The organism is Nocardiopsis sp. TRM 82005 (genome assembly GCF_056312425.1).
Genome location: NZ_JBWDTQ010000028.1, coordinates 1 through 56,203, shown reverse-complemented (window position 1 = coordinate 56,203; position 56,203 = coordinate 1). Strand labels below are relative to the sequence as shown.

The window sequence follows — 56,203 nt, the reverse complement described above, 5'->3', positions numbered from 1 at the left end:
GGTGGCCTCCTCGGGCTGGGGCAGTGTCAGGACGTACCAGGACGCGGCGCCGCCGACGAGGACCAGGGCCACCACGGCGGAGACGACACCGATGACCAGGCCGCGCCGCAGTCTGCGCGGCGGCGGGGGGTCGTAGCCCTCGTCTTCGGGGTAGTCGGGACCGTCCGGACCGCCGGGGGCCGAGCCGCCGCTGTAGAGGTAGTCGAAGCCCTGGCTCTGTCCGGACCGTGGCCCGGACGCCGCGAATTCCTCGGGAACCTCGCCCGAGCGGGGTGCGCTCCCCGGATAGGGGGTGTCGCCGTGGTAGACGGGCCCGCCCCGGTAGGGGTCGTCGTCCCAGGGTCCGTCACGGTCGGCCGGCGCTTCGTGTCCAGCGGGGGAGGGGCCCCACTCCTGCCGGCCGGGGCCCTCCCGGCGGGGGGCCTGCCAGGAATCGTGCACGGACCAGGAATCGGCGGGCGCGTCATGCGCAGGGTCGTCCCAGCCGCCGGAGGGGCCCTGCACGGAGGGGTAGGGGGCGTTCCAGGACTCACCCGGGTCCTCCTCGTGGCGGGGAGCACTCCATGCCTGGGCGAAGGGCTCCTCGCCCAGGGGCCCGTCCCAGGAGCGGCCGGAGGCGTCGGCGCCTTCCGGGCCGTTCCAGGCGCTGCCGGGAAGCTCGTCACCGGGGGCGTCCCAGCCACGGGCGCCGGTGGCGCGGTACGGGTCGTCCCACGGCTCGGCGGGCCGCCCGTGGGAGCCGCTGGCCGCAGGAGAGGACGGGGCCGCCGGATCCGTCGGACCCGTCCGCTCATAGCCGCCGAGGCGTGCGGTGTCCGTGGGAGGTTTCTCCTGTGACCGCTGGGGGATGCGGTAGGGATTGTCGGGGCGCACAGCGCGCGCCGGGATCTCCTCCGACTCTTCGGGCGGCCCGGAGGAATCCGGCTGCCGGGGGGACCGTTCGTCCACGCCTGACCGTCCTTCACTGCGTTTGCTGGAGATACCACGATGCCCTGCTCCCACCTCGGCGGGAACAGGGCATCGAGGATGAGGGCCGGCGTGGCGGTCGCCTCTCGGCGCGGGGCACAACGGGGCTCCTGACCGTACGGTCACCCACCCGGGGGCGGGGCCGGACGCGGTATTCCGCGAAGGCAATAGTTGAGGCCCGGGGGACACTTGCTACCACACCGACCAACAGTGACTCTAACCCATCGGCCTGAGTCGTTGTTCCGCCACCCGGAGATAGGGCGCATGCGCAATATCACGGTGGGAATCGAGCGGAACGGGGAATGGGTGGCCGGTCCCGCGGAGGGGTGCGGGACCGGCCGGGAAGCACGCACACCGGAGGCTACTCCTGGCGTGCGACGCTGGTCTGCTCCTCACGGGAGAGTAGCTTCAGGCGCTTGCGCCCGCGCTCGGCGCCCAGCTCCTCCTCCCGGGCCTCGATCCGCTGCCAGCCCTCCCAGGTGGTGTAGCGCACTCCGCGCTCCTCCAACAGGGCACGGAAGGCGATCGGGTCGGGTTCGGCGGCAGGGGTGAGGGACTCGCGGTCGGCCACCAGGTTGGTGACGGTCTCCAGGGCGTCGCCCTTGGTGTGGCCGATGAGGCCCACGGGACCGCGTTTGATCCACCCGGTGGCGTACACGCCGTCGATCGGGTTCTCGTCCAGGTCCAGGACCCGGCCCTCGGCGTTGGGGACGACGCCGCGCTCCTCGTTGAAGGGCAGGTCGGCCAAGGGCGAGCCCAGGTAGCCGATGGCCCGGTAGACGGCCTGTACCTCGTGGTCGACGTATTCGCCGGTTCCCCTGACGTTGCCGTCGCCGGCCAGCTCCATGCGCTCGGTCCGAAAGCCGGTGACCCGGTCCTCGCCGAGTACGGCCACGGGGCTGTGCAGGAAGTGCAGGTGCAGGCGGCGCTCGGCACCGCGCTCGTCGCGGATCGCCCAGTTCTGTAGGACCTTGACGTTGGTCTTGACCTGGTTGGACTCCTCGCAGGCCTGCAAGCTGCCCTCGTCCATGTCGAAGTCCTCGGGGTAGACGACGACCTCGACACCGGGCTGCTTGTCCAGCTCGCGCAGTTCCATCGGGGTGGCCTTGCACTGGGCGATGCCACGGCGCGCGAAGACGTGCACGTCGGTGATCTGCTTGGCGCGCAGGCCCTCGTACACGTTGTCGGTGATGTCGGTCCCCAGCAGGTCCTCCGCGCTCTTGGAGAGGATGCGGGCCACGTCGACGGCGACGTTGCCCGCGCCGATCACGGCGACGCTGGTGCCCTCGACGTGCCGGGACGGCGAGACGTCGGGGTGGGAGTCGTACCAGAAGACGAAGTCGGCGGCGCCGTGGTTGCCGGGCAGGTCGATACCCGGGATGTCCAGCGGCCGGTCACGGTCGCTTCCGGTGGCGAAGACGACCGCGTCGTAGTGGTGGCGCAGGTCCTCCAGCTTGAGGTCCACGCCGTACTCGACGTTGCCGTAGAAGGTGATCTCCGGCTTGTCCAGGATCTTGTGCAGGGCACCCTGGATCTGCTTGATCCGGGGGTGGTCCGGGGCAACGCCGTAGCGGACCAGCCCGTAGGGGGAGGGCAGCTTGTCGAGGATGTCGATGCTGACGGACGTGCCGCACGCGGACAGGGTCTCGTCCTTGGTGAGCAGGTCCGCGGCGTAAATCCCCGCGGGACCCGCACCCACGATTCCCACTCGCAGTGGTCGCGTCATCGCACAGCTCCAAGTCTTCGCGCCAGAGTCGGACGCCATCAAAAGGTAAGGCTTGCCTAATGTATCCGGTATTGGCACCGGCAAAACCTACTATAGAGGTAGAGAATTGCGTCCCCGGTGCCGGGACCGTCACGGTGCCCCGGAACCCCTCGACAACGACCATCCCAGGCAGGGGCAGGTCCAAAGCCCTCCGCGGGCGGCCCGCAGAGGCTCTCAGTCAGGGGTCAACGCCGCGTTGCGGGCGCATGAGTTCCGCAGGGGCTGTGGGGAAAGTCACGGCCCGGTGGTGGGAATGTCCGGGCCTCCGCGCCCGACGGGTGCAACCGGCGGACGCACGCGGTCCTCGACGCTCCGGGGCCGGGAGGTCACCCCTGGTCGAGCTCGGCCTTGACCGAGGCGGCGAACCGGGGCACCTGCTCCTGGCCGGACAGCTTGGCGATGGCGTCCATGATGGCGTCGGTGGCCGCGCGGCGCGGGCGCGCCCTGTGTGCCTGGCCCCGCCACGGCGACAGGTCCACAGGCTCTCCGAAGCGCACGCCCACGCGGTTGAGGGAAGGCACCTTCCCGCCGGGGGGCAGGATGCGCTCGGTCCCGGCCAGCGCCACCGGCACCACCGGGGCACCTGTGGTCAGCGCCAGCCAGGCCAGTCCGGTCTGGCCCTTGTGGAGGCGGCCGTCGGGCGAGCGCGTGCCCTCGGGGAAGATCCCGAAGACCTCACCGCTCTCCAGTACCCGCAGGCTGTTGTCCATGGCCTCCTGGGCGCTCTGGCCCGGTTTCCGGTCCACCGACAGCTGGCCGATGGCCCGTAGGGCGCGAGCGAAGGCGCGCCGGGGCAGGGTCCCCTCGTCGAAGAGCTCCTGCTTGGCGATGAAGCGCACCGGCCGGGGGCAGGCCACGCCGACGAAGAGCGGATCGATCAGCGCCAGGTGGTTGGCGGCCAGGATCACCGGGCCGCGCCGCGGGACGTAGTGCACGCCCTCCACGCGCTGGGGCCACATCACGCGGGCGGCGGGCGCGATGACGGTCTTGGCTGCTCCGTACATTGACACTGGTCGGCTCTTCTCGGTGGATGGCGGGTCCGTGCGGGGGTATGGACGCTGGAGAGGGGGTCCATGATCCGTGCACCCCGAGTTTATCGGGACCAGGCGGTGAGGGGAGTGGCCGCGGGGCGGCGGGCGATCGGTCCGAGTCGGCCCCGGAGAACACTGCCGTGGTGTGGGTCACACGCGCTAGGCTTATGGTCTAGACCTCTGGCGCAGGTCAGGGGTCGTTCCCGGACGCGCTCGTGAAGCGAGGAAGAACAACCATGCCGAAACTGGTCGACGTCAGCCATCAGATCACCGACGGGATGACCACCTCTCCGGGTCTGCCGGAACCGGCCGTCGAGGAAAGCGCATCGGGGCCGGGCACCGTTCCCGGCCACGGAGGCAGCACCGGACGCGTGACGATGGTCGGCGCCACCGGAACCTACGTGGAGATGCCGGCCCACCGCTACCGGGACGGCGCCGACCTCGCCGACCTGGACCTGGCCCGGGTGGCCGACCTGCCAGGGGCGGTCGTCACCGCGACCTCCTCCACCTCGATCGGGCCGGAGGCCTTCTCGGGCCTCGACGTGCACGGACGTGCCGTGCTGGTGCACACCGGCTGGGACCGGTACTGGCGAACCGAGGCCTATGGCCGTCCCGAGCACCCGTATCTGACCGAGACGGCCGCCAAGGCGCTCGTCGACGGCGGCGCCACCCTGGTGGGTATCGACTCGGTCGGTGTGGACGACACCTCGCCCGCCGCGGAGGGTGCCCGTCCCGCGCTGGCCGTCCTGCTCGCCGCCGGGATTCCCGTCGTCTCGCACCTGTGCCTGCTCGACCAGCTGCCCGAGGACGGCTTCACCTTCTTCGCGGTACCGGCCAAGGTCCGCGGGATGGCCGCTTTTCCCGTGCGCGCCTTCGCCCTCACCGAGTGAGCGCGACCGGGGCCCGGGGAACCGGTCGTTCGGGCCACGCGCCCGCCTGACACGGCCTGAGGGCACGACGGTCAGAGGTCGGCGTCCACGTCCTTCTGGGCCCGGCGCTGCTCGCGCTGGGCCCGGCGCTCGGCCTCCTGGCGGGCCGCGCGCTCGTCCTGGGCGACCGCGCTGGTCATCGCGCTGGACAGCGCCCGCAGCTCCATGTTGATCCGCGGGTAGGCGGCCAGGCGGGGCATGGCGCCCATGCGCGGGGTACGCCTCTCCCTCATCGAGGAGATCAGTTCACGGAAAGCCAGATCCACCCGTTGCAGAGTGATGATGCCCACCGGTTCGGTCCTGCCCCGTGTCAGCGCCGCCAGCGCCAGGTAGCCGGTGCGCTGGGTGGCCACCACCACCGGCCACAGCGGCAGTGTGGAGGACGCGCGCGGCGCGTCCCCGATCGCGCTGTCGTAGACCCCGCGCAGGTTCACCAGAGCCGCACGCATGTCCCGGCGCATCCGGTAGCGGCGCTCCGGGCCGATCTCCACGTCCTGGTCCAGGACTGACACGATGCACTCGCGCGCGGTCTCCAGCACGCTCACGATGGCCTGGGGCAGGCGGGTCGCCGAGGTCCTGCGCCACAGCAGCAGCGCACCCAGCAGGCCGAACGCCGAGCCCACCACGGTGTCGATGATCCGGGAGCTGGCCAGGTCGGTGACGGGGTCGGACGCGGCGGTGCTGGCCAGCAGCAGCGCCATCGGCGTCATCGACACCGAGCCGTAGAGGTAGTTGCGGCCCACCACCAGCTGGGTGAGGCCCTGGAAGGCCGCCGCGAACACGATGACCAGGGGCAGCGGCGGATGCGTCGCGATCAGCGCGGCCCCGACGAACACTCCGATAAGGGTGCCCAGGGAGCGCTGGAGGGAGCGGTTCATGGTCAGCACCACGTTGCCCCCCTGTAGGACGGCGCTCGTGGTCAGGCCCACCCAGTAGTAGTGGTCCAGGCCTATCCACAGGCCGAACGCGCCAGCCGCGGTCACGGTGATCCACATGCGCAGTGCGGTGGGGCGCACGAGCGAATCCGGGCCCAGGCTGGAGCGCAACGCGTCCCACAGCGCCGGATAGCGTTCGTCGTGCAGGGTGCCCGACTGCTCGTCCTCCTCGTGCGAGGTGCGGCGGACGGCCTGCGCAGCCCGGGCCAGCTGACCGTAGAGCCGTGCCTCAAGGGATCGCGGGCGCATGCCCCGGCGTAGCTCGTCCAACTCCTCGGACCGGGGGGACTGGTCCGGATGGGCCACGCCCAGCGCCATGCGCTCGGCGAAGTCGGCCGCCTTCTCCGGCAGTGGCGTGGGGCGGGCCATGCACACCTGGGTGGTGGACAGGTGCACGTCGGAGACCCGGCGCAGCAGGGAGCGCAACCGTGCGGCCTCGGGGGTGGTGCGGTATCCGCGGGTCTGGGCCAGGAGCACGATCCGCCAGGCATCGGCCACCGCCACCGAGGCCTCGTGCTGGGCATGGTCCAGGTCGGGGGTGCCCACGGCCCGCAGCAGGGACGCCAGCTGGCGGTAGGCCCCGGCCACGGCGCGGTACTCGGGGTGCCGGGCGCGCACGGGGGCACCCGACATCGACACCGACCAGCCGATGGCCGCGCCGACGGCGGCCACCCCGGCGTGGAGGGGGACGTCGGCCAGGCCGCCGGGGGCGATGGTGGAGATCGCGCCGACCAGCACGAAGAACAGTGGTCCGGGTCTGTCCACCCGCCAGGCGGCGCACACCCAGGTGGCGATCCCTGCGGTCAGCCCGATGGAGAACACGGGGACCCAGGAAGCCAGGGCCGAGGCCAGGGAGCCCAGGGCGACGCTGGCCACGAAGCCCAGGCCGACCAGGGCCAGGGCGGCCGAACGGTAGGCGTAGGGCGTCTTCTTCTCGTACAGGACCGTCATGGAGCCCAGAGCGGCCAGCGTTCCGACCTCGGGGCCGAACAGCCACGCCACCAGGGCGAAGGAGAGCGACATGGACACGGCGGCCTGCGCCGCGGTGGTCCACGCCCAGGCTCCGGACTGTAGGCCGAACAGCGCCTTGAGGCTGACTTTGGGACGGGGGCGTTTTCCCACCTCGACGCGTTCGGGTCTTTCGCCCGGGGAACCACCCAGGTTCATCGGCCCGGTGTCTCCAGTGGTTCCCAGATCTCGCACGGTTTCCATCCTAGACCGGGACGAACCGGTGCTTAGGTGACTTGCTGGACTCGGGTCAGAGGGGCGTGTCATGCCTCCGCGGCGGTGCTGCCGCGTATCCCGTCGTTGGCGTTCTCCTCACGTTCGGCTCGGGCCTTCGCTTCCTCCGCGCTCTGTTCGGCTCGCTCGGCCCGTTCCAAGGCCCGGTCCCGAGCCTCCTCGGCCAGGGCCAGGCGGGCGGCGGCGGCCTCACGGGACTCGGCCAGGGTGGTCTCGGCGTTCCGGCGCTGGGTGTCGAGTTCCCCGGTCAGGCGCTCGCGGTCGGTGCTCAGCCGTTCGATTTCGGCGGTGAGGCGTTCGCGCTCCGCGGCGGCAGCGGCCCGGTCCGACTCCAGGCGCTCGCGGACCCGCTCCAGCTCGTTGTCCAGGCGCTCGCGCTCGGTGGTCAGAACCCGGGTGGACTGGCGGGCCTGCTCCTCGGCGCGCTCGGCTCGGGCACGGGCACTCTCGGCGGCCAGGACGGCTTCGTCGCGCTGGCGGGCGTGCTCGGCCGTCTCGGCGCGCAGGCCCTCGGCCTCGGCCCGGGCATGTCGCAGACGCCGGGCGGCGTCTGCGCGCTCGTGCTCCAGCTCCTCGCGAGCCCGGGCGGCCTGCTCGGTGATCCTGCGCTCGGCGGTGGCCAGACCGGCGTTGGCCTCGCTGACGGCGGCGTCGCGCTCGGCCCGCGCCTCCTGGGCCAGGGTCCGCTGGCGGTCGCGCTCGGCTTGGGCCGCGTCCCTGACGGCCAGGGCCTCCTCTGCCATGCGCTCGGCCTCCTGGGTGGCGGCCGTGGCCGAGGCGGCGGCGTCCGCGGCCACGCGCTGGGCGCGCTCGGCCTCGCGGCGGCGGTTCTCCGCCTCCAGCCGGGCGCTGTCGGCCTCGGCGGCGTGCCGGGCACCGGTCAGGCGGGCCGCCTCCACCTGTGCCTCGGCCGAGGCCGGGTCGGTCATGGTGGCGAACGCCTCGGTGGCGGCCCGCAGGGTGGCGGTGAGCTGCTCGCTCTGGACAGCGAAACGGGTGAGCAGGTCATCGGCGCGCAGCCGTGCCTCGGTGACCGGTTCCGCACCGGGAGCGGGGGAGAGCGCGGTCGCGGGTTCCTGCGCGGCCCGGGTCTGCTCCTCCTGGCGTTCGGCCTCCTGGGCTTGTCGCTGGCGTTCCTTCCAGGCCCGCCACCGGGTGTGTTCGGGCAGGTCGCAGTACTGGGGCGGGCGACCGGGAGAGGACGCGCGGGGCACCGGACGGTCGCAGCCGGGGAAGTTGCAGGTGTTGGAGTCGGAGGAGGCCACGGAAGCGAGCGTAGCGGTTTGCCCGCCTTCGGTGTGGCGGGTGTGTCGTCCTCCGACCGGGGGAGCAGGGGAGGGAAAAGCCGCGAGGCGCCGTGAGACGCGGTCATCAGTGGCGGGCCACGTACGCGCAGCGCCCCCGTACCGGACAGGAAGGTACGGGGGCGGGCCCGAGCAAGTGCTCACCACACACGGGGCGAAGCGGAGCGGAACTCCAAGAACTCCCTAGTCGTGGGCGCCGAAGCCGTCCACACGACAGACCATGGTGGTCACGAAGGGCTGGAAGCCCTCCTGCTCCAGGAAGCGGATGTCCTCGGAGGCCGTGGCCAGCGCGGAGAACTCGATCTCGCGCACGCCCATGGCGGCGAGCTGGCGGCGCACCTCGTCCAGCAGCTTGGAGCCCACGCCCGTACCGGTGTACTCGGGGTCGACGGCGAAGGTCTGCACGACCGCGACACGCTCGCCCCGGTCCCAGCTGCCCTGGGTGTTCTCCCGGACGGTGACCATCGCGTACCCGGCCAGGTCGCCGCGGCTCTCGGCGAGGATCGCCATGGTGTCGGGGTCGGAGAGCCAGGAGATGTACTGGGCGCGGCGGCGCCTCCAGGACTCCTCCAGGCTCACGGCGCTGATGATGTCCGCGAGATGCGGAGCGGTCACCGTGTGCTGCTGGTGGAGGGCGCCCCACAGATCCGCGAGTTCCTCCACCTCGTGTGCGCCCAGGTAGCGGAAGCGGAGGACGCCAACGTCGGACGGTTGAGGTTTGGTCATCAGCGAATTTTGCATGTTTTTCTCCCCCGTTTCACCAGCATTGGGTGCTGGCCCCCTCCGGAGTCCTGCCGGAGGGGCCCGTGGTCGAGCTGTGGAACCGACTGTACGTGTCGGTACCAACCTGGACGCGTGCGACACAGGGAAAGAGGTGCGCGAGATGCCCGATGGGAAAGAAAGCATATTTTTCTTCCCAATGTGCCGGGCGGTCGAGGGGATGTGCGGATGACGAACAGTGTGTACGGAATCACGCCTCAAAACAGTGCAACACGAGCGAAACAGCCCGGAAATCCCTTCGTATCTGCCATATGTTGAAGGGCATGATCGATGTTCGGCGGTTGCAGCTCCTCCAGGCACTCGACCACCACCACACTGTGGCCGCGACCGCGGAGGCGCTCAACGTCACCCCGTCGGCGGTCTCCCAACAGCTCTCCGCTCTGGCCAGGGAGGCCGGGGTCCCGCTCGTCGAACGCAACGGCCGCCGCTTCCTGCTCACCGGCGCCGCGCGGGTCCTGCTCAAACGCGCGCACATCATCTTCGCCGAGATGGAGCGGGCCACGGCCGACCTCGCCGAGTACGCCGAGGGCGACCGCGGCGTCATCCGCGTCGGCTCCTTCTCCACCGGTATCAGCGACCTCATCGCCCCGGCCCTGGCACGTCTGCGCGCCAGCCACCCCGGCTGGTCCTTCGAGGTGGTCCAGGCCGAACCGGAACAGAGCGCCGAGCTCGTGCGCTCGGGCCGCCTGGACGTGGCCCTGACCATGTCCACCGGGCACCTGCCCGCCACCGGCGACCCCGACTTTCGCACCGACCCGGTGATGGTCGAGATGTTCGACGCGATCCTGCCCTACCAGCACCCGCTGGCCACCCGCACCAGCCTCCACCTGGCCGAGGACCTCGCCGACCAGGACTGGATCCTGTCCGCGCCAGGCACCGCCTGGCACGAGTGCGTGTCCGGCGCCGCCCACCAGGCGGGCTTCCAGCCGCGCGTGGCGCACACCGTCGACGACTTCAGCGCCGTGTTCGCCCTGGTGCAGGCGGGCTTGGGAGTCGCCCTGATGCCGCGCCTGGCCTGGACCGGCCTGAACACGACGCAGATCGTGGTGCGCGGGGTGCGCGAGAGCGCCCGGCGGCACATCGTCGCCCTCTCACGCGCCGGTGCCACGCCCGAGCCCCTGCTCACCGCCGTACGCGAGGCCGCGAGCAAGGTCCCGGTCCCGTCCGTGGGCCCCTTCGCCATCGCTGGTTAGTACCGGACCGCCGGTCGGTGCCGGCGGTACCGCCCTCGGACCCGCCCCTCCCGACGGTCGCGCGCCCGTCCCGGCTGGAGCCACCGGAACCTACGGGGGCCCGGGCAGCGGCGGCACGTCGTCCAGCACGCTTTCGGCGGACCGCTGTAGGTACCGGGCCACCACTCGGATCGGCTTCCACGCCCAGCCGCCGGTGCGGCCCGCCAGGTACACCCGCCGAACCCCGCCGAGCTCGCCCAGAGGCGAGTGCGCGACCCCGCGCCGGGTCACCGCCGACAGCCGGGGCACCACCCCCACGCCCACACCGTTGCCGGCCAGTTCCTCGAACAGTTCCAGGTTGTCGATGCGGTGCACGATCCGCGGAGTGAACCCGGCGTCGGCGCACATGCGCTGTACGAGCGCCTCCTCGTCGACTCGGTAGGGGCTGGCTATCCAGGCGGCGTCGGACAGCTCACGCAGTCGGCGCCGGGTCAGGGTACGGCTGTCGGCTCCCTTGGAGGGCTGGGCGAGCAGCAGGTCCTCGCTGCCGATCGGGCGCACCGTCAGTGCCCCCGGGAAAACCCGGGGAAGGAGGCTGTACTGGTACACCACCCCGAGATCCGCCTCTCCGTCCTGGAGGAGGTCCAGCGCCTGCTCGGACTCGTACTCGGTCAGGTGGATCTCGATCCCCGGATGGTCGCGCCGCAGGAGGCGCAGCGCGGGCAGCACCAGGGGCGCCGCCGTGGTGTACATCACCAGGTCGACGCGGCCGACCGGCTCGCCCTCGCCGTCGAACTCCGCCTGCGCGGCCTCCACCCGGGCCAGGATGTCCACCGCGTGCTCGGCCAGGCGCCGCCCTGCCGGGGTGAGGCGCACCCGTCGGCCGTCGGGCGCCAGCAGCGGGACACCGGCCTCCCGCTCCAGTACGACGAAGTGTTTGGAGACGGCCGAGGTGCTCATGCCCGTGACCTCGGACACAGCCGCCATCGTGCCCAGGCGCTCCAGTTCGACGAGCAGGCGCAGCCGGGTGAAATCCATCCACCAAAACTACATGGTCCATCAACCAGTGGTCCGTGGACAGAAACGAACCCGATGGGTCCAATGGTCGGGTGATCCGCTTTCTCACTTCCTCGTCCCGCCGTGTCCGCATCCGAGTGCCGGCGCCCCTCATGCTGCTCATCGGCATGTTCACCCTGCACACCGGCAGTGCCCTGGCCGTCACCACCTTCGCCCAGGCCTCCCCCGCCACGGTCACCTGGCTCCGGTTGAGCTGGGCCGCGGCCCTGCTGCTGGCTCTCGGCGGCCGCTCCCTGTGGTGGGCCGTACGCGCGGCGACGTGGCGTGAACTGGGCTCCGTGGTGATCCTGGGCACAGCGAGCGCGGGGATGATGCTGTTCTATTCCGAGGCGACGGCGCGGATCGAACTCGGTACCGCCACCTCCATCGAGTTCCTCGGCACCCTCGTCGTGGCCGTGGCCGCCATGCGCCGCCGCCGTGAACTCGTGTGGATCCTCGCCGCCGTGGCGGGCGTGCTCTGCCTGACCCGTCCCTGGCAGGGCGAACTCGACCTGGTCGGGATCGCCTTCGCCCTCGCCGGAGCGGTCTGCGTGGTGGGCTACATCGTGCTGACACAGAAGGTGGGCGCCGGTTTCAGCGCCGTGCACGGCCTGGCCCTGACCATGACCGTCGGCGCCCTGGTCAGCGCGCCTCTGGGCGCCCCCGCCATTGTCGCGGCCCCCGACCTGGACCTGATCCTGTTCACCCTGCTCATCGCACTGCTCTTTCCGATGGTGCCCTTCCTGCTGGAGATGGTGGCCCTACAGCGGATGGGCCGCACCGCCTACAGCACCTTCTCCAGCCTGGAACCGGCGGTCGCACTGGTGATGGGACTGGTGGTGATCGGTCAGGCGCCCGCCGTCGTGCAGGTCGCGGGCATGGCTCTGGTGGTGGTCGCGGGTGTGGGCGCGGCCCGGAGCGACCGCGTGTACCGGCCCGCCGTACCCGGTCGCACGCGCGTTCGCGACCGGGCCGCCGAACCCTCCGGTGCCGAGCCGCGGGCCGGGACCGAGGCAGCCGGGGCCGTGGTGGGACGGGCGGCCTGACCTGCGACGTGGTCAGGCGGCGGGTCCGGAGTGAGCTCGACGCCGCCGCCTGGCCTGGCTCGGAGGACGTGTCACTCGGTTCCGGGGGCCCGGGCCGCCTCGCCCGAGGCGATCTCGCGCAGGGCCCGGACGTGCTGCTCGAAGGCCGCACGCCCCTCCTTGGTCAGTGACAGGGAGGTACGGGTGCGCCGTCCCACCGCCACCTTGTGCACCTTCACGTAGCCGGCGTTCCCCAGGACCGTGACCTGCTTGGACAGGGCGGAGTCGGTGATCTCCACGGTGTCGCGCACGAAACGAAACTCCGCGCGGTCCACGGACGCCAGCGCCGCGACGACCGAGAAGCGGACGGGGGAGTGGATCACCTCGTCCAACCTGCTGCGGGGATGGCTCATGTGGTGCTCCTGCGAACCGTCAGCCATCCCGCCAGCAGCGGGGGAACGGCGGTCAGGGCCGCCCCGGAGACCCACCACACCGGAACCCCGGGGAAGAACCGGGTGCCGACGAGGACCGTCACGCCGTAGACCGTCCCCCAGCCGATCATCGCCATCGTGTGCAGCACCCCGAACCGGCGCGGCGACACCGGCTGGCGGAACGCGAAGACCAGCAGGGCCGCCACGACCACGAAGAACCCGACGGTGGCCACGAGCATCGTGGCCTGGGACGGGAACAGGCCGATCGCCACGGTCAGGGCGAAGCCCGCCGCCGCGAACAGGGCCGCGAACAGCATGTACCAGCGGCCCCGGTCATGTGTTCGCCCGCCCACGGTGTCGGCCTGCTCCAGCGCGTCCAGCGCCTCGTCTCTTCGCATCACGCTCTCCGTTCGCTCAACCTGTTGTCAGAATGTCACTCACTTTCCAACTTGGCAAGTACTTTCCGCTTGAGGGAAACGTGTGGGAGGCGTCCCCGATCCCCCGTTCCACAAGCGGTATCCGTCACCGGGTACGCCTCTCATCACTGGTACGGAGAACGTCCCGCATGCACTAGCTTGGTGCAGATCATGGCCGTGAAATCTGATCTCGAACTCCTGCGTGCCTACGAGCCCGTGCTCATGTGCACCAAGGGAGAACTCTTCTTCCCCACCGACGTGGACGCCTACGTACGCAATTGCAGCTTGTGGATGGACGAGCCGGGCGTACGCGAGAGCCTCCTCGTCCCAGCGGGGGAACTCACCCTGGACCGCCTCTCCCAGGCCGAGGAGGAGTGGCCCGGACGCCACAAGCACCTGCGCTTCGTCCAGGAGGAGACCCTGCGGGAGGAGGCCCGCCGCTACAAGGGCGTGGCCCGCACCGTCATCCCCAAGAGCGGCCGCCTGGCGGCCGTCGGCGTCCTGGGCCGGGTCCTGGACATCCTGATGAAGATCTCCCTGCTCATCCGTGGCGCGGTGCCCGGCGGTGTCACCTTCGCGGCGGTGACCCGCTACCGGGAGCGCGTCGACGACGGAAGGGCCACCTACTACGGCCGGGTCACCCGCGAGGGCGGCTACATCATCCTCCAGTACTGGTTCTTCTACGCGATGAACGACTGGCGGACCATCTACGGCGGTGTCAACGACCACGAGGCCGACTGGGAGCGCGTCACCGTCTACGTCGTGGAGAACCCCGACGGCACCACCCGACCCGTCTGGGTGGGCGCCTCCTCGCACGAGTACCACGGCGACGACCTGCGTCGCAGCTGGAACGACCCCGACCTGCACCGGGAGGGCGACCACCCCCTCGTCTACGTCGGAGCGGGCTCCCACTCCCACCAGGTGCTGCCCGGCGACTACCTCATCCAGGTCGACCCCTCCTTCCTGCACGGGCCCATCCGCGCCTGGAGGTGGATCACCCACAGGATCTTCCGCGCGGACAGCGCGCTCAACCGGCACGGCATCGGCGTCCCCTTCGTCGACTACGCGCGCGGCGACGGCATGCGCCTGGGCCCCGGCGGCGACCGCGAGTGGTGCGCCGTCCTCATCGACGACGAGACCCCCTGGCTCAGGGGGTTCCGCGGTCTGTGGGGACGCGACACGGGCGACTTCTTCGAAGGCGAGCGCGCGCCCAGCGGCCCCCGCTACGAACGCGACGGCACCATCCGCCGCTCCTGGGCCGATCCGCTGGCCTGGGTGGGCCTACAGAAGGTCGCCCCCACAGAGACCGCCGCACGCGCCGAGCTGCGCTCCCACGTACGGGCCCTGGAAGGGCGCCTGCGCGCCCTGGACGCGGAGGTCCTCAACCGCCGGGACCAGCTGCGCCAGCTCGACTCGGCCCGCATGGTCCTGAGCCGTGAGGCCCACACCCGTCCGGGCGCCCGCGAGTACGCCGAGCGCATCGCCGCCCTGGAGATGGAGCTGGCCGAGATATACGAGACCCGGGTGCTGATCGCCGACGAGCGCGACACCCATCTGCGGTCCCTGAACAGCGACACGCCCCTGGTGCCCTCACCCACCGGACACCTCAAGGCGCCGCACCTGCCCTACTCCTCCGGGACACAGCGCGCCACCCGCTTCCTGCACCTGTGGGTGGCCCTGAGCACCCCTCTCCTGCTGGTCTCGCTCGCCCTGCCGCTGTTCCTGCTGGACGCGCAGTACACCCTCTACGCGATGCTCGGCGTCGTCGTGGCCTTCGCGGCCGTCGACTCCGTCGCCCGCCGCAAGTTCGTCCAGTACCTCATCGGACTGGCGGTCATCGCCGTGGTGGTCGGGCTCGTCGTGGGGCTCGTGCTCGCCTTCGTCATCAACTGGCGTATCGCCATCACCGTCCCCATCGCCGTGATCGTGGTGGTGCTGCTCGTGGTGAACATCCGGGAACTGCTGCGCCGCTGACCTTCCCCGTGCTGTCGTCCCGCGCGGGCACCGGCCGCCCGCGCGGGACCTGACGGCGACACCGCGACCGGCCCGCCGCCCGCGGTGGCACGATGGAGGCATGGACGATGCGCTCTTCGGAAGCCCGCCCGTGAACGTGGCGCCCGGTGCCGTGCACCTGCCCGGGTGGCTGACCCCCGCCACCCAGACCGACCTGGTCCGGCGCTGCCGCGACTGGGTGCGCGGGCCCGCGGGGATGCGCCGGCACACCATGCCGCGCGGCGGGGTGATGAGCGTGAGTATGGCTAGTCTCGGCTGGCACTGGCAGCCCTATTCCTACGCGCGGACCCTGCCCGACGGCACACCCGTCCAGCCCTTCCCGGACCTCCTCGGCGACCTGGCCGCGCGTGCCGTGACGGCCGCCTACGGTGCTCCACCCCCGCCCGGCGCCGATCCCTACGACGTCGCCCTGGTCAATTTCTACGACGCCGACGCCCGCATGGGCATGCACCAGGACCGCGACGAACTCTCCCGCGAACCCGTGGTCTCCCTCAGCCTCGGCGACACCTGTGTGTTCCGCTTCGGAAACACCGAGACCCGCACCCGTCCCCACACCGACGTCGAACTGCGCAGCGGCGACCTGTTCGTCTTCGGCGGCCCCTCCCGTATGGCCTACCACGGCGTTCCCCGCACCCGGCCCGGTACCGCACCGCCCGACCTGGGCCTGGACGGGAGGCTCAACATCACCATCCGTGCCTCCGGACTGCGCGGCTGACCCGACCCTCCACCGGCGCTGGCGTGTCGGCGCGCGTTCGTCCGTCCGCCGCGCCAGGATCGGCGTATCCCTCCGAGGGTGTGCTCCCGGCCCCGCGTGGGACGGCACCACCCGGGCCGGCCGCCCCTACCGTACGGGGGAGCGCTCCCCGGGGGCGGTTCCGGAGACGGCGGACCGCGGCCCGGGAAGCCGTACCCGGTCCGGACCGCCAGGCCACGCACAGGAGGGCAGCGCAGATGACCGATCCCCCGCCCGAACGCATCATGGCCCTGGGCCGCCGACGGGCCGCGTTGCCGGAGCGCGGTCCCGGCCCGGTCCGCGCGGTCCTCTACCGCGAGGGGCGCCGCGAGCGCGAGACCGACACCGTCGCCGAGGCCCGCCGCGCCATGGGCCGCGATCCCGGCCTCATCGCCTGGATCAGCATGAGCGTGCCCGACCGGGGCCAGCTCACCGAGGTCGCCGGGCTCTTCGGCCTGCCCGGGCTGGCGCTGGAGGACGCCATCGTCGCCCACCAGCGCCCCAAAGCCGAGGTCTACCGGGGCGTGCTCTTCCTCGTACTGCGCCCGGCCCGCTACGACACCGCGCGCGAGTCCGTCGAGGTCGACGAGATCCACCTCTTCGCCGGACACGACTTCGTGGTCACCATCGGCCACACCGACCAGGTGGACTTCGAGACCGTCCGCGATTTCCTGGAGTCCGAGCCCCGTGTCCTCGCCTACGGCACCCTGGCCGTGGTCCACGCCGTCCTGGACCTGGTCGTGGACGGCTACGCCCCCGTGGTCTCCGAACTCCAGGACGACATCGACGAGGTGGAGACCCAGGTCTTCAGCGGCGACGCCAAGGCATCGCGGCGCACCTACCGCCTCGCCCGCGAGGTCATCCTCCTGTCGCGGGCCGTCGAACCGCTGGGCGCCGTCATGGACGGCCTCATGGATCCGCTCTCCCGGCATCCGGACCGCCCCCGGGCCCGACCGGACCAGTACACGGTGACCTCCGTGCCGCAGGGTGATCCCCACGCCCCGCCGGGGCGGCGGGACATCGCGGCCGCCGTCCCCTTCCACGTACCCGTCGAGAAGCGCGGCGAGATACACCACCGCATGCGCGACGTCGCCGACCACGTCACCGCCGTACGCGAGCGCGTCGACGGCTTCCGCCAGCTGTTGCAGAACATCATGTCGGTCAACAGCGCCCTCATCGACCAGGCGCAGAACGAGGCCATGAAGAAGGTCTCCTCCTGGGGCGGCATCCTGGTCGTGCCCACCCTGTTCTCCTCGGTGTACGGGATGAACATCGATCCCGAGCCCGGCTTCCGCTGGGCGTTCAGCTGGTCGCTGACCCTGGTTCTCATGGCGCTGTCGAGCTTGAGCCTCTACATTGTCTTTCGTCGCAACGGTTGGCTCTGACGGTGGTGGAGATGACGGGGAACGGATCCGCGGAGCGCGAGGTGCTGCGTCTCATGACCGGGCCCTGGGTCGCCCGGGCGGTGGCCACCGCGATCGAACTGGGGGTGCTCGACCGCCTCGCCGAGGGCGCCGCGGACACCGAGACCCTGGCCGGAGGGCTCAGCCTGCATCCTGACCGGCTGGGCCGCCTGCTGCGCCTGCTCGCGGCGGTCGGGGTCCTGCACGGAGACGAGGGGCGCTACCGGCCCACCGGGGTCGGTGCCGTCCTGCGCCGCGACCACCCCTCGGGCCTGGCGGACCTGGCCCTGCTGTACGAGAGCGACATGTTCACCGCCGCGTGGGCACGCCTGGCCGACAGCGTGCGCACTGGCGAGACCGCCTTCGAGGCCGCCTACGGCACCGACGTGTTCACCCACCTGGAGAACCACCCTGGGGACGCCGCGCGCTACACGGCGGGGATGGCCGCGGGCGGGCGGTTCTCCACCGCGATCCCCGATGTCCACGACTTCACCGGGGCACGCACGGTCGTCGACCTCGGCGGAGGCGACGGCGAGCTCCTCGCCACCGTCCTGGACCGTGCGCCCCGAGCCCGCGGCGTACTGCTGGAGCGCCCGCCCGCCCTGGCCGCCGCACGCGCCCGCCTCGGTGCGCTCGTCGACGCGGGCCGGTGCGAGCTGGTGGAGGGCGACTTCCTCCGGGGCGTACCCGGGGGAGCCGACGTCTACCTGCTCAGCCGCGTCCTGCACAACTGGTCGGACGAGGAGGCGCGCACGGTGCTGCGCCACTGCCGCGAGGCGATGGCCCCCGACGGGCTGGTGCTCATCGCTGAGCGCGTCCTGCCCGACGAGGGCCTGCCCTGGCTCCCGCTGGTCCTCGACGCGCACATGATGGTGATGACCACCGGCGCCGAGCGCACCGAGAGCGAGTACGAGGGGCTGCTGCGCTCCGCCGGGCTCACCACCCGCCGCATCCTCGACCTGCCCCTGGAGATGCGGCTGCTCGTGGCGGGGCCCGGGCGAGCCGCCCCCTGACCCGGCCCCACCGTTCGGAGCGCACGGCTGAAGAGGGGGCCCGGGTCCAGGACGCACTCCCGGCCAGCCCTCAGGAACGATCGAGCAGGCGACGGATCTCCTCCGCCTCGCCCCTGGCGGCGACCGCGTGCCACTCGGACTCCAGCAGCTTCTCGCGCCACCGCTCAGCGGCCTCGGCCGCGCTTCCGCCCAGACGCCGGACCTGGTCCTCCACCGCGATCCGCGTCCGCTCGCGATCCCCCCGGTCGACCGCGAACGCGATCCCGGCGCCCGCGAGGAAGGCCAGGCACAGGAACCAGGCGAAGCCGTTGCCGGAGACCAGGCCCAGCACCACCAGGAGTCCGGACATGACCAGGAGACCCCACATGTACACCAGGGCCGTGCCCTCGTGGACCCAGCGTGTGCGCAGTTGGGTCTCGGCACGTCGCAGGTCCGCTGGGTCGGCTCCGTTAGAGGTGATCTTCACCCGCACGCCCTGCGAGGTGAGCGTGCTGGAGTCCTCCGCCGGGGCGGCGGCCTCGGCGGCCAGCTTCTCGGCGCCGTCCATCACTACCGGGCTCTGTAGGACCAGGGCGAAGGTGCGGCGGTGGGGAGGGGCGTCCTGGCGGGCCAGGTCGTCGCCGAGCAGTTCGCCGACACTTCCCACGGTGTCGGTCCACCGCGGCAGGGCGACGTCCTGAGCGCCGTTCTCGACGACCGCGCGCAGCGTGTTCGCGCGGGCGATCAGCGGGGCCTCCTCGGCGCTTCCCTCCTCGACGAGCAGGCGCAGGGTCTGGTCCAGGAACTCGGCGCTGACCTCGTCGGGGGCGAGTGCCTCCAGGGGCGTCTCCTCGCTGCCGAGCGCGGCGATCCCGGCGACGCCCTCGCGCAGGTCGGCGATCCGCTGTGCCGCCTCGGCGCGCCGGGCGATCCCCTGCGGCCTCCTGTTGGGAGGGGACCCACGCCGGGAGGCCCGTACGGAGGGCTCCTTGGCGGCGGGGATCAGGGACGCGGTCAGATCGGCGGACTCCGGCATGTCCACCTCCTGCTGGGACCAGTGCTGAACCGTGGACAGCAGCAGGTGCTCGCGGGCGTCGTCGCCGAAGGAGCCGTCCGCGGTGAGCAGCCACAGAGCGCGCTGTCCCCGGGACGCCTCCGCTGAGGGCTCGGGCAGGTGGGGGAGCAGTTCGGCGGTCGCCTCCTCGCCCATGGCGCGGGCGTGCTCGGCCCGGGTCAGGGCGGTGGCCAGTGCCGCGAAGTGGCGGGCGCGGGAGGCGTCGCGCCGGGCGGCCTCGTCGAAACGGACACGGGCGGTGCCCACGTCGTCGGCCAGCAGCGCGTGCAGGCCGTGCGCGGCCGGGACGAGCCAGTACCCGGGTACGTCCGTCAGTTCCAGGCGGGGGAGGGAGACGCCGTCGAGCATCTGGAGGGTGCGGTGCCGGGCGAGGGCCGCGCCGTCGAACAACGCCAGGGTGGTACGGATGTCGCTGAGCCCGACGAAGGCGTCGAGGGAGGCCGCGACGCGGTCCAGCCGCTGTTCGAGTGTGCCCCGGATGCGGGACAACTCCGAGTCCATCCTCGTACGGTCGCTTCTCAGCTGGTGGTAAGCCGAGTCCAGGCTGTCCTCGAGCTCCTGGATCCTGCGGTTCTGCGAATAGTCGGTCCAACTCATAGGTCCCTTTCTCACACACACCGGTGGTGATACGGCGCGCCGCGGAGTGTGACGACCCGGGTGGGCATCCGGTTCCGAGGCCCCGGGGCCTCCGGGAACGGGACGCACCGCGGGGCGGGGCCTCCCGTGTGTCGTGTGCTGCTGCGTGTTTCCCCTCGTGTCTGTCCGATCACCCCTGGGGCCTTGGTGTCGGAGATCACGTCCCCTATGATTGGGAGCGCTCCCAGAAAGGAAGACCCATGAACGAGCCGACACTGCCAGCCAGTCTCCTCTTCGGTACCGCCACCGCCGCCTACCAGGTGGAAGGGGGCGTGCACGAGGGCGGTCGGGGTCCCTCCATCTGGGACACCTACTGCCGAACCCCCGGGCGCGTGGCCCGGGGCGAGACGGGGGACGTGGCTTGCGACCACTACCACCGCTACGGCGAGGACGTCGCCTTGCTCGCCGACCTGGGCGTGGACCTGTACCGCTTCTCCGTGGCCTGGCCGCGGGTGCAGCCCACCGGTGGGGGACGCCCCAACCAGGAAGGGCTCGCCTTCTACGACCGCCTCGTGGACACCATCCTCGGCGCCGGGATCGAACCCGTCATCACCCTCTACCACTGGGACCTGCCCCAGGCCCTGGAGGACGAGGGCGGCTGGCGGGTCCGCGACACCGCCTACCGCTTCGCCGAGTACGCCCGCATCGTCGCAGACCGACTCAGCGACCGGGTCAATCGGTGGATCACCCTCAACGAGCCCTTCTGCTCGGCCTTCGTCGGCCACGCCGTGGGTCGCCACGCACCCGGAACCCGGGAGGGCACGCCCGCGCTGGCCGCCGCGCACCACCTGCTGCTGGCCCACGGCATGGCCACCGGCGAGCTGCGTGCGGCCGCGGCCGGGGAAGTCGGAATCACCCTCAACCCGGACCATCTGCTGCCCGCCACCGACTCCGACGCCGACCGCGCCGCCGTGGAACGGTCCCGCACACTGCACAACCGCGTGTGGCTCGACCCCATCTTCACCGGCGCCTACCCCGACAACGAGGACGAGGTCTGGGGCGAGCTGGCCGACGGCTCCTACCGCGCCGAGGGCGACCTGGACATCATCGGGCAGCCCCTGGACTTCGTGGGCGTCAACTACTACCGGCCCCTCATGCTGCGCGACGCTCCGCACGCCGAGGCCGACCCGGCCGCGCGCACCGCGGTGGACATCCGCGCCGAGCGGGTGGCCATCGAGGGGGTCCGGCACACCACCATGGACTGGCCGGTCGTTCCCGGTACCTTCGCCGACCTGCTCATCGACCTGAACCGGCGCTACCCGAACCTGCCGCCCATCCTCATCACCGAGAACGGTTCCGCCGAAGACGACCAGCCCGACGAGGACGGCCGGGTCAGCGACACCGGCCGCGTTGAATACCTGCGCGACCACCTGGACGCACTGGCGCGGGCCATCGACGCCGGGGTGGACGTGCGGGGCTACTTCGTGTGGTCGCTGCTGGACAACTTCGAATGGGCGTTCGGCTACGACCGCCGCTTCGGCCTGGTCCGCGTCGACTACGAGCTCCTGGAGCGCCACCCCAAGGACAGTTACCACTGGTACCGCGACTTCCTGACCTCACACCGTGCGCGCAGGGTCGACGAGCTGGTGGCCCGACAGGAGGATTAGCCCCGGGGCGCGGAAGCCTCCACAGTGGTCCCCGTCCTCCCAACGCCGTGTTGGAGAAAGCCTCCCGCGTGCGGCAAGCTGGGGGAAACCGGTCAACGAGGACTGTGGGATCAATGACGGAACGGGGATCGGGTATGTCGGTGCCGCAAGAGTCGGTTTCGGGCACGAGCGGCAGCCTGCGGGCCGCGCAGCGGATGCTTCAGTTGCAGAACAGCCTGGTCGGACTGTTGCGCACCAAGCCCTTCAGCCAGATCTCCTACAAGGAGATCACCGAGGGCGTGGACATCGACCGATCCACCGTTTACCGCTACTACAACCACAAGAACCAGGTGCTCCAGGCCGCCGTGGACGTGCGGCTGACCGCGTTCGCCTCCCAGCTCGACCTCACCTTCGGCCGTATGGAGTCGATCGACGGCTACATGGGCCGCCTGGTGGACGCATGGGCGGGCCTGTGGCTGGAGTCGGGCGGGCTGCTGGCCGCCGTCTCCGGGCTGGGCGCCGAACCCGGCCCGCAGCGACAGTGGTGGCGTGAGCGCACCGAACCCTGGGTGGAGGCCGTGCGTGAGGCCGTGGAGGTTGCCCGATTCGTGGAGGAGCTGCCCAAGGACAGCCGTCCCGCGCGCCCGATCGCCGAGATGGTGGTGGGCATGTGCCTGTCCACGTTCAACAACGAGCTGACCGTGGAGCACACCGTCGAGCACCGCACGATGGTCCGGGACCTGTTGCTGGACGCGGTGCTGCGCACCATGGGCCGGGTGTGAGGGTGCGGTCAGGCGTGCTGGCGAGCCACGTTGCCGAACGCGCCCACGACCGCGCCGAACGCGAACATCGACGCTTCGTCCTCGTCCATGTGCACGATGCCTGCGGGGATGTGGATCCGGTAGGGCTTGGCCTCGCCCGGAAGGATGTTCAGGCCGTCGATGATCCCCTGTCCCTCCAGCATCAGAAGAGCCTCCTCGACCCTTCCGGTCCGGTCGCCGCGAGACCATATCGACATATGTCAAACCCTAACTACGGCCGGGGCCGGAACAAAGCCACTCGGGAACGGCACCACAGGGGCAGAGCGGTCCACTGTTTCCCGGGCCGGAAGTCCAGCCCTGTCGCGCTCCGGAAAGTCCGTTCCGGTATGCGCGGGGAGTAACCCAGTGATACCACCGGTCGGCGCTGGGCGTTTACGCGAACACCTTTTCCCGTGCTGGCCGGAACCGGCCACCGCCCGGCGGAGCGGGCGCGTGCCCGTGCTCGGCGTCGACCGGGCGGGAGCGGAGGGGCGGTACGGGATCCGGGCGGGGTCGGCTGCGGTCGGCATGGCACTCCTTCGAAAAGCAGGGCACGGCCGCACGGAAGCACGGCAGAGGTGTTTCCTTCGGCCGCCGATATTTTCGAGAGCCTAGGGAAAAGTGCCGCCGCTCACCCGCCGAACACTGATTTGCGTCCTCTACGTCGGAAATGTCTGCTCTATTGGCCTGTCGGTCCAAGGCCGGGGCGTGTCACCGTTCCGGCTGGTGCGCAGAACGCGTGCGCGACCCCTTGGCGCTGGTGTGGCCGGACCCGGCCGACCGCGCGGAGGACGTCCGTGCCAGCCCGCTGAACAGTACTGACGTTCTCCCGTGCAGCTGTTTTCGCAAGGGACACACGGGCACAGGTGTGTCCGGGGGTGCCAGTGGGGTTGTCCCGGCGGGCGTGCCGTTGGATCCTGACGGCGTCTACCGGACCGGCGTGGCTGGGCGGAAGCATACGAACGATCGGAGGCCGGCGCCCCCGTTCCCGGGAAACCGTGGTGGCCCCGGAAGTCCCGGAGCCCTCCCCGGACGTCCCCGCGTTCAGACCAGCCGTGCCAACGAGCCCCGACCTTCTCCTGCGAACCCGACTGGACCGAGGCCGACCGGGCCGCGGGCACACCTGCCGTGCCAGGCGGCCCGGGGCGGCCCTGGGCCGTGTTCTCCTCGGGGCTTCGGGCGCGTCGTTGTTCGGGCGGCCCCGGGGCGGGGAACCTTCGGTGTACACGGAGACGGAGTCTCCTCAGCCGTTCCCCCGGTTCCCCCGAGTCCGTAGGGTGGAGGCGCACGGATGCGTGCGCGGAGCCGGTCCGGGGCAGCGTGGACGGATGCCCCGGACCAGCCGCTACGAACCGGTGGAGGTGGACGCCCCCGTGTGAGGGGCGCCCGACGGATGCGACCGGCACGGACGCACCCCTGGCTCCCTAGCGGTGGGGAGTCCTGATGACCGCGGCGAGGATCCCGGTGGCGAGCATCATCGTCAGACCCACGATCATGAGTACGAAGGCGGCGGTTCCGACCATGGTGTTTCCTTAGTGTTCGTTGTTCCCGTGCGCCGTGTGCGGCGCACGCCGCGCTGGTGCCGCCCGGGGACCGGGAGCGGCGCGTACTTCTTCGGGGGATCACCCTATCCCGGCTGCGTGCCGCCACCGCGCCGGGTGCCGGCTCTGACCAGCGTGGTCGTCGACACGCTCCCGGGAGCCGCTGACGGGGTCCGCGGGGGCGGGTTCAGCTGCGGGCCCAGGCCCTCTGATAGGCCCGCACCAGCCATCGGTCGGCCCAGTCACAGTCGGGTTCCTCAGGAAGAGCGGACGTCTCGCACAGCCCGCTCAGCCGTCTCTCCAGTTCGCCGGCCCGTGTCAGCGCCTCGGTACGGCTGTGTTCGCCGCGCCGCAGTTCACGCAGCCAGGTGCGGTCGGGTTCGGGCATGGGCAGGGTCATGCGGCCGGTCTCCAGCAGTTCCACACCCTGGATGCCCAGCCGGACCATGTGGTAGGCGAACTTGGTGTCGAAGCCGTACCTGTCGATGAGTTCGGGCCGGTTGGTGTGCTTGCCGCCGCGCAGGCCCTCCATGCGGTCGCGCTGGGCGCGCAGGTAGCCCAGGAAGCGCCTGCCCGCCTTGCGGGAGAGCAGCCGGTCGGTGTTGGCGATCAGATCGCGGCCGGTCTCGGTGACGGTGACGATCTCGCTCTCGGGCACGAACAGGGGCAGCAGGACGGTGGGATTGCCGTCCAGGGCCAGCCGCATCCACTTGCGCAGCGAGTAGACGGTCAGGTCCAGATCGCCCGGCCCCGACCGGGCGTGCTCGGGCTGGGTGCGATAGACGTACTGCTCGAAGGAGCGCAGGCCGATGACGTACTCGGGCGGTTCCACACAGATGCCCATCTCGTCGCGGTCGTCCTGGTCGGAGACGGTGATGCCGTGGACCCCGGAGCCGACCTGGCACCGCAGGACGGTCTTCCTCTCCGCGATCCGGGCGAACTCGGGGATGGAGTGCTTCACCGGCGGCTCCTGTTCTCCTGTGGTGCTGGCACGGGCACCGGGGCGCCGTCCGGCAACCTATCCGGTTCGGCTCGGAAACCACGAGTGTTTTTCCGCGGAGCGCTCCTCGGTGCCCGTGCGCGCCGGGTGCCGTGGCGGCGCGGCCGGGGGCCGTTCAGTGGTCCGGGGCGACCGGTGCCCTTCCGCGCATGCGGTTCGGTAGTTGCTGGTAAGCCCTTGAAACCGTTTACTTGTCCGGGTACGCACCTTTTGTTGATGCAGCGAGCGCAGAAAGCAGGCCCGTGCCCCCCGTGACACCCGAGGGTCCCACCCCCCAGATCGACACCTCCGTTCCGCACAACGCCCGTATATGGAACTACTGGCTGGGCGGCAAGGACAACTACCCGGTGGACCGGGAGATGGGCGAGCAGATCCGCTCGTTCTTTCCCGAGATCGTGGACAACGCGGTCGCCGACCGGAGCTTCCTCGCCCGTGCGGTCACCCACCTGGCCCAGGAGGAGGGCATCCGGCAGTTCCTGGACATCGGTACCGGGCTGCCCACCCACAACAACACCCACGAGGTCGCCCAGGCGATCACCCCCGACGCCCGGGTGGTCTACGTGGACAACGACCCGCTGGTACTCGCGCACGCCCGCGACCTGCTCACCGGCACGGACCGGGGCGCCACCGGCTACGTCGACGCCGACCTGCGCGATCCGGACACCATCCTGGAGGCGGCGGCGCGGACCCTGGACCTGTCCCGGCCGGTGGCACTGATGCTGCTGGGCGTGGTCAACTTCGTCGCCGACGACACCGAGGTCCGATCGCTCATGGACCGGCTCCTGGACGCCCTGGCCCCGGGCAGCTTCCTGGTGCTCTCCCACCCCACCGACGACCTCGACCCCGAGCGGGCACACCAGGTGGCGGCGGCCTGGAACGAGAGCGGAACCCCCGAGCTCACCATCCGCACGGCGGCGCAGATCACCGCGCTCTTCGACGGCCTGGAACTGCTGGAGCCGGGTGTGGTCTCCTGCGCGCTGTGGCGCTCCGGTCCCACCGAAGCGGGCGGGACGCCCCGCCCGGTAGCCGAGTACGGCGGTGTGGCCCGCAAGGGATGAGCTCTGCGCGTGCACGCCGACGGCCCCGGCAGGGGCCGCGGCCGCGCGTCCCGAGTGGAGGAACGGTCCCTGAACGCAGGGCACCGGTACGGCGACGAGCAGTGAGGTGGACACCGATGAGCGGTGAGCGACCGATGATCGACACGACGGTCCCGCACTCGGCGAGGGTGTGGAACTACTGGCTGGGCGGCAAGGACAACTACCCGGTGGACCGGGAGGCGGGCGACCAGTTCCTGAGCGTGTTCCCCGGCATCGCGCAGATGGCGCGGGCCTCGCGCGCCTTCCAGCAGCGCGCCGTGCGCTACCTGGCGGGGGAGGTGGGTATCCGGCAGTTCCTGGACGTGGGGACCGGGCTTCCCACGGCCAACAACACCCACGAGGTGGCGCAGTCGGTGGCGCCCGAGGCCCGGATCCTCTACGTCGACAACGATCCCCTGGTGTTGACGCACGCCCGGGCCCTGCTGACGAGCACCCCCGAAGGGCGCACGCAGTACGTCCACGCCGACCTGTACGAACCCGAGGTGATCCTGGAGCAGGCGGCCGGGCTGCTGGACATGGACCAGCCGGTCTCGCTGATGCTGCTGGGCGTCCTGGGGCATGTGCAGGAGTACGAGGAGGCCGTCTCGATCGTGCGGCGCCTGCTGGCGGGGCTGCCCCCGGGAAGCCACCTGACGGTCAGTGAGGGCAGCAACGTCCACAGCAAGGAGAACGTGGACGCCCAGGACGAGTACAACGACAGCGGCGCGGTGCCCTACGTCCCGCGCAGTCCCGAGCAGATCGGTGGTTACCTGGAAGGGCTGGAGCTGGTCGAGCCCGGGCTGGTGCCGGTGACATGCTGGCGGCCCCCGGTGATGGGGGACAGGCTCCCGGACGAGGTGGACCAGTACGGCGGTGTGGCCCGCAAGGCCTCCTGAGGCCTGTCGGGAGGCGGGGCGCCCCGGCCCCGTGCGCGGCACGTTCACCAAGGCCGCCGCGGGCCTGGTGCTGACGGTGTCCCGTGCCCCCTACCTGTTCCGAAAGGCTCCTGTGCCGGGCGGGAGCGCCGGGTTCGGCCCGGTGCTCCCGCCCGTGCGCTTCCGCGGCTCGACAGCGTGGACAGGAGAGACCGGCCAGGGGCTGGAGGCGTTCGGCCCCGCGCGTCCTCTCCCACACGTCGTGGCGGGCCCAGAAGCGCCGGAGATCCTCGCTGTGGATCTCAGCTCGCCGACGAGCTCCCCCGGGCTCGGTGCTGTTCGGGGGCCTCAAGCAGTCGGGTGTCGGACGCGGGCACGGCACCGGGGTGCTGGACGCCTACACCGAGACCGAGGAAGTCAAGCTCCGCCTGTGAGGTCGAGGACCGGCGAACCGGTCAGGGCCCGGCGCCATGCCCCCGGACGGTTGTCGGTGCGCGGTCCTAGGGTGCGGGTATGGGAAGTCGAATTCAGGTGATCTCCATTGACGCGATCGACGTCAAGGCCGTGGCCGTGTTCTGGAGCCGGGTGCTGGACTGGCCCATCGTGGAGGAGTCCGAGGACGGGGTCGGGCTCGCACCGGCCGAGGGGGCGGCCCCCGGGATCGTCGTGCTGCCCGTGCCCGAGGGCAAGACCGTCAAGAACCGCCTGCACCTGGACCTGCGCGTCACGGGTGGGCTGACGGTGGCCCAGGAGGTGGAGCGGCTGCTGGGTCTGGGCGCGGTGAAGGTCGACGTGGGACAGCCCCAGAACGCCGGGTGGACGGTACTGGCCGACCCCGAGGGCAACGAGTTCTGCCTGCCGCACGGACGCGACGACACCCCCTGACCCGCTGCTCCCAGCCCGGCTCCGCGCTCGGACCGCCGGCGTCCGCCTGGGCCGTGGGGCGTGGTCCCCTCATGCGCCCCCTGGCACCAGGTCTCCGTTCGGACCGCGTCCCATGAGCTTTTGAGCTGCCTGAGCGGCCGGCAGGCCTTCTCTGCGGCGGCCAGCGCTGTGAGGTGGAGCCTCGGCGAGACCGGTGAGACCGGGCTTGACGCCGCCGCCCGCGTTCGTCCCGGACTCCGACACCACGCACAGCAGGCGCCCCGAGGGCGTGGTGCGGACCGCGGCGACGCGGGAGAACCCTGACGTCGCGTCCGGGCCGTCGAAGCCGGGCAGGACGAGCGGGCGGATTACGGGCATGGGGTGGCACTCTGCCAGCGCCGTGGGGTGCGCTCCGGTCCGTCTCGGCTCGTCGGGAAGCGGCTTCTCGCCGTAGCGCGGGGACTCCCACAGCAGGGGTCTGAGCGGTTCGGGACCGGACCTGTGGTAGCCGAGCACACGCACCACGTAGGAGGCCGGATCCGTGTCCTCGCCGAGCGTCACGACCTGGGACGGCTCGCGGCCCAGGCCATCGGCCAGGCGGCGGGGTGGGAAACGGCACGGCCGCCGCGGGGTCCTCCCACCCGCCCCCCGGCGGCCGTGCGCTTCCCGCGGCCCCTGGTCAGTCCCTGGGGCGCTGGTCGATGATGCGGCGGAACTTGCCCACCGAGCGCTCGATCTGCTCGGGGTCGACCACGTCCACGGTCACGCTCACACCCACTTTGTCCTTGACCGTGGCCACGATCTCCCTGCTCAGGGCCACACGCCGCTCGGGGGCGCAGTCCGGGGCGGCCTCGATGCGCACGGCCATGCGGTCCAGGCGGCCCTCCTTGGTGAGCACCAGCTGGAAGTGCGGGGCGAGCCCGTCCAGGCCCAGGACGATCTCCTCGATCTGGGTGGGGAAGACGTTGACGCCGCGCAGGATGATCATGTCGTCGCTGCGTCCGGTGACCTTGTCCATGCGGCGCATGGGACGAGCGGTGCCCGGGCGCAGCGTGGTCAGGTCGCGGGTGCGGTAGCGGATGACGGGCATGGCCTGCTTGGTGAGCGAGGTGAAGACCAGTTCCCCGTTCTCGCCGTCGGGCAGCACGTCCTGGGTGACGGGGTCGAGCACCTCGGGGTAGAAGTGGTCCTCCCACACGTGCAGGCCGTCCTTGGTCTCCACGCACTCGTTGGCCACACCGGGTCCCATGACCTCCGACAGCCCGTAGATGTCCACGGCGTGGATGCCGAAGCGCTCCTCGATCTCGCCGCGCATCTTCTCGGTCCAGGGCTCGGCGCCGAAGACGCCGATCCTGAGCGAGGTGCTACGCGGGTCGATTCCCTGATGCTCGAACTCGTCCAGCAGTGTCAGCATGTAGCTGGGGGTGATCATGATGATCTCTGGCTGGAAGTCCTGGATGAGCTGGACCTGCTTGGCGGTCTGTCCCCCGGAGGCGGGGATGACCGTGCAGCCGAGCTTCTCGGCGCCGTAGTGGGCCCCGAGGCCGCCGGTGAAGAGGCCGTAGCCGTAGGAGATGTGGGCCTTGTGCCCGGGGCGGCCGCCCGCGGCGCGGATGGAGCGGGCCACGACCTCGGCCCAGGTGTCGATGTCCTCGCGGGTGTAGCCGACGACGGTGGGGCGGCCCGTGGTCCCGCTGGAGGCGTGGATGCGGCTGACCTGCTCCTGGGGGACGGCGAACATCCCGAAGGGGTAGTTCTCTCGCAGGTCGGCCTTGGTGGTGTGCGGGAAGTGGCGCAGGTCCTCGAGTTCCTTGAGGTCCTCGGGCCGCACTCCGGCCTCGTCGAACTTCCTGCGGTACAGGGGCACGTTGGCGTAGGCGTGTTCCAGGGTCCACCGCAGGCGCTTGAGTTGCAGGGCGCGCAGCTCGTCGACACTCATGCGCTCGGCCGGGTCCAGGAGTTCGGGCGAGGGTGCCTGTCCCAGGCGGGGGGCTGTGCCGGCCGCCCGCATGGTGGTGTCGTGGATTGCCATGGGCCTCTCCATGTACTGTGCGCGGGACCCGCCAGGGGCGGTGCCTGGGAGGGGTGAGCGGGTGTGTGCGCGGGTCGGGGCTGTACGGTCCGGTGCGGAGCGGACCGACTTGCTTACTGACCGAACGTTCGGTTACTAATGCATTAACGCAGTCTCCTGGCAGCCGTGTCAAGGAGAGATGTCGATGATTTCACAGGTGGCGGTGGCCTCGACCACCGCCGTTAACATGGGAGGCCGCACGTGAGCGAGGTCTACTTGGTCGACGGGGTGCGAACCCCGCAGGGCCGCTACGGCGGTGCCCTGGCCGCAGTCCGCCCCGACGACCTGGCCGCCACGGCCGTGGCCGAGGCGGTCCGCCGTGCGGGCGTTCCCGGCGAGGTGGTCGACGAGGTCATTCTCGGCGCGGCCAACCAGGCCGGTGAGGACAACCGCAACGTGGCCCGTATGGCGGCGCTGCTGGCAGGACTCGACCCGAGTGTTCCCGGCTACACCGTCAACCGGCTGTGCGCCAGCGGCCTGACCGCGGTGGCCTCGGCCGCCCAGGCCATTCGCGCGGGCGAGGCCGACGTGGTGGTCGCGGGCGGAGTGGAGTCCATGACCCGCGCCCCCTGGGTGATGGCCAAGCCCGGCACCCCCTGGGCCAAGCCGGGAGAGGTCGCCGACACCTCCCTGGGCTGGCGTTTCACCAACCCGCGTTTCGCGAAGTCCGACGCCCAGGCTCCAGCCGACGCCTCCCCCGACGAACTGCGCTACACCCTGTCGATGGGGGAGACGGCCGAGGAGGTCGCGCGCCTGGAGGGCCTCACCCGCGAGGAGTGCGACGCCTTCGCCCTGCGCAGCCACGAGCGCGCGGTCGCGGCCGCCGCGGCGGGCCGCTTCGACGCCGAGACCGTCCCGGTCACAGTGCACGGCCGCAAGGGCCAGACCCACGAGGTCGCCGCCGACGAGGGTCCGCGCCCGGGATCGACCATGGGGAGCCTGGGAAAGCTGCGTCCGGTCTTTCGTGAGGACGGCATCGTCACCGCGGGCAACTCCTCCTCGCTCTCAGACGGCGCCTCGGCCCTGGTGCTGGCCGGTGCCGAGGCCGTGCGCCGCCACGGCCTGACCCCCCGCGCCCGCGTGGTGGCCTCCGCCTCCGCGGGTGTTCCACCGCAGGTCATGGGCCTGGGGCCGGTCCCGGCCACCCGCAAGGTGCTCGATCGGACCGGGTGGGACCTGGACGGGATCGGTGCCGTGGAGCTCAACGAGGCCTTCGCCGCCCAGTCCCTGGCAGTGATGCGCCAGCTCAAGCTGGACGAGGCCCGGGTCAACGCCGACGGCGGCGCCATCGCGCTGGGTCACCCGCTGGGCAGCTCGGGCTCGCGCATCCTCATCACCCTGCTCAACCGCATGGAGCGGGAGGACACCGCCAGGGGCCTGGCCACCCTGTGCGTGGGTGTGGGTCAGGGCACGGCACTGCTGGTGGAGCGCCCGTGACCGAGCACCAGGACACAGAAGAGCAGGGGTTCACGACCCTGGACGTCGACTGGCGCCAGGACCGCGTGGTGGTGGAGTTGCACCGCCCTGAGGCACGCAACGCCATCAACGGGCGGATGATCGCCGAGCTGCACCGGGTGTGCGAGCTGATCGAGGCCGACCCCAGGCCACTGCTGCTCACCGGGCACGGCAACGTGTTCGCTGGCGGCGCCGATATCGCCGAACTGCGCGAACGCGGACGCGAGGAGGCGCTGGCCGGGCTCAACAGCCGCCTGTTCGAGCGCCTGCACCGCCTACGGGCACCCACCGTGGCGGCCGTGGACGGCTACGCGCTGGGCGGCGGCGCCGAGCTGTCCTACGCCTGTGACATCCGCATCGTCACCCCCTCCGCCGTGTTCGCCCAGCCCGAGCCGGGCCTGGGCATCATCGCCGGGGCGGGCGCGTGCTGGCGGCTGCGTGAGCTGGTCGGCGCCTCGGTCGCCAAGCAGGTGCTGCTGGGCGGCTACCGCCTGGACGCCGACGCCGCGCTGCGCCACGGCCTGGCCGCCGAGATCGTGCCCGCCGAGGAGCTGCGCGAGCGCGCCCACGCCCTGGTGGACCGTATGGCCGCCTCCTCCGCGCTGGCCCTGCGCATGACCAAGATGGTCCTGGACGCCGACGGTCCGCACCCGCTGGCCGACGACCTGACCCAGGCGGTGCTGTTCGAGAGCGCCGACAAGCACGACCGGATGACCAGTTTCCTGGAGAGGAAGAAGCGTTGAGCTCCACCGAGCACGGCTTCGCTGAGCAGAGCGTTGACAAGAAGGGCGTTCCCGCCACCGTCGCCGTCATCGGTGGCGGCACCATGGGCGCCGGAATCGTCCAGCAGTTCCTCACCAGCGGCGCGGACGTGGTGCTGGTCGAGGCCACCGGCGAAGCCGCCGAGGCCGGTCGAACCCGGGTGTCAGCCGGTCTGGACAAGGCTCGCAGGCGCGGGAAGATCGACACCGACCCGGCCGGGTTCCTGGCCCGGCTGCGCACGGTCACCGACGCCGCCGACATCCCCGACGACGCGGGGCTGGTCGTGGAGGCCGTGCCCGAGAAGCCCGAGCTGAAGGTCGCCGTACTCACCGCCGCCGAGGCCGCCGTGAGCGAGGACACCGTCCTGGCCTCCAACACCAGTTCGCTGTCGGTCACCGAGCTGGCCGCCGCGCTCAAGCACCCCCGGCGCTTCCTGGGCATGCACTTCTTCAACCCCGTGCCCGCCTCGAAGCTCGTGGAGCTGGTGGCCGCACCCGAGACCGGTACCGAGGTCGTGGCGTCGGTGCGCGGCTGGGTGGGCGCTCTGGGCAAGACCGAGATCGTGGTCAGGGACGCACCCGGGTTCGCCACCAGCCGCCTGGGTGTCACGCTGGGCCTGGAGGCCATCCGCATGGTGGAGGAGGGCGTGGCCTCACCCGCCGACATCGACACCGCCATGGAGCTGGGCTACCGCCACCCCATGGGCCCGCTGCGCCTGACCGACCTGGTGGGACTGGACGTGCGCCTGGCCATCGCCGAGTACCTGGCCGCCGAACTGGGGGACCGGTTCGCCCCGCCGGAGCTGCTGCGCCGTATGGTCGCCGAGGGAAAGCTGGGCCGCAAGAGCGGCCAGGGCTTCCACACCTGGGACGAGGGAGAGTAGAGAGTTGAGCGAGGACACGGCGGCCGGGCAGCAGGCCACACAGGCGGCGGAGTTCAGTGAGGCCGATGGGCTGGCCACGGTGCGGCTGCACACGCCAGCCCTGACCCGGCAGGTCAAGGAGGAGTTGCTGGCGGCGCTGCGGAGCGCGGCGGAGTCCACCACCGCACGCGCCGTGCTGCTGTTGGGCTCGGACAAGGCCTTCTGCGTGGGCCAGGACCTGGCCGAGCACGCGCGGATCCTGGAGGAGAAGCCGCAGGACGCGTTGGACACCGTGCGCGAGCACTACAACCGCATCGTGCAGGCGATGGAGGACATCCAGGTACCGGTCGTGGTCGGTGTCGGTGGCGCCTGCGTGGGCGCGGGGCTGGGTTTCGCGCTGGCAGGTGACGTGCGCGTCGCGGCGCGTCGGGCCAAGTTCGGCACCGCGTTCACCGGGATCGGCCTGGCCTCGGACTCCGGGCTCGCCTACCGGCTGGTGGCCTCGCTGGGCCAGGCGCGGGCCATGGAGCTGATGCTGCTCGGTACGGTCGTCGGCGCCGAGCGCGCTCTAGAGCTGGGGCTGGTCACCGAGGTCGTGGACGACGGCGCCTGGGCCGAGCGGGCCCGTGAGGTGGCCGTTCAGCTGGCTTCGGGGCCCACGAACGCGTTCGTCGCGGCCAAGCGTGAGGTCCGCTCCGCGGCCCAGGGCGGGCGCGAACTGCCCGAGCTGCTGGAGGAGGAGGCCGACTTGCAGAACCAGCTGGGGCAGACGGCCGACCACACGGGTGCGGTCCGCGCCTTCCTGAACAAGGAGAGGCCGGCCTTCACCGGGAGCTGAGCTGGTCTTCAGCGTCCTCCGCCCGGGGACTTGCCCGGGCGGAGGATTCCGGGGATACTAATTACTGACCGAACGTTCGGTTATGAATGGGGAAGAAGCCAATGACCACGCAGACGGCCCAGGCGCCCCCCGGCGCCGACCTGGACTTCCAGGCGGAGTTCGACGCCAAGGTCGCAGCCGACCAGCGCATCGAGCCGCGCGACTGGATGCCCGAGGGCTACCGCAAGACGCTCGTGCGCCAGGTCTCCCAGCACGCGCACTCGGAGATCATCGGCATGCAGCCCGAGGGCGACTGGATCGCCTCCGCGCCCAGCCTGCGCCGCAAGGCCATCCTGTTGGCCAAGGTCCAGGACGAGGCCGGGCACGGCCTGTACCTGTACGCGGCCGCCGAGACCCTGGGCGTGGACCGCGCCGACCTGACCCAGCGCCTCATCGAGGGCCGCCAGAAGTACTCCTCGATCTTCAACTACCCCTCGCTGAACTTCGCCGACGTCGGCGTCATCGGCTGGCTCGTGGACGGCGCCGCGATCTGCAACCAGGTCCCGCTGTGCCGCAGCTCCTTCGGGCCCTACGCCCGCGCCATGGTGCGTATCTGCAAGGAGGAGTCCTTCCACCAGCGCCAGGGCTACGAACTGCTCATGCGCATGATGGAGGGCACCGAGGAGCAGCGCCGCATGGTCCAGGAAGCCGTGGACCGCTGGTGGTGGCCCTCGCTGATGATGTTCGGCCCGCCCGACGCGGAGTCGCCCAACACCCAGCAGTCCATGGCCTGGCGCATCAAGCGCGACACCAACGACGACCTGCGCCAGAAGTTCGTCGACATGACCGTCCCCCAGGCCGAGAAGCTGGGTGTGACCCTGCCCGACCCCGAGCTGGTCTGGAACGGGGAGCACGGCCGCCACGACTTCGGCGAGCCCGACTGGACCGAGTTCAAACAGGTCGTCTCCGGCGCCGGTCCCAAGAACGCCGAGCGCGTCCAGCGCCGCCGGGCCGCGCACGAGAAGGGCGCGTGGGTCCGCGAGGCCGCCACCGCCTACGCCGACAAGCACAGCGCCAAGGAGGCCGTGGCATGAGCAAGGACACCAACACCACCGGCGGTTCCGGATCCGGTGCGGCACGCCCCGAGTGGCCCCTCTACGAGGTCTTCGTGCGCGGCAAGCGCGGCCTCAACCACGTCCACGTGGGCTCCCTGCACGCGCCCGACGACACCATGGCGCTGCACAACGCCCGCAACCTCTACACCCGCCGCAACGAGGGCGTGAGCATCTGGGTGGTGCGCGCCGAGCAGATCGCGGCCTCCAGCCCCGACGAGAAGGACCCCTACTTCGCGCCCAGCGGTGACAAGGTCTACCGCCACCCGACCTTCTACCCCATCCCCGAGGACGTCCCGCACATCTGAGGGCGGTGGAGGACACCCGAACGAGGATGGGACCGCGCCGCGGGCGTCCCCGAGGAAACACGGGCACGACCAGCGCGAACACGAGGCCAAAGGAAGACAACCAATGAGTGGCGACCACATCTATTCGGCCCTGAGCGAGGAGCACGGCGGCGACACCCGCTGGGCTTTCGGGACCGGCTTCACCGACGCCCTGGCCGGGGTGGACACCACCCTGCCCGAGGGGACGGACGGCCAGGACCTGGCGCTGTACTGCCAGATGCTCGGCGACGACGCGCTCGTACAGGCCCAGAGGCTCATCCACTGGGTCACCGACGCCCCCGAGCTGGAGGAGGAGGTCGCGCTGGCCAACATCGCCCTGGACCTGCTCGGCCAGGCCCGCCTGCTGCTGGCCCGCGCCGGGCAGGCCGACGGCAGCGGCCGGGACGAGGACGACTTCGCCTACCGGCGTGGCCAGGCCGAGTTCCGCAACGTCCGTCTGGCCGAGGCGCCCCGCGGAGACTTCGCCCGCGCGGTGGTCACCCTGCTGGCGCTCTCCAGCGCACGCCTGGCCGTGTTCACCCGTCTGGCCGACAGCCGCGACCCCGTGATCGCCGCCGTCGCCGCCAAGGCCGTCAACGAGCTCACCTACCACCGTGAGTACGCCGTCTCCTGGACCCTGCGCCTGGGTGATGGCACCCCCTACTCGCACGAGCGCACGGTCGCCGCCGTCACCGAGGTGTGGCCGCTCACCGGCGAGCTGTTCGCCACCCACCCCGTGGAGGCCCGCATGGCCGCGCAGGGCATGGGGGTGGACCCGACCACCGTGCGGGAGGAGGTGCACGCCGTCCTGACCCAGGTACTCACCACCGCCACCCTGGACGCCCCCGGGCCCTTCCCCGAGGCGGTCGCGGCCGGACGCGAGGGCAGGCACACGACCGAGTTCGCCCCTCTGCTGGACGAGTTGCAGAAGGTGGCACGAGAGCACCCGGAGGCGACATGGTAACCACGACCCGGGAGGAGGCCCGCGAGCGCGCCTGGACGGCGGCCGCCGCGGTGACCGACCCCGAACTGCCCATGCTCACCCTGGCCGACCTGGGCATCCTGCGCCGGGTGGAGGCTGAGTCCGACGGCACCGCCATGGTGTGGATCACTCCCACCTACTCGGGCTGCCCCGCCCTGACCGAGATGCGTGTGGACGTGGACCGCGCCGTACGCGCCGCCGGGTTCGACCGGGTGGAGGTGCGCACCGAGCTGTCCCCGCCCTGGACCACCGACTGGATCACCGGTGAGGGCAGGCGCAAACTCGCCGAGCACGGCATCTCCCCTCCCGGGACCGCGCCCCGGCGCGATTCCGGTCCCGTCCCGTTGACCCTGCTGCCCACCCGTACCGTCCCGCACTGCCCGCTGTGCGGGTCGGACCAGACCGAGGAACTGTCCCGCTTCGGCGCGACCTCCTGCAAGTCGCTGCACCGCTGCCGGTCCTGCCTCGAACCTTTCGAGCACGTCAAGGAGATTTGACCGTGACCACACCCGTCACCGAGACCGCGCCCGGGGCCGCGCGCCGCCGAGGCGCGTTCCACCGGCTGCGCGTGGCCGCCGTCGAGCACCTGTGCGACGACGCCGTCGCCGTCACCTTCGACGTCCCCGACCACCTGGCCGAGGAGTTCGCGTTCGCCCCGGGGCAGTCGCTGACCCTGCGCCGCCAGGTGGACGGGGTGGAGGAGCGGCGTAGCTACTCCGTGTGCGCTCCCGTCGGCCAGGCCCCCCGCGTGGGCGTGCGCCTGGTCGCCGACGGCCTGTTCTCCAGCTGGCTGGTCAACGAGGTCCAGCCGGGCGACGAGATCGAGGTGGGCGCGCCCACCGGCCGGTTCGTCCCCGACCTGGACACCGCTGCCCGCCACGTGATGATCGCCGCCGGATCCGGGATCACCCCGGTGCTGTCCATGGCCTCCTCACTGCTGCGCCGCACCGACTCCCACGTCACCCTGCTCTACGGCAACCGCCGCAGCAACACGGTGATGTTCGCCGACGAGATCGCCGACCTCAAGGACGCCTTCGGGCCGCGCTTCGAACTGGTGCACGTGCTCTCCCGGGAGCCGCGCGAGGCCGAGCTGTTCACCGGGCGCCTGGACGGCGCCAAGCTGGAGGCGCTGCTGGACACGGTCGTGGCCGCCGACGCCGTCGACCACTGGTGGATGTGCGGACCCTACGGCATGGTCACCGACGCCCGGGAGGTACTGGCCAGCCGGGGCGTGCCCGGAGAGAGGGTGCACCAGGAGCTGTTCTTCGTGGAGGGCGCCGAGCCGCCGCCCCAGGCGCGCCACGAGGAGCCCGGGGTGGAGGGGCCCTCCACCGAGGTCACCGTCGTGCTGGACGGGCGCACCACCACCCTGACCCTGCCGCGGGGGGTTCCCGTGTTGGACGCGGCGCAACGCTACCGTCCCGACCTGCCCTTCGCCTGCAAGGGCGGGGTGTGCGGCACCTGCCGGGTCAAGGTGTGCGAGGGCGAGGTGCGGATGCGGCGCAACTACGCGCTCACCGACGCCGAGGTGGAGGCGGGGTACGCCTTGTCGTGCCAGTCACTGCCCCAGACCGACACCGTGACCGTGGACTTCGACTCATGAGTGGGCGCAACGAGGCCGCCTGGCGGATGTTCGAGGCCGACAGGGCGTCCAAGAACCTGGGAATGCGCCTGGTGGAGGCCACCGACGGCCTGGCGGTCGTGGAGATGACCGTGGGCCCTCTGATGGTCAACGGGCACGGCATCGCCCACGGCGGTTTCGTGTTCACCCTGGCCGACACCGCGTTCGCGTGCGCGTGCAACGTGGACGGCGGAGGGGTGACGGTGGCATCCGGCGCCGACGTGACGTTCGTGTCCGCGGCACGGGAGGGCGACCTGCTGGTGGCCACCGCACGGGAGCGGACACTGTTCGGCCGCAGCGGTCTGTACGACGTCACGGTGCGTCGCGGCGAGGAGGTCGTCGCCGAGTTCCGAGGGCGTAGCCGCACCCTGCCCCAGCGCGGTTAGCCGATCGGTGCGGGGCCGGGGCCGGGGCCGTCGGGGACGGGCCCGGCCCCTTTCGCGTGCCCCGGGCGTCTCGTGCCTCGACCAGCACCGCCGCAGGAGACCGCGAACACTCCCGGACCACGGGGCGTCATACCCTCCGTCACCTCCTGGCGGACGAGTGTGAAGGCCCTCATGAGCGTTCCCCCATCTCCCGATCCCTCTCCCGGGGACTCCCTTCCGCCCGGGCTCAGCTCCCTGGAGAAGAAAGACCTGGGCAGACTGGGCCCTACCGGGCCGTGGGCAGGATCGGCGTGGGCGGTATGGGCGCCGTCTACGGCGGGCTCGACGAGCCCGTGCCGCACGAGGCCGCCGACAGTCCGGTCGCCGACGCGCTCGGCTCCGACCTGGTGACCGGACCGCTGCGGGAGCCGGTGGAGAACGGCGGACTGAGCCGTGACCGGGACGCCGAGAGCGGATCGGGCGGCAGAGTGTACACGGGCACCTTCACCGCCCGGCTGATCGTGGCCGGTGACCTGGTGGAGGAGGAAGCGACCGGCCTGGTGGAGTTGGACCCCGACGGGCGGCCGGTGCGGACGGCCTACACCGGGCGGGTGTGGGAGGCCGAGGCTGGCCTCGTGTCGGTGGACGAGCATGTCGAGTTGTCCGATCCCCGTGTGGGTGAGGACCTGAGGGTCCTCCAGGGCCCGCTCTGCGGCCAGGTGGAGAAGGGCGGGTACGACTGGTACGTGCACGCGCAGACCTGGGACATGTCGTGTGATGAGGCCGTACGCGTGTCACGGGCCTTCGCCGCCGACGCCGGGGGATCGAACCCCATGTGCAGCGGCACCTGCGTCCAGACGGTGCTCGTCGACGACGAGTACGCGTGTGAGCAGAGCACTCCGCGCTCGTTCCCCATCGAGGACCGCCGGATGTACGTCCACGGCCGCACGGCCGCCACCCTGGTAGGCCAGTTCGAGAACACCGGCCACAACGAGTACGAGACCGGCCCCTACTTCCTCATCCGGTTCGCCGAGGCGGAGTAGCCCCCGTCCGTGCCGTGGACGGGTCAGGAAACCGTGCTGAACTCCGGGTCCTGGACCTGTCGGCCCTCCCCGGCCCCTCTCCGTCCCGGGCGGTCCAGCAGGCCCGCCACCACGGCGATGCCCAGGCCGGCCACGGCCAGCACCGCGCCGATGGCCGCCGGGGAGGTGTAGCCCAGGCCCGCGCTGACGCCGACGCCGCCCAACCACGCTCCGGCGGCGTTGGCCAGGTTGAACGCCGAGTGGTTGGAAGCGGCGGCCATGGTCGGGGCCTCGGCGGCCTTGTTCATCACCAACACCTGTAGCGGCGTGGCCACCGCGAACCCCACCGCGCCCAGGACCACCACCGTCACCGCGGCCGTCCAGGGGTTGTGCACAGTAATCGTGAACACCGCCAGAACCAGGGCCAGGGAGGCGAGCGCGCCGTAGATCGTCGGGCGCAGAGCACGGTCGGCCAGGGGGCCCACGATCAGTGAGCCCAGGGTCATACCGGTGCCGAACAGGGCCAGGATGATGGGCACGCCGGAGGCGGACATGCCCGCTAGTTCGGTCATCATCGGCGAGACGTAGCTGTAGACGGCGAAGACCCCGGCGAAGCCGAAGACCGCCGTGGTCAGGCCGAGGACGACCTGGGAGCGGCCCAGCTGCCGGACCTCCTGGCGAAGGCCCGTCCCCTGCGCCGCGGGCTGGCGCGGCACGAACGCGGCGATACCCAGCAGCGCGATCAGGGCGATCCCGGCCACGACCAGGAACGCCGCGCGCCATCCCATCGCCTGCCCCAGGAAGGTGCCCGCGGGCACCCCGACGATGTTGGCCACGGTCAGGCCGAGAAACATCCGCGAGACGCCCGTCGCCTGCCGTCCCGGACCGGCGAGGCGCGCGGCCACCAGTGAGCCCACGCCCAGGTAGGCCCCGTGCGGCAGTCCGGCCAGCACCCGGGAGGCGAACACGGTCTCGAAGGACGACGCGAGCACGGTGGCGAGGTTGCCCGCGAGGAAGAGTCCCATGAAGACCAGCAGGACCGTCTTGCGGGGCAGCCGTGCGCTCAGCGCGGTGAGCAGGGGAGCGCCGACCACTACCCCCAGGGCGTAGGCGGAGATGAGGTATCCGGCTGACGGGACCGGGACGCCGAGGTCGGCGGCGACCTCGGGCAGCAGCCCCATGATGACGAACTCGGTGGTGCCGATGGCGAACGCACCGAGAGCGAGGGCGAGCAGGGCCAAGGGCATGGGTGGGCCCCCTTCGAAGGCTGGTCGAGATCACGGATGCCAGGGGTGCGGGAGACCTGGAAGAAGCCAGAGGTGTCCGGGCCGATGCGGCGTCCGGGCAGACGCGGAGGGTGATTTAGCACGTGCCAAGTCCAGTGTCGGCCCTATTCGGGTCGAATCCAACCGTTCCGCCGTGTGATCTGACTCCCGGTACGTCAGGTGCCCGCGGTGACGGGCCCTCAGCGTGGGGGAGCGGTGCTGTCCCGCACCGTGAGGGAGGGTTCCAACAGCAGGTGGCGGCTGCGGGTGCGGCCTCCGTCGAGCCGCTCGGCCGCCGAGCGTACCGCCAGCCGCGCCATGTGCTCGGCGTCCTGGCGCACCGACGTCAGCCGCAGGAAGGACAGCTGCGCGGTCCGGCTGTCGTCGTATCCCACCACCGACACGTCCCCGGGCACGCCCACTCCGGCGCGGACCAGGGTAGCCACGAGCCCGAACGCGCACAGGTCGTTGGCCGCGACCACGGCGGTGGGCAGGCAGTCCCGGGCCAGGAGGTGTCGGGCCGCCCGCGCGCCCGCCTCCTCGGAGTAGTCGCCGGGCAGGACCTCGACACGGTCGCCCAGTCCGTGCCCGCGCATGGTCTCGGCGTAGCCCCGCACGCGTTCGTCGGCGCCCGGCAGGCCGCCTCCGTCGACGTGGACGATCGCGCGGTGCCCCAGCCCGACCAGGTGCTCGACGGCCTGGCGGACGCCGACGGCGTCGGCGGTGCGCACGCTGTCGGTGCCCTCCGCGCCGGTGCGCTGGCCGATCTCCACCACGGGGACCCGCTCGGCCACCCGGGCCAGGTCCGCGGGCGCCTCGGCGGACAGGCCGATCAGGAGCAGCGCCTCGCAGCGCAGCCCCATCAGTTCGTCGATCGCCTCGCGTTCGCTGCGGGTACTGGCCATCGCGCTCAGCACCACGCCGTACCCCAGTTCGGCGGTGGCCGGATAGAGCGCCTCGACCAGGTGGGCGTCCATGGGGTATCCCATGCCGAAGAGCACGCCCACCTGCCTGCTGCGCGCCCGGCGTAGCAGCCGCGCGGCCGTGTCCGCCTGGTAGCCGAGTTCCTCGGCGGCCCGCAGGACCCGTTCGCGGGTCCGCGCGCTCGGACCGGGGCGCTCGCCCAGCACCAGTGAGACGAGTTGGCGGGAGACACCCACGTGCGCGGCCACGTCGGCCATCGTCGGGTGCCGTGTGGACCGGGCACCCACCTCGCTCTCAGGCATCGCGTCCTCCCGGTTCGCACCATCGTTCGCCGCTCCGGAGCTGAGGATCCGGACGGAACCCCACCCCATCATGTTCCGGAACGCGGGCGGGGAGAACGTCAGGGGACCAGGACGATCCGTCCTCGCGCGAACCCTCGGGCCTGCCGCTCCCACCCCCGTGCCGCCTCCTCCAGTGGAACCCGCTCGAAGGGGACGGACAGCCTGCCGAGCGCACACTCACGGGCCACGGTGGCCACGGCCGCGCTCCGCTGCTGCGGGGTGAGCGCGTTGTTGGTGTAGCCCAGCAGGCGCAGGGAGCGCCCGCGCAGGGTGCCCGAGTCCAGGGGCGCGTGCTCTCCGGCCGAGGAACCCAGGTTCACCAGGCGTCCGTCGGGGCGCAGGACACGCGCGGCGGCAGCCGCGGGAGCGCCGAACAGGGGGTCCAGGACCAGGTCGACGGGGCCCTGCGCGGCCTCCTCCAGCAGAGCGGCCAGCGCGTCGACGTCGTCGGTGTCCAGGGAGGCTACCGCGTCGGCGCCCGCACGCGTAGCCCTCTCCCGCCCCTCGTCCGACCGCGCCGCAGCCACGACCCGGCCCGCTCCGGCGGTGCGCGCCAGCTGCACCGCGGCCAGGCCCACCACCCCGCCCGCACCCAGGACCAGGACCGTTTCCCCAGCGGCGAGCCCGCCGCGCCATGTCAGCGCCATGTGCGCGGCCACCGCCGACAGGCCCAGCGCCGCGACGGCAACGGGGTCGGCGTCCTCGGGCAGGACCACCACCTGGTCCTCGGGCACGCTCACGCGTTCGGCCATGCTCCCGTCTCCCGGGGCCATCCCGGCGGCGGTGGGGAACCAGACCAGGCGTCCGTCCCACCGCCCGACCCCCTGTACTCCGGGTACGTAGGGGGTGGCGGGCACCCCGAAGTAGGACCGTCCCCCGGCGCACAGCAGGTCCAGGGGTGTGATCGGTGCGGCCAGGACCTCGACCACCGCCCGGCCCGGGTCGCTTTGCGGGGCGGGCAGGTCGGTCAGGACCGGAGGTCGGCCGGGTACGGGGATCTGTGCGGCGATCATGGCGTGGCCTTCCTCGTTCGTGACCCGGCGTGCCAGGTCAGCGCACCTGGGGTGTGCGGGTCACCTGCGGTACGGACTCCAGGCGGGCGACGTCGGCGCTGATCTCGCCCGCCGTGCGCAGCAGCAGGGGCAGGTGGTGCAGGGTCAGATGCTCCAGCGACGTCTCGGCGGCGTGTGTGTTGACGTTGAGCGCGGCGAACACCCGGCCCCGTCCGTCCCGCAGCGGCGTGGCGACCGAGCGGATGCCCCGGGCCAGGTGCTCGTCGGTCAGTGCCCACCCCTGGGCGCGGACCTCACGCAGAACGGTGTCGCGCTCCTCCCGGTCGGGACACCACAGCGGAACCAGCCCGGACCGGGTGGGCTCGGCCAGTACCCGGTCGACCTCCTCGGGCGCCAGGTCGGCCAGCAGGACCTTGCCCAGCGAGGTCTGTAGCGCGGGGAAGCGGGTACCGATCTGCACGTCCAGCGTGACGATCTTGGGCACCGCGACGCGGGCGACGTAGACGATGTCCGACCCGTCGAGCTGGGCGATGGAACATGACTCGCCCGTGCGTTCGGACAGCTCCTCCAGGTGGGGACGGGCGATCTCCCACAGGCTGGTCGAACGTATGTAGGCCACCCCCAGCTCCAGCACGCGCGGTGTCAGGGAGTAGCCCGCGCTGCCCGAACGCACATAGCCCAGCTCCTGCAGGGTGATCAGGATTCGCCGCGCAGTGGGACGGGCCAGCCCGGTGACCTTGGCCACCTCGGCCAGGGTCATCGTCGGCTGGTGCGGCTGGAAGGCCCGGATCACGTCCAACCCCCGGGCCAGCGCCTCGATGAAGTCGGGGCCGGTACCCTCGCGCGGCATGGTGTCTCCCGTCCGTGTCATGGAAGCGCCAGCATACCCAGCGGGTGTCCGGTCGGCGGCTCGGCGTCGACCGGTTGTCGCTCACCTGCCTCGGGTACTGGAGTCGCGGTAGTCGGTGTAGGTGTACGGGTTGTCGAGGACCTTCGACTCGGGGATCTCGGGGTTCATACCCACCGCCCACTCCTGCTCGCCGACGGATGTGCGCAGGTGGTCGACGGTGGCGTCCACGCTCCGGCGTACGGCCGCCAGGTCGATGTCCACCAGCCGGTGCTCGTACTTGACCACCCGTCCGTCGACCAGGACGGTGTGCACGTCGCCGCGTTGGGCCTGGAAGGCGACGTGTCCGTACGGGTTGAGCATCGGGAACGACACGGGGGAGTTGTCGTTGCGGATCAGTACCAGGTCGGCTTTGCAGCCGGGCGCGATCCGGCCCAGGTCGTCACGGCCCAGGGCGGTGGCTCCGCCGCGTGTGGCCCACTCCACCACCTGGTCGGCGCGCAGGGCGCAGTGGGTGACGGTGTTCCCCAGCCGCTGGGACTCCAGGTGCTCGCGGGAGCGGTCGGCGCCCAGGGTGGTGCGCATGGCGCTGAACAGGTCGCCGCTCCACCAGGCGCTCGTGTCCACCGACAGCGACACCGGGATGCCGTGCGCGCGGATCGCCCAGGTGGGCGGGTAGCCCTGACCGGCGCTCTGCTCGCTCTCGGTGGACACCGACACCGACCCGCCGGTGGCGGCGATGCGCTGGTAGGAGTCCTGCGACAGGGAGGCGGCGTGTACGTAGACCGTCTCCGGTCCCATGAAGCCGTGCTCGTACATGAGCCGGATGCCGTTGTCCCCCGTGGCGCCCCACACGCCGGCATGGGTGGTGACGGGCAGCCCCAGGTCGCGGGCGGCCTCGAAGGCGGGCCGCTCGGGGAACTCCGGGTCGCCGGTCACGTCGAAGGCGATCTGCAGGCCGAGCATGTCGTCCTCGCGGTTGCGCTCGACGAAGGCACGGAACTCCGGGGCGGTGGCCCATTCGGCGGGCGCCTGGTGAATGTTGCCGTAGGCCAGGACGTAGCGCCCGGGCACCGAGCGCAGCGCGTCCACGGCCGCGTCGGCGTGCTCGGGCGTCTGCAACCCGTGGGACCAGTCGACGACGGTGGTGACCCCGGCCTCCAACGCCTCGACGGCGGCGAGTGTGTTACCCGCGTGCACATCGGCGGGGCGGAACTTCGTGCCGTGTTCCAGGTAGTACCAGACGAAGTACTGGGTGAGGGTCCAGTCGGCCCCGTAACCACGCATGGCGGTCTGCCACATGTGCCGGTGGGTGTCGATCATGCCCGGCATGACCAGTCCTCCGGCCGCGTCGATCTCCGCGGTGCCGTCGGGCACCGGAAGGTCCCGGCCCACGGCGGCCACGCGGTCGTCGACGACCAGTACGTCGGTGTTCTCCAGGACGGTGCGCGCGTCGTCCATGGGCAGTACCGTGCCGCCGCGCAGGACCACCGGTCGGCCCGGGGGGAAACCGGTCTGTCTGTTCATGGGGGACTCCTCGCCGTAGCGTCTTGTTGGCTGGTTCACCGCTCTACCCCGCCCTCTCCGGACGTCGGTCCGCTGTGCGGTCTCCAGTGTGACTCCACTTTTGGTGAGGTTGCCACTTCTGTCAAGGGATGTGGTGGAAGATCCGACTCCAGGGGTGCTGATTCCTGTGTGCATCCTGAAAAGGAACATGGCTGTTCCATCGTGGGGGTTGACGCGGGGAAGGGGCAGATACAGAATCCCCTTAGCGGACATATGTCCGCTGAACGGACATCGGAGGGATGAGAAATGGCGGGGGACCCACACGTACGGGACGGAACAGCCGAGGGGGAGGCCACCGGGACCACCCCGGGCGGTCCGCTGGCGGGGCTGCTGGTGGCGGACTTCTCACGGATTCTGGCCGGGCCCTACGCCACCATGCTGCTGGCCGACCTGGGCGCCGAGGTGGTCAAGGTGGAGAGCCCTGCGGGGGACGACACGCGCTCGTGGAAACCGCCCGTACGCGGCGACGTGTCCACCTACTACCTGGGGGTGAACCGCAACAAGCGCTCCATCGCCCTGGACCTGCGCCAGGAGGAGGACGCGGAGGCCGCGCGCGAACTCGCCCGCCGCGCCGACGTGGTGATCGAGAACTTCCGCCCCGGCGGACTGGCACGCTTCGGGCTGGACCACGACAGCGTCCGGGCAGCCAACGCCGGTGTGGTCTACTGCTCCATCACGGGCTTCGGCTCCGGCGCCGGCCGGGACGTGCCCGGCTACGACCTCATGGTGCAGGCGGTCTCCGGGCTCATGAGCCTGACCGGGGACCCGGACGGGACGCCCTACCGCGCGGGCATCTCGGTGTTCGACGTCATGGCGGGCAACCACGCCGCCATCGGCATCCTCGCCGCACTGCGCCACCGAGATGCCACGGGCGAGGGCCAGCGGGTCGAGGTCAACCTGTTGTCCTCGGCGCTGACCGGACTGGTCAACCACAGTTCCGCCTACGTGGCGGGCGGGACCGTGCCGATGCGCATGGGCAACGCCCACCCCAGCGTGTTCCCCTACGAACCCCTGCCCACCGCCGACGACGACCTCATCGTCACCGCCGCCAACGACCGCCAGTTCCGGTCCCTGTGCGAGGTGCTGGGCATCTCCGGAACCGCGGACGACGAGCGCTTCGCCACCAACGCCGCCCGCACCGCCCACCGCGCCGAACTGCGCCCGATCCTGGTCGAGCGGCTGGCCGAGCGGAGCGCGCTGGAGTGGTTCGACCTGCTCGTGGCCGCCGGGGTGCCCTGCGGGCCGATCCAGACCATCGACGGCGGGTTCGCCATGGCCGAGCGCTTCGACCTGGATCCGGTGGTGGAGGTCGGACAGGCAGAGCGCGCGGTCCCCACCACACGCCACCCGATCCGCTTCTCCGCCACCCCCGCCTCCTACCGGCTTCCCCCGCCCGACCTGGACGAGCACGGCGCGGACCTGCGCGCGTGGCTGGCCGACCCCGAACAGCGAGAGGACCGAGCATGAGCGAGCACCGCGAACGGCCCGGGGACTCCGGCGCGGAGCCGGACCCGCACGGGCACACCGGTTACCCCACCGCCCTGGGCGCCTCCAGCCCCACCGCCATCACCCTGCTGGGCCAGGACCTGGCAGAGGACGTCATGGGCGAGGTGGGGTTCGGAGAACTCGCCTTCTGGCTGGCCACCCAGCGCCGCCCCGGCCGCGGCGAGACCCGCGTCTTCGAGGCGGTGCTCGCCGCGCTGGCCGACCACGGGTTCACCCCCACCGCCATCGTCACGCGTCTGACCTACCTGTCCGCGCCGGACTCGATCCAGGGCGCGCTGGCCGCGGGCCTGCTCGGCGGGGGATCGCGCTTCCTCGGCGTCACCGAGGACACCGGCCGCTTCCTGCACGGGGTACTGCGCTCCCTGGACGGCGACCTGCCCGCCGACGACGCCTCCTGGGGCGAGGTGGCGCTGCGCACGGTGCGGGCCGAGCGCGAGGCGGGGCGCTTCGTACCCGGCCTCGGCCACCACGTGCACAAGCAGGGTGATCCGCGTACCCCCGCGCTCATGCGCATCGCCCGCGAGGAGGGCCTCTTCGGTCCGCACCTGTCCCTCTTCGAGGCGATCGGACGCGTCCACCCCGAGGTCCTCGGCAAGAGACTGCCGCTCAACGGCGCCGGAGTGTGCGGCGCGGCCCTGGCCGACCTGGGGCTGCCCATCGAGCTCCTGCGCGGCTTCGCCCTCCTGGCCCGTACCGCGGGGCTGGTCGGCCAACTCGCCGAGGAGCTGCGCGAGCCCGTCGCCAACGACGTCTTCCTGTCGGTGGACCTCGACAACAGGCCCGTCGACCCCACCCCCTACACACCCGATCCACTGACCCCCTGAAATGCGGGAGGACGATTCCCATGGCGTTCGTAACCGAGGAGAACCTGACCGACCTGGCCGTGGAGCGCTGGGAGAGCACCCACGACCCCCGCACGGCCCGGCTGCTGACCGCGCTGGTACGGCATCTGCACGCCTTCGCCCGCGAGGTCGAACTGACCGAGGAGGAGTGGGCGGCCGCGATCGGGTGGCTGACCGCCACCGGGAAGGCCTGCGACGACAAGCGCCAGGAGTTCATCCTGGCCTCGGACGTGTTCGGGCTGAGCACGCTGGTGGTGCAGCTCAACAACCGCTTCTCGAAGGAGGCCACCCCGGCGACCGTGCTGGGGCCCTTCCACATCGACGGCTCACCGGAGGTCGGATTCGGCTACGACATGTCCGAGGGGATCGAGGGCACGCCCCTGTACGTCACCGGCCGTGTCACCGACACCGACGGCGTGCCCGTGGCCGGGGCGGTCCTGGACGTGTGGCAGGCCGACGCCGAGGGTGCCTACGAGTCGCAGCTGGAGGTGGACGAGGCGCGGCTGCGCGCCAAGTACCGCACACGCGGGGACGGAACCTACTGCCTGCGCACCATCGCGCCGCTTGGCTACACCATCCCCATGGACGGCCCGGTCGGCGACCTGGTCGGGCGCACCGACATCAGCCCGTACCGCCCCGCGCACATCCACTTCCTGATCGATGAGCCCGGCTACGCCCGCCTCATCACCCACCTGTTCCGCGAGGGCTCGGACTTCCTCGCGACGGACGTGGTCTTCGGGACCAAGGACGCCCTGGTCGTGCCCTTCACCGAGCACCCGGCGGGTCCGGCACCGGATGGGAGCGTGTGCGACCGACCCCACCTGCGCGCCGAGTACGACTTCGTCCTGGACCATCGCGGCTGAGCGGCTGAGGCACGCGGAGCCGGGGAGGCGTTCGGAGGGAAGAGTCCGGGGGGTACGGTCTTGGCCGCACACCCCGGACATGGCTGTGGCCCGCGTCCCCCAACGCGGGCCACAGCGTGCGCGGCCAGTGTGCACTGAGTGCGGTCTGGCCGCTGGGAAGGCGAATGCAGCGTCTGAATACGTGTCGGAAACCCCCATTACCGACACGAACGCGTGCATTCGCGCATGGTTTGTGGTGAGCGCCTCTCACGGCCTTGGTACTGGGGTCCGGGGTTCGGTCTGGGGCGCTTCACTTGAGAGAACGCTTCGTATGACTAAGGTGTTCCCGCTGTACGGACCGATTTTCAGTTCGTCCGGTAAAAAGCGAGTGCGGACTGTGCATGCTCTCTTCAAGCTCCTGACCACGCCCTACCCAAGAGGGCGGCTCCCATGCTGGGAACACTCACCCTGTGGCGGCCCGCCGGGCCCGCCGAACTCGCCCTGATAAGGGGTTCCGAGTGGCGGGAGTAGCCGCCGCGCCTGTTCGGACAGCCCTTCCTTCCATCCCGTGCCCAATGGGGACCACGCGACACGTACCGCCCGCGAGTGGGACCTGCCACACGAGGGGGAGGGGCACGTCACGCGCTTTCGCGTGGACGCTGTTTTCGCCGTCCGTTATCCGGCCGGCAGGTCGGCGGGCGCACGGTTGCCGGAGTTGTGGGCGTCCGCTGAGGAGCCGGGCGAGTTCGACACCTACCCGTGCGGGCCGATCGGGCTGGTGCGCTCCTTCGTGTCCGGGCAGCGCGGGACCGGCCACGGGGGCGGCTCTCCGTCCTTCGGTCAAAGCCGCCGACCCGGGAGGCCTCGGCTCCGGTAGGTCAGGCCTCGGACCCGTGGACGACCAGCAGGTCCGGGTCGACTTCGGTGAGGGCGGTCATGACATCGCCGAGGGCGTCGGCGAGCACCACGGGCTCGCGGTCGCTCCGGTCGCGGTCCTGGTGGGGAAGGCGCTGTCGGGGTTCGAGGGTGGTGGCCATGGGGCAGCGGGCGCGTGGCTCGGGGGTGCGCCCTCCTCCTTCGCGTGTGCTCGCGTGCTCAGCCGTGCCGGTTGCCGTGACACCCGGTGACCGTTCCGGTGCCAGCTTTTCCAGGGATATCAGGGGCTGGTGACATTTGGTGGATACGGAGCGTGCCTGTGGATGAACACTGGCACTCGGGGTCGCGCGGGGTGGGAAGGAATAGGGGGCGTGTGCTGGGTGTTCGGCATGTTAGTTTAATAGGAAACTACTTCTTTGGAAGCGACCTAGGGGAGCGGGCCATGCAGTTCGGAATCTTCTCGGTGAGTGACGTGACCACCGACCCCACCACCGGGCGTACACCGACCGAGGCCGAGCGGATCAAGGCGATGGTCACCATCGCGCTCAAGGCCGAGGAGGTCGGTCTGGACGTCTTCGCCAGCGGCGAGCACCACAACCCGCCGTTCGTGGCCTCCTCGCCGACCACGATGCTCGGCTACATCGCGGCGCGGACCGAGAAGCTCATCCTGTCCACGGCCACCACCCTGATCACCACCAACGACCCGGTCAAGATCGCCGAGGACTTCGCGGTGCTTCAGCACCTGGCCGACGGCCGGGTGGACCTGATGATGGGTCGCGGCAACACGGGCCCCGTCTACCCCTGGTTCGGGCAGGACATCCGCCAGGGCGTCCCGCTGGCACTGGAGAACTACAACCTGGTGCACCGGCTCTGGCGCGAGGACGTGGTGAACTGGGAGGGCAAGTTCCGCACCCCGCTCCAGGGCTTCACCTCCACCCCGCGTCCCCTGGACGACGTGCCGCCCTTCGTCTGGCACGGTTCCATCCGCAGCCCGGAGATCGCCGAGCAGGCCGCCTACTACGGTGACGGCTTCTTCCACAACAACATCTTCTGGCCCGCCACCCACACCAAGAAGCTCATCTCCCTGTACCGCCGCCGCTTCGAGCACTACGGCCACGGCAAGGCCGACCAGGCCATCGTCGGGCTGGGCGGACAGGTGTTCATGCGCAAGAACTCCCAGGACGCGGTCAAGGAGTTCAGGCCCTACTTCGACAACGCGCCGGTCTACGGTGGCGGGCCCTCCCTGGAGGAGTTCACGCGCGAGACGCCGCTGACCGTGGGCAGCCCGCAGGAGGTCATCGACCGCACGCTGACCTTCCGTGAGATGTTCGGCGACTACCAGCGCCAGCTCTTCCTCATGGACCACGCGGGACTGCCGCTCAAGACCGTCCTGGAACAGCTGGACCTGCTCGGCGAGGAGGTCGTGCCGGTGCTGCGCAAGGAGTTCGCGGCCGGACGGCCCGAGCACGTCCCCGACCCGCCCACCCACTCCTCGATGCTGGCCGACAGGCAGGCCTCTCAGGGGGCCTGATCCGGTTCCGAGACGGCGGGGGACCCGAGCACGGCTCGGGTCCCCCGCCGTCTCACGCTGAGAGGGCCTCGGCCTGGTTCCGGGGAACCCGGGTCAGGGGCCGTGCGTCTGATAACAGACACACGTACACAAGGGGTACTGTATGGGTAAGAAACACAACCAGGGCACGGGGCTCGCGCTCGGTCTGGCCTTCGGGGTGGTCTTCGGGCTGCTGTTCGACAACTTGGCCCTGGGTATCGCGCTCGGGCTCGTCTTCGGCCTGTCCTTCGGCGCCTACCAGTCCAAGAAGCGCGGAAGCTAGACCCCCGAGTACGGTTCAGGTCCCCCATGTCCCACACAGCCCGCCCGGCCCGGGGAGCGCGGTGGGACGACATGAGGGCCTCCGGACGTCGGCGCGGATTCGCGTTCCACACCGATACCGGAGGCCCTCATGCGCTGTCTCAGCCAGGGTGTTAGCCGACCGGCTCCTCGGCTCGCGCTGCCGGGGCCGTGTCCCCGTCACGCTCGTCGAGGGGCTGCGGAGCGGCGACGATCCCCTGCTCGACCGCCATGGTGTGCAGCAGTCGGGGAGTGGTCCACAGACTCGGCAGCATGATCAGCCCCACGGGAACCGCGGTCACCACGATGAAGGACTGCAACGCCTGGATCCCGCCGTCCCCGACCAGGAGCAGGGCGACGGCGGCCAGGCCCATACCCACGCACCAGAACGCGCGGACGAGACCGGAGGGCTCACCCTCGTACATGCTGGAGACCGAGATGGCGTAGGACATCGAGTCGAGCGTGGATGCGAGGAAGATCAGCGCGACGATCACCATGAGCACGCCGAGCACGGGTGTCAGCGGCAGCGCCTCCAGGATGGACAGCGCCGCGGCGGGAAGGCCGTCCTCTGCGTAGGGCCCCGTGATCGCCCCGGGGTCGCGCTGCTCGAGCCAGATACCGGTGCCGCCCAGCGCGGTGAACCAGACCGTGGTCACCACCGTGGGCGCCACCGTCGCCCCGACGTAGATGTCGCGCACGGTGCGGCCCCGGGAGATGCGGGCGAAGAAGATCGCCATCATGGGTCCGAAGCCGAGGAACCAGCCGAAGAAGAACAGGGTCCAGTAGCCGAGCCACTCCTCGTCGCCCCGGTACAGGGCCATGGGTATGAACTCCTGCATGTGCACGGCGGTGGCCTGGAAGTAGAGGTCCACCACGAAGGGCAGTGAGGCCATACCGACGATGGCCAGGATGAGGAGCAGCGCGAACCAGACGTTGGCCCGGCTCAGCCGCTGGATGCCCCGGTGAACACCGCTCAGGACCGACACCGCGGCCACGAGGGTCAGGCCCACGATGATCAGCACCTGGGTGAGGTAGGTGTTCGGCAGCCCGAACAGCGCGCTGGAGATGTAGGAGATCTGGAGTCCGAGGAAGCCGATGGGCCCCACGGTCCCGGCGACCACGGCGAGCACGCAGCTGACGTCGACGACCGTGCCGATCCAGTGTGTGCGCACGCGCTCGCCCATGACCGGCCACAGCAGGGTACGCGGGCGCAGCGGCATGCCCTTCTCGGCTCCGCGCATCAGGATCAGAGTGGCCAGCGAACCGCCGACCGCCCAACCGATGAAGCCCCAGTGCACGAAGCTCTGCGCCATCGCGGTCGCCGCGCCCTGGGCCCCGCCGTCCACCTGGCCGGCGTACTGCGGGGGCGGGGAGGCGTAGTGGGCGATGGGCTCGGCCGCTGCCCAGAACACCCCTCCTGCGGCCAGGAGAGTGGTGGTGATCATCGCGATCCAGGAGAAGCGGCTGAATCCGGGGGCCTCGGAGCCGCCCATACGGACCCTGCCGTAGCGGGAGAACGCGAGAATGGTGATGATGACGAAGGTGGCCAGCATGAGGGACTGCCAGTAGGCGCCGAACCAACGTGCGGACCAGGTGAAGGCCGTGTCCACGGCGGCGCCGACCAGTTTCGGCGCGGCGAGCGCCGACATGACGAACACAGCCATGAGTAGACCGCTCACACCCATGACCCAGGGGTCGATGCGTCTGCCTCGCTCGGATACGCGTGAGCGCAGAGTGGAGAACATGAAGAAGAGGACGCTCCTCGTGTGGAGGCACCGGTCGGGTCGTGTCGCGGCCGGTATCGGAAGATCCATGCGCCGTGTGTGCGTGGCGGCCGACAGAACGGGTGTCCGGATTGGCGGCCGTCGAGCAAAGCAGGCGTGACATGAAGACAGGCGGGGACGTCAGAGGCGAACCCCGCCGGAGCCGTCGACAGAACGGCGCGGAAAGACGAGGGGGAGGGCTTCCGGTCCCGCAGTGGTCAACGCGGCGGCATCCCTGTCGTCATCCCTGAGACGGCAGGCTACCGGCTGTACAGGCGTGCTGACGAGCGCGATGGGAACGGATACGGGCCCTGGGAGGGGCGTTTGGCCGCCACAGCCGGGGCGGGGAACCGGTCCCTGTGACGGGAAACACCGCCGGAGCGGCCGCGCCGGGCGCCCTCGGGCCGCCCGCAGCGCCGTGCTGGTCAGGCGTCGGCCGACTTCTGCGCCGCCCGGTAGAACATGGCGATGGTGACGGCACCGGGGTCCGGGCTGCCCAGGGCCGACTCACCCACGTAGCTGGTGCGCCCCCGGCGGCCGAGGAGGCCGCTGGTGCCGTCGGCCCCCTCGCGCGAGGCCTCCGCCGCGGACCGCAGCCCGCTCACCAGGCCGGAACCGCTGCCGACCGCTTCGTTCAGGGCATCGGACGCCGGGGCGATGGCGTCGATCATCGTACGGTCCCCGACCCGGGCCGACCCCAGCCGCGCCAGGGTCGCCCATCCGTTCTCGGTGGCCTCGGCCAGCATCGCCAGGGTGAACGCCCCGGCGTCGGTGCCCGCCTTGCCGAAGTCGCGGAACCACATGCCGAACAACGGGCCGCTGGTGCCGCCGCTGTGGGCGAGGAAGGTCTCGCCCATCACCTGGAAGGGGCCTCCGGCCGTGTCCGCGCGGTCCTTGGCCATGGCCTCCCGTGAACGGCGCAGCGCTGTGACCATGTTGGTCCCGAAGTCGCCGTCGCCGCTGCGGCGGTCCAAGTCGGTGAGGTAGTCGCCCGCCTCCTCCACCGCGTCGACGAAACCGTGGACCCACCGCTCGACGTGGGCGGGGCTGAGCTGGTCTGCCATGGCCGGTACTCCTGTGCGGACTGCGATGGGCGGGTTTACCAGTTGAGCGCGGGGGTGGCGGCCGGGGCGTCCCACAACTCCAGGACCTCCTCGTCGGCGCGCACCAGGGTGACCGAGCAGCCCGCCATGTCGAGGGAGGTGACGTAGGACCCCACGAGCGGGCGGGCGATGTCGATCCCAGCCCTCTCCAGGAACTGCCGTACCTCGCCGAACACGCCGTACAGCTCAAGGTCGTGGGTGGCCCCCAGACCGTTGACGACAGCGATCACCCGCTCGCCGCGCTTCAACTCCAGCGCTTCCACCAGCGGTGACACCATCTGGGGGACGATCTCGCTCGTGGGGCCGAACGCGCGCCGCTCCCGGGCCCGTTCACCGTGGATCCCCACACCGAACTCGACCTCGTCCGCGGGCAGTTCGAACGACGCTTGGGACTGCCCGGGATGGGCCCCCGCGGTGAGCGCCACGGACAGGGTGCGGCTGCTGGCCACGACCCGGCGCCCGAGCTCCGCCAGCTTCGCCAGGTCCGCGCCGCGCTCGGCCGCGGCACCACAGACCTTCTCGACCGCCACGACCGCGGCCGTGCCGCGCCTGCCGGGGCCTTCTGAGTCCCCGGTGTCGGTGGCCAGGTCGTCGTCGACCAGGACGATGGCGCTCTCCACGCCCTCGTCGGCCAGGAGTTCACCGGCGATACGGAAGTTGAGCACGTCTCCGGTGTAGTTCTTGACCACGTGCAGGACACCCCGGCCGGTGTCCGCGGCCATGGACGCGGCCCGGATCTGCACGGCGGTGGGGGAGGCGAAGACGGCTCCTGGTACTGCGGCGTCGAGCATGCCGACGCCCACGAAACCGGTGTGCAGGGGCTCGTGGCCCGAACCTCCGCCGGAGACGATCGCGACCTTGTCGGCGGCGGGGCGGGCCCGGACGAGGTAGGCGGGATCGCTGTTGAGGCGCACGTGGTGCGGCCAGGCCGCGGCGAACCCCTCCAACGCCTCGGACACGACATCGCCCGGTTCGTTGAGGAACTGTCTTCTCACGTGCACGCTCCGCGGTCCGGCGACGGTGTTCGGCGGCTCATTCATAGCCGTGGGCCGTGCGGTCCAAACGTCCTCGCATGATCAACCCGTCGCCCGCTGCCCCGTCCAGCTGGCGGTCAGCGGTGGAGGAGGGGACGGGGCCACGCACAGCGGCGCCCCCGTACGCCGCGCGCACGGGGGCGCCGCTCTGCCTCAGCTGCCCAGGCCGGACATCAGATCGGCGAACGGGGTGGGCTCCTCGTAGGGGTCGCCGCCCTTGGGGGTGTGCTCGGCGGCCAGCGCCGCCAGCTGGCGGCCGGAGCGGTCGATGCGCTCGGAGAGCTCGCGGCCACCGCTCTCACCCGCGCCCCAGTCCTCCGAGGCCGCGTACACGCCGGTGGGTGCGACCACCGAACGGGTGTGGGCGAACATCGGCCGCAGGGCGTGCTCCAGCACCAGCGAGTGGCGCGGGCTGCCGCCCGTGGCGCCGATCAGAACCGGCTTGCCGTCCAGGTCCTCGGGGTCGACCACGTCGAAGAACGACTTGAACAGGCCGCTGTAGGAGGCGTTGAACACCGGGGTGACGGCGATGACCGCGTCCGCGCGGGTGACGTCCTCCAGTACCCCGCGCAGCTCGCCGGTGGGTACGCGAGTGGTCATCGCGTTGACGACGTCGTGCGCCACCTCGCGCAGCTCCACGGTGCGGACCTGCACGTCCTCTCCGCGATCCCTCAGCGAACGTGCCGTGGCGTCGGTCAGCCGGTCGGCGAGCAGACGGGTCGAGGAGGGCGTGCTCAGTCCCGCCGAGACGGTCACCAGTGTGCGGGTCGCCATCTATCCTCCTAGAATAAAGCTTCCTGAGAAGTAATTAAAAACTACTACGGTGAACGGAGGTGAGGTCGGGGCTATTCCGGGTCGATCGCCCGTGTCGCGGGCCCTGGGCGTGCGCCACCCTCGGAGGGCCCGGTTCTTTACGGGGTATTTACATGAGAACTGGAGGTGGCTACGCTCATGGGAGCGCTCCCGAATGAGGTGGATCACATTCGGGAAGCGTGCAAGTGTCCAACGCCTCTCCAGTTCCTCTCCCGCGCAGTCTTCCGCTTCTGTTCTGGGAGCGCTCCCAGCCACGCGGAGAATCCCCTCGCCGTGACCACCACCATGGAGGTCGACGTGCCCCGCGCACCGCCGCGTCCCCCGTTCCCCGGATTCCACGCATCAGTCGGACCGCTTCCTTCGCCCCGACACTCTGGCCCTCTGGCACACCCCCCAACCATGAGGAAAGCAAGAGATGAGCAGAATCCTGCGTGCCCCGGACAGGCGTCCGGGCGCACGGCGCGGCATGGCCGCGACATCCGCCCTGATCGTCGGCGCCGCCCTTGCCGCCATCACCTCCGCACCCGCCAGTGCCGCGGCTGGTTGCGAGGTCGACTACCAACTCAACGACTGGGGAT

At 71.1% G+C, this 56,203-nt stretch carries 52 protein-coding genes (1 of these 52 cut by a window edge); 28 read left to right on the top strand and 24 right to left on the bottom strand.

Annotated features, from left to right (window positions below):
* The 3 genes from AC0T5L_RS21865 to AC0T5L_RS21855 all read right to left on the bottom strand — a co-directional run.
* A protein-coding gene (locus AC0T5L_RS21865) for a penicillin-binding transpeptidase domain-containing protein (RefSeq protein ID WP_476167331.1) crosses the window boundary here: on the bottom strand, positions 1–948 show its beginning. It extends 1,548 nt beyond the left edge of the window; 948 of the gene's 2,496 nt are visible here — the first part of the coding sequence; it begins with the start codon at positions 946–948; its stop codon lies beyond the left edge, outside the window.
* A gap of 379 nt (positions 949–1,327) precedes the next feature.
* Positions 1,328–2,674, bottom strand: a complete 1,347-nt coding sequence (locus AC0T5L_RS21860; RefSeq protein ID WP_476167373.1) for an FAD-dependent oxidoreductase — start codon at positions 2,672–2,674, stop codon at positions 1,328–1,330.
* A gap of 383 nt (positions 2,675–3,057) precedes the next feature.
* The gene (locus AC0T5L_RS21855; RefSeq protein ID WP_476167330.1) at positions 3,058–3,741 is read right to left on the bottom strand and encodes a lysophospholipid acyltransferase family protein; all 684 of its coding nucleotides are present in this window, start codon (positions 3,739–3,741) and stop codon (positions 3,058–3,060) included.
* Between the two features lie 257 nt (positions 3,742–3,998).
* Here AC0T5L_RS21855 and AC0T5L_RS21850 point away from each other — a divergent pair, with 257 nt between their 5' ends.
* Positions 3,999–4,652 carry a cyclase family protein gene (locus AC0T5L_RS21850; RefSeq protein WP_476167329.1) on the top strand — a complete coding sequence of 218 codons (654 nt, stop codon included), beginning with the start codon at positions 3,999–4,001 and terminating at the stop codon, positions 4,650–4,652.
* Between the two features lie 71 nt (positions 4,653–4,723).
* Here AC0T5L_RS21850 and AC0T5L_RS21845 read toward each other — a convergent pair whose 3' ends face one another.
* From AC0T5L_RS21845 to AC0T5L_RS21835, 3 genes are all read right to left on the bottom strand, one after another.
* On the bottom strand, positions 4,724–6,793 hold the full coding sequence (locus AC0T5L_RS21845) for an FUSC family protein (RefSeq protein ID WP_476167372.1): 2,070 nt from the start codon (positions 6,791–6,793) through the stop codon (positions 4,724–4,726).
* A gap of 104 nt (positions 6,794–6,897) precedes the next feature.
* On the bottom strand, positions 6,898–8,133 hold the full coding sequence (locus AC0T5L_RS21840; protein WP_476167328.1) for a hypothetical protein: 1,236 nt from the start codon (positions 8,131–8,133) through the stop codon (positions 6,898–6,900).
* Positions 8,134–8,355: 222 nt separating this feature from the next.
* Positions 8,356–8,898 carry an N-acetyltransferase family protein gene (locus AC0T5L_RS21835; RefSeq protein ID WP_476167327.1) on the bottom strand — a complete coding sequence of 181 codons (543 nt, stop codon included), beginning with the start codon at positions 8,896–8,898 and terminating at the stop codon, positions 8,356–8,358.
* Between the two features lie 317 nt (positions 8,899–9,215).
* Between AC0T5L_RS21835 and AC0T5L_RS21830 the strand changes: the two genes are divergently transcribed.
* Positions 9,216–10,145 (top strand): LysR family transcriptional regulator, encoded by a 930-nt coding sequence (locus AC0T5L_RS21830; protein ID WP_476167326.1) that lies wholly within the window; start codon positions 9,216–9,218, stop codon positions 10,143–10,145.
* A gap of 90 nt (positions 10,146–10,235) precedes the next feature.
* Here AC0T5L_RS21830 and AC0T5L_RS21825 read toward each other — a convergent pair whose 3' ends face one another.
* Positions 10,236–11,162, bottom strand: coding sequence for a LysR substrate-binding domain-containing protein (locus tag AC0T5L_RS21825; protein ID WP_476167325.1), 927 nt, complete (start codon positions 11,160–11,162; stop codon positions 10,236–10,238).
* 131 nt (positions 11,163–11,293) lie between these two features.
* On the opposite strand from AC0T5L_RS21825, the gene AC0T5L_RS21820 reads away from it, so the two are divergent.
* Positions 11,294–12,226, top strand: a complete 933-nt coding sequence (locus tag AC0T5L_RS21820; protein WP_476167371.1) for an EamA family transporter — start codon at positions 11,294–11,296, stop codon at positions 12,224–12,226.
* A 71-nt stretch (positions 12,227–12,297) separates the two neighbouring features.
* Here the strand turns inward: AC0T5L_RS21820 and AC0T5L_RS21815 are convergent, their stop codons facing one another.
* A complete protein-coding gene (locus AC0T5L_RS21815) occupies positions 12,298–12,618 on the bottom strand; it encodes a winged helix-turn-helix domain-containing protein (protein WP_476167324.1) in 321 nt (106 codons plus the stop codon).
* Positions 12,615–13,034, bottom strand: a complete 420-nt coding sequence (locus AC0T5L_RS21810; RefSeq protein ID WP_476167323.1) for a hypothetical protein — start codon at positions 13,032–13,034, stop codon at positions 12,615–12,617. The genes AC0T5L_RS21815 and AC0T5L_RS21810 overlap by 4 nt, the downstream gene beginning before the upstream one ends.
* Positions 13,035–13,223: 189 nt before the next feature.
* Between AC0T5L_RS21810 and AC0T5L_RS21805 the strand changes: the two genes are divergently transcribed.
* The 4 genes from AC0T5L_RS21805 to AC0T5L_RS21790 all read left to right on the top strand — a co-directional run bounded on the left by AC0T5L_RS21805 (position 13,224) and on the right by AC0T5L_RS21790 (position 18,214).
* A complete protein-coding gene (locus tag AC0T5L_RS21805) occupies positions 13,224–15,026 on the top strand; it encodes a hypothetical protein (RefSeq protein ID WP_476167322.1) in 1,803 nt (600 codons plus the stop codon).
* Between the two features lie 100 nt (positions 15,027–15,126).
* Entirely contained in the window at positions 15,127–15,780 is a 654-nt protein-coding gene (locus AC0T5L_RS21800; protein ID WP_476167321.1) for an alpha-ketoglutarate-dependent dioxygenase AlkB family protein, read from the top strand.
* 236 nt (positions 15,781–16,016) lie between these two features.
* Positions 16,017–17,183 carry a magnesium and cobalt transport protein CorA gene (locus AC0T5L_RS21795; RefSeq protein ID WP_476167320.1) on the top strand — a complete coding sequence of 389 codons (1,167 nt, stop codon included), beginning with the start codon at positions 16,017–16,019 and terminating at the stop codon, positions 17,181–17,183.
* A gap of 11 nt (positions 17,184–17,194) precedes the next feature.
* Positions 17,195–18,214: a methyltransferase gene (locus AC0T5L_RS21790; RefSeq protein ID WP_476167319.1), complete on the top strand. Its 1,020-nt coding sequence runs from the start codon at positions 17,195–17,197 to the stop codon at positions 18,212–18,214.
* Positions 18,215–18,284: 70 nt separating this feature from the next.
* Here the strand turns inward: AC0T5L_RS21790 and AC0T5L_RS21785 are convergent, their stop codons facing one another.
* Entirely contained in the window at positions 18,285–19,865 is a 1,581-nt protein-coding gene (locus AC0T5L_RS21785) for a hypothetical protein (RefSeq protein WP_476167318.1), read from the bottom strand.
* 239 nt (positions 19,866–20,104) lie between these two features.
* Between AC0T5L_RS21785 and AC0T5L_RS21780 the strand changes: the two genes are divergently transcribed.
* Together AC0T5L_RS21780 and AC0T5L_RS21775 are read left to right on the top strand one after the other, a co-directional pair.
* Complete coding sequence (locus AC0T5L_RS21780; RefSeq protein WP_476167317.1) at positions 20,105–21,511, top strand: GH1 family beta-glucosidase; 1,407 nt, start codon at positions 20,105–20,107, stop codon at positions 21,509–21,511.
* Between the two features lie 194 nt (positions 21,512–21,705).
* Complete coding sequence (locus AC0T5L_RS21775; protein WP_476167370.1) at positions 21,706–22,272, top strand: TetR/AcrR family transcriptional regulator; 567 nt, start codon at positions 21,706–21,708, stop codon at positions 22,270–22,272.
* A gap of 8 nt (positions 22,273–22,280) precedes the next feature.
* Here the strand turns inward: AC0T5L_RS21775 and AC0T5L_RS21770 are convergent, their stop codons facing one another.
* Positions 22,281–22,508 carry a hypothetical protein gene (locus tag AC0T5L_RS21770; RefSeq protein ID WP_476167316.1) on the bottom strand — a complete coding sequence of 76 codons (228 nt, stop codon included), beginning with the start codon at positions 22,506–22,508 and terminating at the stop codon, positions 22,281–22,283.
* 1,510 nt (positions 22,509–24,018) lie between these two features.
* The gene (locus tag AC0T5L_RS21765; protein WP_476167315.1) at positions 24,019–24,792 is read right to left on the bottom strand and encodes a nucleotidyltransferase domain-containing protein; all 774 of its coding nucleotides are present in this window, start codon (positions 24,790–24,792) and stop codon (positions 24,019–24,021) included.
* Between the two features lie 281 nt (positions 24,793–25,073).
* Between AC0T5L_RS21765 and AC0T5L_RS21760 the strand changes: the two genes are divergently transcribed.
* From AC0T5L_RS21760 to AC0T5L_RS21750, 3 genes are all read left to right on the top strand, one after another.
* The gene (locus AC0T5L_RS21760; protein ID WP_476167314.1) at positions 25,074–25,889 is read left to right on the top strand and encodes an SAM-dependent methyltransferase; all 816 of its coding nucleotides are present in this window, start codon (positions 25,074–25,076) and stop codon (positions 25,887–25,889) included.
* Between the two features lie 116 nt (positions 25,890–26,005).
* A complete protein-coding gene (locus AC0T5L_RS21755; RefSeq protein ID WP_476167313.1) occupies positions 26,006–26,803 on the top strand; it encodes an SAM-dependent methyltransferase in 798 nt (265 codons plus the stop codon).
* A 492-nt stretch (positions 26,804–27,295) separates the two neighbouring features.
* Positions 27,296–27,667, top strand: a complete 372-nt coding sequence (locus AC0T5L_RS21750; RefSeq protein ID WP_476167312.1) for a VOC family protein — start codon at positions 27,296–27,298, stop codon at positions 27,665–27,667.
* Between the two features lie 69 nt (positions 27,668–27,736).
* Here the strand turns inward: AC0T5L_RS21750 and AC0T5L_RS21745 are convergent, their stop codons facing one another.
* Positions 27,737–28,207 (bottom strand): hypothetical protein, encoded by a 471-nt coding sequence (locus AC0T5L_RS21745; protein WP_476167311.1) that lies wholly within the window; start codon positions 28,205–28,207, stop codon positions 27,737–27,739.
* A gap of 118 nt (positions 28,208–28,325) precedes the next feature.
* The gene (gene paaK, locus AC0T5L_RS21740) at positions 28,326–29,678 is read right to left on the bottom strand and encodes a phenylacetate--CoA ligase PaaK (RefSeq protein ID WP_476167310.1); all 1,353 of its coding nucleotides are present in this window, start codon (positions 29,676–29,678) and stop codon (positions 28,326–28,328) included.
* 240 nt (positions 29,679–29,918) lie between these two features.
* Here paaK and AC0T5L_RS21735 point away from each other — a divergent pair, with 240 nt between their 5' ends.
* From AC0T5L_RS21735 to AC0T5L_RS21685, 11 genes are all read left to right on the top strand, one after another.
* Positions 29,919–31,154: a thiolase family protein gene (locus tag AC0T5L_RS21735; RefSeq protein WP_476167309.1), complete on the top strand. Its 1,236-nt coding sequence runs from the start codon at positions 29,919–29,921 to the stop codon at positions 31,152–31,154.
* Entirely contained in the window at positions 31,151–31,915 is a 765-nt protein-coding gene (locus AC0T5L_RS21730; RefSeq protein WP_476167308.1) for an enoyl-CoA hydratase/isomerase family protein, read from the top strand. Before AC0T5L_RS21735 ends, AC0T5L_RS21730 begins: the two co-directional genes overlap by 4 nt.
* On the top strand, positions 31,912–32,817 hold the full coding sequence (locus AC0T5L_RS21725) for a 3-hydroxyacyl-CoA dehydrogenase family protein (protein WP_476167307.1): 906 nt from the start codon (positions 31,912–31,914) through the stop codon (positions 32,815–32,817). Before AC0T5L_RS21730 ends, AC0T5L_RS21725 begins: the two co-directional genes overlap by 4 nt.
* A 4-nt stretch (positions 32,818–32,821) precedes the next feature.
* The gene (locus AC0T5L_RS21720) at positions 32,822–33,634 is read left to right on the top strand and encodes an enoyl-CoA hydratase/isomerase family protein (RefSeq protein ID WP_476167306.1); all 813 of its coding nucleotides are present in this window, start codon (positions 32,822–32,824) and stop codon (positions 33,632–33,634) included.
* Positions 33,635–33,735: 101 nt separating this feature from the next.
* Positions 33,736–34,707 carry a 1,2-phenylacetyl-CoA epoxidase subunit PaaA gene (paaA, locus tag AC0T5L_RS21715; protein WP_476167305.1) on the top strand — a complete coding sequence of 324 codons (972 nt, stop codon included), beginning with the start codon at positions 33,736–33,738 and terminating at the stop codon, positions 34,705–34,707.
* Positions 34,704–35,033 (top strand): 1,2-phenylacetyl-CoA epoxidase subunit PaaB, encoded by a 330-nt coding sequence (gene paaB, locus AC0T5L_RS21710; protein ID WP_476167304.1) that lies wholly within the window; start codon positions 34,704–34,706, stop codon positions 35,031–35,033. Before paaA ends, paaB begins: the two co-directional genes overlap by 4 nt.
* A 103-nt stretch (positions 35,034–35,136) precedes the next feature.
* Positions 35,137–36,015 carry a 1,2-phenylacetyl-CoA epoxidase subunit PaaC gene (gene paaC / locus AC0T5L_RS21705; protein ID WP_476167303.1) on the top strand — a complete coding sequence of 293 codons (879 nt, stop codon included), beginning with the start codon at positions 35,137–35,139 and terminating at the stop codon, positions 36,013–36,015.
* Positions 36,009–36,530: a 1,2-phenylacetyl-CoA epoxidase subunit PaaD gene (gene paaD / locus AC0T5L_RS21700; protein WP_476167302.1), complete on the top strand. Its 522-nt coding sequence runs from the start codon at positions 36,009–36,011 to the stop codon at positions 36,528–36,530. Before paaC ends, paaD begins: the two co-directional genes overlap by 7 nt.
* A 2-nt stretch (positions 36,531–36,532) precedes the next feature.
* Positions 36,533–37,636 (top strand): 1,2-phenylacetyl-CoA epoxidase subunit PaaE, encoded by a 1,104-nt coding sequence (gene paaE / locus AC0T5L_RS21695; RefSeq protein ID WP_476167301.1) that lies wholly within the window; start codon positions 36,533–36,535, stop codon positions 37,634–37,636.
* Positions 37,633–38,040: a hydroxyphenylacetyl-CoA thioesterase PaaI gene (paaI, locus tag AC0T5L_RS21690; RefSeq protein ID WP_476167300.1), complete on the top strand. Its 408-nt coding sequence runs from the start codon at positions 37,633–37,635 to the stop codon at positions 38,038–38,040. Before paaE ends, paaI begins: the two co-directional genes overlap by 4 nt.
* Before the next feature lie 275 nt (positions 38,041–38,315).
* Complete coding sequence (locus AC0T5L_RS21685; RefSeq protein ID WP_476167299.1) at positions 38,316–39,062, top strand: hypothetical protein; 747 nt, start codon at positions 38,316–38,318, stop codon at positions 39,060–39,062.
* 23 nt (positions 39,063–39,085) lie between these two features.
* Here AC0T5L_RS21685 and AC0T5L_RS21680 read toward each other — a convergent pair whose 3' ends face one another.
* From AC0T5L_RS21680 to AC0T5L_RS21660, 5 genes are all read right to left on the bottom strand, one after another.
* On the bottom strand, positions 39,086–40,288 hold the full coding sequence (locus AC0T5L_RS21680) for an MFS transporter (RefSeq protein WP_476167298.1): 1,203 nt from the start codon (positions 40,286–40,288) through the stop codon (positions 39,086–39,088).
* Between the two features lie 218 nt (positions 40,289–40,506).
* A complete protein-coding gene (locus AC0T5L_RS21675; RefSeq protein ID WP_476167369.1) occupies positions 40,507–41,487 on the bottom strand; it encodes a LacI family DNA-binding transcriptional regulator in 981 nt (326 codons plus the stop codon).
* A gap of 143 nt (positions 41,488–41,630) precedes the next feature.
* Positions 41,631–42,584 (bottom strand): quinone oxidoreductase family protein, encoded by a 954-nt coding sequence (locus AC0T5L_RS21670; protein ID WP_476167297.1) that lies wholly within the window; start codon positions 42,582–42,584, stop codon positions 41,631–41,633.
* A 37-nt stretch (positions 42,585–42,621) separates the two neighbouring features.
* A complete protein-coding gene (locus tag AC0T5L_RS21665; RefSeq protein WP_476167296.1) occupies positions 42,622–43,455 on the bottom strand; it encodes an IclR family transcriptional regulator domain-containing protein in 834 nt (277 codons plus the stop codon).
* 60 nt (positions 43,456–43,515) lie between these two features.
* On the bottom strand, positions 43,516–44,958 hold the full coding sequence (locus AC0T5L_RS21660; protein ID WP_476167295.1) for an amidohydrolase family protein: 1,443 nt from the start codon (positions 44,956–44,958) through the stop codon (positions 43,516–43,518).
* A 285-nt stretch (positions 44,959–45,243) separates the two neighbouring features.
* Here AC0T5L_RS21660 and AC0T5L_RS21655 point away from each other — a divergent pair, with 285 nt between their 5' ends.
* From AC0T5L_RS21655 to AC0T5L_RS21645, 3 genes are read left to right on the top strand one after another with little or no spacing between them, the layout of a single operon-like run.
* Positions 45,244–46,464, top strand: coding sequence for a CaiB/BaiF CoA transferase family protein (locus AC0T5L_RS21655; RefSeq protein ID WP_476167294.1), 1,221 nt, complete (start codon positions 45,244–45,246; stop codon positions 46,462–46,464).
* A complete protein-coding gene (locus AC0T5L_RS21650; RefSeq protein ID WP_476167293.1) occupies positions 46,461–47,327 on the top strand; it encodes a citryl-CoA lyase in 867 nt (288 codons plus the stop codon). Before AC0T5L_RS21655 ends, AC0T5L_RS21650 begins: the two co-directional genes overlap by 4 nt.
* 20 nt (positions 47,328–47,347) lie before the next feature.
* A complete protein-coding gene (locus AC0T5L_RS21645) occupies positions 47,348–48,208 on the top strand; it encodes a dioxygenase family protein (RefSeq protein ID WP_476167292.1) in 861 nt (286 codons plus the stop codon).
* Between the two features lie 857 nt (positions 48,209–49,065).
* Here AC0T5L_RS21645 and AC0T5L_RS21640 read toward each other — a convergent pair.
* Positions 49,066–49,224, bottom strand: coding sequence for a hypothetical protein (locus AC0T5L_RS21640; protein WP_476167291.1), 159 nt, complete (start codon positions 49,222–49,224; stop codon positions 49,066–49,068).
* A 281-nt stretch (positions 49,225–49,505) separates the two neighbouring features.
* On the opposite strand from AC0T5L_RS21640, the gene AC0T5L_RS21635 reads away from it, so the two are divergent.
* Positions 49,506–50,594, top strand: coding sequence for an LLM class flavin-dependent oxidoreductase (locus AC0T5L_RS21635; RefSeq protein ID WP_476167290.1), 1,089 nt, complete (start codon positions 49,506–49,508; stop codon positions 50,592–50,594).
* A gap of 142 nt (positions 50,595–50,736) precedes the next feature.
* On the top strand, positions 50,737–50,895 hold the full coding sequence (locus AC0T5L_RS21630; RefSeq protein ID WP_476167289.1) for a glycine zipper domain-containing protein: 159 nt from the start codon (positions 50,737–50,739) through the stop codon (positions 50,893–50,895).
* 151 nt (positions 50,896–51,046) lie between these two features.
* Here the strand turns inward: AC0T5L_RS21630 and AC0T5L_RS21625 are convergent, their stop codons facing one another.
* The 4 genes from AC0T5L_RS21625 to AC0T5L_RS21610 all read right to left on the bottom strand — a co-directional run bounded on the left by AC0T5L_RS21625 (position 51,047) and on the right by AC0T5L_RS21610 (position 55,586).
* Positions 51,047–52,657: a BCCT family transporter gene (locus tag AC0T5L_RS21625; RefSeq protein WP_476167288.1), complete on the bottom strand. Its 1,611-nt coding sequence runs from the start codon at positions 52,655–52,657 to the stop codon at positions 51,047–51,049.
* Between the two features lie 443 nt (positions 52,658–53,100).
* On the bottom strand, positions 53,101–53,739 hold the full coding sequence (locus AC0T5L_RS21620; RefSeq protein ID WP_476167287.1) for a DAK2 domain-containing protein: 639 nt from the start codon (positions 53,737–53,739) through the stop codon (positions 53,101–53,103).
* A gap of 35 nt (positions 53,740–53,774) precedes the next feature.
* A complete protein-coding gene (locus AC0T5L_RS21615; protein WP_476167286.1) occupies positions 53,775–54,773 on the bottom strand; it encodes a dihydroxyacetone kinase subunit DhaK in 999 nt (332 codons plus the stop codon).
* 192 nt (positions 54,774–54,965) lie between these two features.
* A complete protein-coding gene (locus AC0T5L_RS21610; RefSeq protein ID WP_476167285.1) occupies positions 54,966–55,586 on the bottom strand; it encodes an FMN reductase in 621 nt (206 codons plus the stop codon).
* Positions 55,587–56,203 lie beyond the last annotated feature (617 nt).

What these genes read in the sequence shown, in the direction of transcription:
- AC0T5L_RS21850 (WP_476167329.1), top strand. Translation starts at nt 3,999, where the DNA reads ATGCCGAAACTGGTCGACGTCAGCCATCAGATCACCGACGGGATGACC.
- AC0T5L_RS21845 (WP_476167372.1), bottom strand. Translation starts at nt 6,793, where the DNA reads ATGAACCTGGGTGGTTCCCCGGGCGAAAGACCCGAACGCGTCGAGGTG.
- AC0T5L_RS21835 (WP_476167327.1), bottom strand. Translation starts at nt 8,898, where the DNA reads ATGACCAAACCTCAACCGTCCGACGTTGGCGTCCTCCGCTTCCGCTAC.
- AC0T5L_RS21830 (WP_476167326.1), top strand. Translation starts at nt 9,216, where the DNA reads ATGATCGATGTTCGGCGGTTGCAGCTCCTCCAGGCACTCGACCACCAC.
- AC0T5L_RS21825 (WP_476167325.1), bottom strand. Translation starts at nt 11,162, where the DNA reads ATGGATTTCACCCGGCTGCGCCTGCTCGTCGAACTGGAGCGCCTGGGC.
- AC0T5L_RS21820 (WP_476167371.1), top strand. Translation starts at nt 11,294, where the DNA reads ATGCTGCTCATCGGCATGTTCACCCTGCACACCGGCAGTGCCCTGGCC.
- AC0T5L_RS21815 (WP_476167324.1), bottom strand. Translation starts at nt 12,618, where the DNA reads ATGAGCCATCCCCGCAGCAGGTTGGACGAGGTGATCCACTCCCCCGTC.
- AC0T5L_RS21810 (WP_476167323.1), bottom strand. Translation starts at nt 13,034, where the DNA reads ATGCGAAGAGACGAGGCGCTGGACGCGCTGGAGCAGGCCGACACCGTG.
- AC0T5L_RS21805 (WP_476167322.1), top strand. Translation starts at nt 13,224, where the DNA reads ATGGCCGTGAAATCTGATCTCGAACTCCTGCGTGCCTACGAGCCCGTG.
- AC0T5L_RS21800 (WP_476167321.1), top strand. Translation starts at nt 15,127, where the DNA reads ATGGACGATGCGCTCTTCGGAAGCCCGCCCGTGAACGTGGCGCCCGGT.
- AC0T5L_RS21795 (WP_476167320.1), top strand. Translation starts at nt 16,017, where the DNA reads ATGACCGATCCCCCGCCCGAACGCATCATGGCCCTGGGCCGCCGACGG.
- AC0T5L_RS21790 (WP_476167319.1), top strand. Translation starts at nt 17,195, where the DNA reads ATGACGGGGAACGGATCCGCGGAGCGCGAGGTGCTGCGTCTCATGACC.
- AC0T5L_RS21785 (WP_476167318.1), bottom strand. Translation starts at nt 19,865, where the DNA reads ATGAGTTGGACCGACTATTCGCAGAACCGCAGGATCCAGGAGCTCGAG.
- AC0T5L_RS21780 (WP_476167317.1), top strand. Translation starts at nt 20,105, where the DNA reads ATGAACGAGCCGACACTGCCAGCCAGTCTCCTCTTCGGTACCGCCACC.
- AC0T5L_RS21775 (WP_476167370.1), top strand. Translation starts at nt 21,706, where the DNA reads ATGCTTCAGTTGCAGAACAGCCTGGTCGGACTGTTGCGCACCAAGCCC.
- AC0T5L_RS21770 (WP_476167316.1), bottom strand. Translation starts at nt 22,508, where the DNA reads ATGTCGATATGGTCTCGCGGCGACCGGACCGGAAGGGTCGAGGAGGCT.
- AC0T5L_RS21755 (WP_476167313.1), top strand. Translation starts at nt 26,006, where the DNA reads ATGAGCGGTGAGCGACCGATGATCGACACGACGGTCCCGCACTCGGCG.
- AC0T5L_RS21750 (WP_476167312.1), top strand. Translation starts at nt 27,296, where the DNA reads ATGGGAAGTCGAATTCAGGTGATCTCCATTGACGCGATCGACGTCAAG.
- paaK (WP_476167310.1), bottom strand. Translation starts at nt 29,678, where the DNA reads ATGGCAATCCACGACACCACCATGCGGGCGGCCGGCACAGCCCCCCGC.
- paaA (WP_476167305.1), top strand. Translation starts at nt 33,736, where the DNA reads ATGACCACGCAGACGGCCCAGGCGCCCCCCGGCGCCGACCTGGACTTC.
- paaB (WP_476167304.1), top strand. Translation starts at nt 34,704, where the DNA reads ATGAGCAAGGACACCAACACCACCGGCGGTTCCGGATCCGGTGCGGCA.
- paaC (WP_476167303.1), top strand. Translation starts at nt 35,137, where the DNA reads ATGAGTGGCGACCACATCTATTCGGCCCTGAGCGAGGAGCACGGCGGC.
- paaD (WP_476167302.1), top strand. Translation starts at nt 36,009, where the DNA reads ATGGTAACCACGACCCGGGAGGAGGCCCGCGAGCGCGCCTGGACGGCG.
- paaI (WP_476167300.1), top strand. Translation starts at nt 37,633, where the DNA reads ATGAGTGGGCGCAACGAGGCCGCCTGGCGGATGTTCGAGGCCGACAGG.
- AC0T5L_RS21680 (WP_476167298.1), bottom strand. Translation starts at nt 40,288, where the DNA reads ATGCCCTTGGCCCTGCTCGCCCTCGCTCTCGGTGCGTTCGCCATCGGC.
- AC0T5L_RS21675 (WP_476167369.1), bottom strand. Translation starts at nt 41,487, where the DNA reads ATGGCCGACGTGGCCGCGCACGTGGGTGTCTCCCGCCAACTCGTCTCA.
- AC0T5L_RS21670 (WP_476167297.1), bottom strand. Translation starts at nt 42,584, where the DNA reads ATGATCGCCGCACAGATCCCCGTACCCGGCCGACCTCCGGTCCTGACC.
- AC0T5L_RS21665 (WP_476167296.1), bottom strand. Translation starts at nt 43,455, where the DNA reads ATGACACGGACGGGAGACACCATGCCGCGCGAGGGTACCGGCCCCGAC.
- AC0T5L_RS21660 (WP_476167295.1), bottom strand. Translation starts at nt 44,958, where the DNA reads ATGAACAGACAGACCGGTTTCCCCCCGGGCCGACCGGTGGTCCTGCGC.
- AC0T5L_RS21655 (WP_476167294.1), top strand. Translation starts at nt 45,244, where the DNA reads ATGGCGGGGGACCCACACGTACGGGACGGAACAGCCGAGGGGGAGGCC.
- AC0T5L_RS21650 (WP_476167293.1), top strand. Translation starts at nt 46,461, where the DNA reads ATGAGCGAGCACCGCGAACGGCCCGGGGACTCCGGCGCGGAGCCGGAC.
- AC0T5L_RS21645 (WP_476167292.1), top strand. Translation starts at nt 47,348, where the DNA reads ATGGCGTTCGTAACCGAGGAGAACCTGACCGACCTGGCCGTGGAGCGC.
- AC0T5L_RS21640 (WP_476167291.1), bottom strand. Translation starts at nt 49,224, where the DNA reads ATGGCCACCACCCTCGAACCCCGACAGCGCCTTCCCCACCAGGACCGC.
- AC0T5L_RS21635 (WP_476167290.1), top strand. Translation starts at nt 49,506, where the DNA reads ATGCAGTTCGGAATCTTCTCGGTGAGTGACGTGACCACCGACCCCACC.
- AC0T5L_RS21630 (WP_476167289.1), top strand. Translation starts at nt 50,737, where the DNA reads ATGGGTAAGAAACACAACCAGGGCACGGGGCTCGCGCTCGGTCTGGCC.
- AC0T5L_RS21625 (WP_476167288.1), bottom strand. Translation starts at nt 52,657, where the DNA reads ATGTTCTCCACTCTGCGCTCACGCGTATCCGAGCGAGGCAGACGCATC.
- AC0T5L_RS21620 (WP_476167287.1), bottom strand. Translation starts at nt 53,739, where the DNA reads ATGGCAGACCAGCTCAGCCCCGCCCACGTCGAGCGGTGGGTCCACGGT.
- AC0T5L_RS21610 (WP_476167285.1), bottom strand. Translation starts at nt 55,586, where the DNA reads ATGGCGACCCGCACACTGGTGACCGTCTCGGCGGGACTGAGCACGCCC.